Source organism: Janthinobacterium sp. (genome assembly GCF_009923995.1).
In the GTDB taxonomy this organism is placed as follows: Bacteria; Pseudomonadota; Gammaproteobacteria; order Burkholderiales; family Burkholderiaceae_D; genus Janthinobacterium.
In genome coordinates this window covers 1-57260 of the sequence record NZ_RFSK01000018.1, presented here as the reverse complement: position 1 = coordinate 57260, position 57260 = coordinate 1, and the positions used below count along the sequence as shown (strand labels likewise).

At 65.6% G+C, this 57260-nt stretch carries 52 protein-coding genes (1 of these 52 running past the window's edge); 33 read left to right on the top strand and 19 right to left on the bottom strand.

Annotated elements, in window-relative coordinates; translation table 11 throughout:
• From paaK to iaaH, 10 genes are all read left to right on the top strand, one after another.
• Positions 1-124, top strand: partial view of a phenylacetate--CoA ligase PaaK gene (paaK, locus tag EBS11_RS11635; protein WP_290603172.1) — the 3' end only. It extends 1205 nt beyond the left edge of the window; the window shows 124 of its 1329 coding nt (coding positions 1206-1329); the start codon falls outside the window, past its left edge; its stop codon occupies positions 122-124.
• 28 nt (positions 125-152) lie between these two features.
• Complete coding sequence (pcaF, locus tag EBS11_RS11630; RefSeq protein WP_290603137.1) at positions 153-1358, top strand: 3-oxoadipyl-CoA thiolase; 1206 nt, start codon at positions 153-155, stop codon at positions 1356-1358.
• An 87-nt stretch (positions 1359-1445) separates the two neighbouring features.
• Complete coding sequence (locus EBS11_RS11625) at positions 1446-2597, top strand: ABC transporter substrate-binding protein (protein ID WP_290603136.1); 1152 nt, start codon at positions 1446-1448, stop codon at positions 2595-2597.
• 82 nt (positions 2598-2679) lie between these two features.
• Entirely contained in the window at positions 2680-3558 is an 879-nt protein-coding gene (locus EBS11_RS11620) for a branched-chain amino acid ABC transporter permease (protein WP_290603135.1), read from the top strand.
• Positions 3555-4538 (top strand): branched-chain amino acid ABC transporter permease, encoded by a 984-nt coding sequence (locus EBS11_RS11615; protein ID WP_290603134.1) that lies wholly within the window; start codon positions 3555-3557, stop codon positions 4536-4538. The genes EBS11_RS11620 and EBS11_RS11615 overlap by 4 nt, the downstream gene beginning before the upstream one ends.
• Before the next feature lies 1 nt (position 4539).
• Entirely contained in the window at positions 4540-5295 is a 756-nt protein-coding gene (locus tag EBS11_RS11610) for an ABC transporter ATP-binding protein (RefSeq protein WP_289903418.1), read from the top strand.
• Positions 5295-6026 (top strand): ABC transporter ATP-binding protein, encoded by a 732-nt coding sequence (locus EBS11_RS11605; protein ID WP_290603171.1) that lies wholly within the window; start codon positions 5295-5297, stop codon positions 6024-6026. Before EBS11_RS11610 ends, EBS11_RS11605 begins: the two co-directional genes overlap by 1 nt.
• Before the next feature lie 103 nt (positions 6027-6129).
• On the top strand, positions 6130-6744 hold the full coding sequence (gene paaY, locus EBS11_RS11600; RefSeq protein WP_290603133.1) for a phenylacetic acid degradation protein PaaY: 615 nt from the start codon (positions 6130-6132) through the stop codon (positions 6742-6744).
• 21 nt (positions 6745-6765) lie between these two features.
• Positions 6766-8817, top strand: a complete 2052-nt coding sequence (gene paaZ, locus EBS11_RS11595) for a phenylacetic acid degradation bifunctional protein PaaZ (RefSeq protein WP_290603132.1) — start codon at positions 6766-6768, stop codon at positions 8815-8817.
• A gap of 81 nt (positions 8818-8898) precedes the next feature.
• On the top strand, positions 8899-10374 hold the full coding sequence (iaaH, locus tag EBS11_RS11590) for an indoleacetamide hydrolase (protein ID WP_290603131.1): 1476 nt from the start codon (positions 8899-8901) through the stop codon (positions 10372-10374).
• 4 nt (positions 10375-10378) lie between these two features.
• Here iaaH and EBS11_RS11585 read toward each other — a convergent pair whose 3' ends face one another.
• Positions 10379-10591 (bottom strand): hypothetical protein, encoded by a 213-nt coding sequence (locus EBS11_RS11585; RefSeq protein ID WP_290603130.1) that lies wholly within the window; start codon positions 10589-10591, stop codon positions 10379-10381.
• 19 nt (positions 10592-10610) lie between these two features.
• On the opposite strand from EBS11_RS11585, the gene EBS11_RS11580 reads away from it, so the two are divergent.
• Positions 10611-10802 carry a hypothetical protein gene (locus EBS11_RS11580; RefSeq protein WP_290603129.1) on the top strand — a complete coding sequence of 64 codons (192 nt, stop codon included), beginning with the start codon at positions 10611-10613 and terminating at the stop codon, positions 10800-10802.
• Here the strand turns inward: EBS11_RS11580 and EBS11_RS11575 are convergent.
• From EBS11_RS11575 to EBS11_RS11520, 12 genes are all read right to left on the bottom strand, one after another.
• Positions 10799-12022: a Xaa-Pro peptidase family protein gene (locus EBS11_RS11575; RefSeq protein ID WP_290603128.1), complete on the bottom strand. Its 1224-nt coding sequence runs from the start codon at positions 12020-12022 to the stop codon at positions 10799-10801. The two genes, EBS11_RS11580 and EBS11_RS11575, sit on opposite strands and share 4 nt — an antisense overlap.
• A 56-nt stretch (positions 12023-12078) precedes the next feature.
• Positions 12079-12615, bottom strand: coding sequence for a type II secretion system protein (locus EBS11_RS11570; RefSeq protein ID WP_290603127.1), 537 nt, complete (start codon positions 12613-12615; stop codon positions 12079-12081).
• Positions 12602-12985 carry a type II secretion system protein gene (locus EBS11_RS11565; RefSeq protein WP_290603126.1) on the bottom strand — a complete coding sequence of 128 codons (384 nt, stop codon included), beginning with the start codon at positions 12983-12985 and terminating at the stop codon, positions 12602-12604. The genes EBS11_RS11570 and EBS11_RS11565 overlap by 14 nt, the downstream gene beginning before the upstream one ends.
• Before the next feature lie 5 nt (positions 12986-12990).
• The gene (locus EBS11_RS11560; protein ID WP_290603125.1) at positions 12991-13461 is read right to left on the bottom strand and encodes a type II secretion system protein; all 471 of its coding nucleotides are present in this window, start codon (positions 13459-13461) and stop codon (positions 12991-12993) included.
• Between the two features lie 8 nt (positions 13462-13469).
• Positions 13470-15371: a secretin and TonB N-terminal domain-containing protein gene (locus EBS11_RS11555; RefSeq protein ID WP_290603124.1), complete on the bottom strand. Its 1902-nt coding sequence runs from the start codon at positions 15369-15371 to the stop codon at positions 13470-13472.
• Positions 15368-15907, bottom strand: a complete 540-nt coding sequence (locus EBS11_RS11550) for a hypothetical protein (RefSeq protein ID WP_290603123.1) — start codon at positions 15905-15907, stop codon at positions 15368-15370. Before EBS11_RS11550 ends, EBS11_RS11555 begins: the two co-directional genes overlap by 4 nt.
• Positions 15904-16524, bottom strand: a complete 621-nt coding sequence (pilO, locus tag EBS11_RS11545; RefSeq protein ID WP_290603122.1) for a type 4a pilus biogenesis protein PilO — start codon at positions 16522-16524, stop codon at positions 15904-15906. The genes EBS11_RS11550 and pilO overlap by 4 nt, the downstream gene beginning before the upstream one ends.
• Positions 16512-17066, bottom strand: a complete 555-nt coding sequence (locus EBS11_RS11540) for a hypothetical protein (protein WP_290603121.1) — start codon at positions 17064-17066, stop codon at positions 16512-16514. Before EBS11_RS11540 ends, pilO begins: the two co-directional genes overlap by 13 nt.
• Positions 17057-17833 carry a hypothetical protein gene (locus EBS11_RS11535; RefSeq protein WP_290603120.1) on the bottom strand — a complete coding sequence of 259 codons (777 nt, stop codon included), beginning with the start codon at positions 17831-17833 and terminating at the stop codon, positions 17057-17059. Before EBS11_RS11535 ends, EBS11_RS11540 begins: the two co-directional genes overlap by 10 nt.
• On the bottom strand, positions 17820-19517 hold the full coding sequence (locus EBS11_RS11530) for a GspE/PulE family protein (RefSeq protein WP_290603119.1): 1698 nt from the start codon (positions 19515-19517) through the stop codon (positions 17820-17822). Before EBS11_RS11530 ends, EBS11_RS11535 begins: the two co-directional genes overlap by 14 nt.
• Positions 19518-19527: 10 nt before the next feature.
• Complete coding sequence (locus EBS11_RS11525; RefSeq protein ID WP_290603118.1) at positions 19528-20721, bottom strand: type II secretion system F family protein; 1194 nt, start codon at positions 20719-20721, stop codon at positions 19528-19530.
• Positions 20722-20967: 246 nt separating this feature from the next.
• Positions 20968-23499, bottom strand: a complete 2532-nt coding sequence (locus EBS11_RS11520) for a M4 family metallopeptidase (RefSeq protein ID WP_290603117.1) — start codon at positions 23497-23499, stop codon at positions 20968-20970.
• 693 nt (positions 23500-24192) lie between these two features.
• Here EBS11_RS11520 and EBS11_RS11515 point away from each other — a divergent pair.
• Positions 24193-24828, top strand: coding sequence for a hypothetical protein (locus tag EBS11_RS11515; protein ID WP_290603116.1), 636 nt, complete (start codon positions 24193-24195; stop codon positions 24826-24828).
• A gap of 51 nt (positions 24829-24879) precedes the next feature.
• Here the strand turns inward: EBS11_RS11515 and argH are convergent, their stop codons facing one another.
• A complete protein-coding gene (gene argH / locus EBS11_RS11510; RefSeq protein ID WP_290603115.1) occupies positions 24880-26277 on the bottom strand; it encodes an argininosuccinate lyase in 1398 nt (465 codons plus the stop codon).
• Between the two features lie 274 nt (positions 26278-26551).
• On the opposite strand from argH, the gene EBS11_RS11505 reads away from it, so the two are divergent.
• The 7 genes from EBS11_RS11505 to EBS11_RS11475 are packed head-to-tail and all read left to right on the top strand — an operon-like array spanning position 26552 to position 31411.
• Positions 26552-26758: a hypothetical protein gene (locus tag EBS11_RS11505; RefSeq protein ID WP_290603114.1), complete on the top strand. Its 207-nt coding sequence runs from the start codon at positions 26552-26554 to the stop codon at positions 26756-26758.
• A gap of 8 nt (positions 26759-26766) precedes the next feature.
• Entirely contained in the window at positions 26767-26976 is a 210-nt protein-coding gene (locus EBS11_RS11500; RefSeq protein WP_290603113.1) for a hypothetical protein, read from the top strand.
• A gap of 51 nt (positions 26977-27027) precedes the next feature.
• Positions 27028-28416 (top strand): alpha/beta hydrolase, encoded by a 1389-nt coding sequence (locus EBS11_RS11495; RefSeq protein WP_290603112.1) that lies wholly within the window; start codon positions 27028-27030, stop codon positions 28414-28416.
• Positions 28417-28426: 10 nt separating this feature from the next.
• Positions 28427-29161 (top strand): ATP-binding cassette domain-containing protein, encoded by a 735-nt coding sequence (locus tag EBS11_RS11490; RefSeq protein ID WP_290603111.1) that lies wholly within the window; start codon positions 28427-28429, stop codon positions 29159-29161.
• Positions 29158-30321: an ABC transporter permease subunit gene (locus EBS11_RS11485; protein WP_290603110.1), complete on the top strand. Its 1164-nt coding sequence runs from the start codon at positions 29158-29160 to the stop codon at positions 30319-30321. Before EBS11_RS11490 ends, EBS11_RS11485 begins: the two co-directional genes overlap by 4 nt.
• Positions 30322-30323: 2 nt before the next feature.
• Positions 30324-30824 (top strand): sigma-70 family RNA polymerase sigma factor, encoded by a 501-nt coding sequence (locus EBS11_RS11480; RefSeq protein ID WP_290603109.1) that lies wholly within the window; start codon positions 30324-30326, stop codon positions 30822-30824.
• On the top strand, positions 30821-31411 hold the full coding sequence (locus EBS11_RS11475; RefSeq protein ID WP_290603108.1) for a hypothetical protein: 591 nt from the start codon (positions 30821-30823) through the stop codon (positions 31409-31411). Before EBS11_RS11480 ends, EBS11_RS11475 begins: the two co-directional genes overlap by 4 nt.
• A 107-nt stretch (positions 31412-31518) precedes the next feature.
• Here the strand turns inward: EBS11_RS11475 and EBS11_RS11470 are convergent, their stop codons facing one another.
• Positions 31519-32907 (bottom strand): YfcC family protein, encoded by a 1389-nt coding sequence (locus tag EBS11_RS11470; protein ID WP_290603107.1) that lies wholly within the window; start codon positions 32905-32907, stop codon positions 31519-31521.
• 19 nt (positions 32908-32926) lie between these two features.
• Positions 32927-34063: a succinylglutamate desuccinylase/aspartoacylase family protein gene (locus EBS11_RS11465; protein WP_290603106.1), complete on the bottom strand. Its 1137-nt coding sequence runs from the start codon at positions 34061-34063 to the stop codon at positions 32927-32929.
• 200 nt (positions 34064-34263) lie between these two features.
• Here EBS11_RS11465 and EBS11_RS11460 point away from each other — a divergent pair, with 200 nt between their 5' ends.
• The 3 genes from EBS11_RS11460 to EBS11_RS11450 all read left to right on the top strand — a co-directional run bounded on the left by EBS11_RS11460 (position 34264) and on the right by EBS11_RS11450 (position 39513).
• Entirely contained in the window at positions 34264-35283 is a 1020-nt protein-coding gene (locus EBS11_RS11460) for a MurR/RpiR family transcriptional regulator (protein WP_290603105.1), read from the top strand.
• A 33-nt stretch (positions 35284-35316) separates the two neighbouring features.
• Entirely contained in the window at positions 35317-38112 is a 2796-nt protein-coding gene (locus tag EBS11_RS11455) for a TonB-dependent receptor (RefSeq protein ID WP_290603104.1), read from the top strand.
• A 147-nt stretch (positions 38113-38259) separates the two neighbouring features.
• Complete coding sequence (locus tag EBS11_RS11450; RefSeq protein ID WP_290603103.1) at positions 38260-39513, top strand: cyanophycinase; 1254 nt, start codon at positions 38260-38262, stop codon at positions 39511-39513.
• Here EBS11_RS11450 and EBS11_RS11445 read toward each other — a convergent pair.
• Together EBS11_RS11445 and EBS11_RS11440 are read right to left on the bottom strand one after the other, a co-directional pair.
• The gene (locus EBS11_RS11445; protein WP_290603102.1) at positions 39504-40703 is read right to left on the bottom strand and encodes a DUF418 domain-containing protein; all 1200 of its coding nucleotides are present in this window, start codon (positions 40701-40703) and stop codon (positions 39504-39506) included. The two genes, EBS11_RS11450 and EBS11_RS11445, sit on opposite strands and share 10 nt — an antisense overlap.
• Before the next feature lie 8 nt (positions 40704-40711).
• A complete protein-coding gene (locus tag EBS11_RS11440; protein ID WP_290603101.1) occupies positions 40712-41314 on the bottom strand; it encodes a TetR/AcrR family transcriptional regulator in 603 nt (200 codons plus the stop codon).
• Between the two features lie 216 nt (positions 41315-41530).
• Here EBS11_RS11440 and EBS11_RS11435 point away from each other — a divergent pair, with 216 nt between their 5' ends.
• The 11 genes from EBS11_RS11435 (at position 41531) to EBS11_RS11385 (ending at position 56444) form a co-directional block, all read left to right on the top strand.
• Positions 41531-42967: an IgA Peptidase M64 gene (locus tag EBS11_RS11435; protein ID WP_290603100.1), complete on the top strand. Its 1437-nt coding sequence runs from the start codon at positions 41531-41533 to the stop codon at positions 42965-42967.
• Positions 42968-43400: 433 nt separating this feature from the next.
• On the top strand, positions 43401-43586 hold the full coding sequence (locus EBS11_RS11430; protein ID WP_290603099.1) for a hypothetical protein: 186 nt from the start codon (positions 43401-43403) through the stop codon (positions 43584-43586).
• Entirely contained in the window at positions 43583-44368 is a 786-nt protein-coding gene (gene fabI / locus EBS11_RS11425) for an enoyl-ACP reductase FabI (protein ID WP_290603098.1), read from the top strand. Before EBS11_RS11430 ends, fabI begins: the two co-directional genes overlap by 4 nt.
• Positions 44369-44378: 10 nt before the next feature.
• Positions 44379-45821, top strand: coding sequence for an efflux transporter outer membrane subunit (locus EBS11_RS11420; protein ID WP_290603170.1), 1443 nt, complete (start codon positions 44379-44381; stop codon positions 45819-45821).
• 17 nt (positions 45822-45838) lie between these two features.
• Positions 45839-46912 (top strand): HlyD family efflux transporter periplasmic adaptor subunit, encoded by a 1074-nt coding sequence (locus EBS11_RS11415; RefSeq protein ID WP_290603097.1) that lies wholly within the window; start codon positions 45839-45841, stop codon positions 46910-46912.
• On the top strand, positions 46909-49653 hold the full coding sequence (rbbA, locus tag EBS11_RS11410) for a ribosome-associated ATPase/putative transporter RbbA (protein ID WP_290603096.1): 2745 nt from the start codon (positions 46909-46911) through the stop codon (positions 49651-49653). Before EBS11_RS11415 ends, rbbA begins: the two co-directional genes overlap by 4 nt.
• 4 nt (positions 49654-49657) lie before the next feature.
• On the top strand, positions 49658-50782 hold the full coding sequence (locus EBS11_RS11405) for an ABC transporter permease (protein ID WP_290603095.1): 1125 nt from the start codon (positions 49658-49660) through the stop codon (positions 50780-50782).
• 102 nt (positions 50783-50884) lie between these two features.
• Positions 50885-53113: a DUF3141 domain-containing protein gene (locus tag EBS11_RS11400; protein ID WP_290603169.1), complete on the top strand. Its 2229-nt coding sequence runs from the start codon at positions 50885-50887 to the stop codon at positions 53111-53113.
• 9 nt (positions 53114-53122) lie between these two features.
• Entirely contained in the window at positions 53123-54538 is a 1416-nt protein-coding gene (locus EBS11_RS11395) for a bifunctional enoyl-CoA hydratase/phosphate acetyltransferase (protein WP_290603094.1), read from the top strand.
• On the top strand, positions 54535-55752 hold the full coding sequence (locus EBS11_RS11390; protein WP_290603093.1) for an acetate/propionate family kinase: 1218 nt from the start codon (positions 54535-54537) through the stop codon (positions 55750-55752). The genes EBS11_RS11395 and EBS11_RS11390 overlap by 4 nt, the downstream gene beginning before the upstream one ends.
• Positions 55753-55967: 215 nt before the next feature.
• Complete coding sequence (locus EBS11_RS11385; protein WP_290603092.1) at positions 55968-56444, top strand: hypothetical protein; 477 nt, start codon at positions 55968-55970, stop codon at positions 56442-56444.
• Between the two features lie 96 nt (positions 56445-56540).
• Here EBS11_RS11385 and EBS11_RS11380 read toward each other — a convergent pair.
• A partial coding sequence (locus EBS11_RS11380) for a hypothetical protein (RefSeq protein ID WP_290603091.1) occupies positions 56541-57260 on the bottom strand: 720 nt, incomplete at its 5' end.

Sequence of the window (57260 nt, the reverse complement as noted above, 5' to 3'; positions counted from 1 at the left end):
CCGCATCAAGACCCACGTGGGCGTGAGCACGCGCGTGCGCCTGGTGGCCGCTTCCGGCATCGAACGCACGCTGACGGGCAAGGCCCGCCGCGTGATCGACCAACGCCCGAAGATCTTCTCCTGATAGACGACCATACAGAATAAGGACCACCATGAACGAAGCTTTTATCTGTGACGCCGTGCGCACTCCCTTCGGCCGCTATGGCGGCGCCCTTTCCAGCGTGCGTGCCGACGACCTGGGCGCGCTGCCGATCGCCGCCCTGATCGCGCGCAACCCGTCCGTCGACTGGTCCGCCATTGACGACGTGTTCTACGGTTGCGCCAACCAGGCGGGCGAGGACAACCGCAACGTGGGCCGCATGGCCGCGCTGCTGGCCGGCTTGCCGGCGGCCGTGCCGGGCAACACCATCAACCGCCTGTGCGGCTCCAGCCTGGACGCCGTCGGCATGGCGGCCCGCTCCATCAAGGCGGGCGAGGCGGAACTGATCATTGCCGGCGGCGTGGAAAGCATGACGCGCGCGCCTTTCGTCATGGGCAAGGCTGACAGTGCCTTCTCGCGCGCGGCGAAAATCGAGGACACGACCCTGGGCTGGCGCTTCGTGAACGGCAAGATGAAGGCGCAGTACGGCATCGACACCATGCCGGAGACGGCGGAAAACGTGGCCGTGGAATTTGGCATCAGCCGCGCCGACCAGGATGCGCTCGCCCTGCGCAGCCAGCAGCGCTGGGCCGCCGCCCATGCTGCCGGCGTGTTCGAGCGCGAAATCGTGCCCGTCGCCGTGCCGCAGAAGAAGGGTGATCCGAAGATGGTCACCAGCGACGAACATCCGCGTCCCGACACTTCGCTGGAGATGCTGGCCAAGCTCAAAGGTGTAGTCAAGCCGGATGGCAGCGTCACGGCCGGCAATGCCTCGGGCCTGAACGATGGCGCCTGCGCGATTTTGCTGGCATCCGCCGCCGCCGTGGAAAAATACAGATTGAAGGCCCGCGCGAAAGTACTGGGCATGGCCACGGCCGGCCTGGCACCGCGCATCATGGGCTTTGGCCCGTCACCGGCCTCGCGCAAGGTGCTGGCGCAGACGGGTCTTACCATCGAGCAGATGGACGTCATCGAACTCAATGAGGCGTTTGCCGCGCAGGCGCTGGCCGTTACGCGCGACCTGGGCCTGGCCGACGATGCCGCCCACGTGAACCCGAATGGCGGCGCGATCGCCATCGGCCACCCGCTGGGCGCATCGGGCGCGCGCCTGGTGATGGCCGCGCTGAACCAGCTGGAACGCACGGGCGGGCGCTATGCGCTGTGCACCATGTGCATCGGCGTGGGGCAGGGGATCGCCGTGGTGATTGAACGCGTATAAAAGCAGTAGATAGTTAAATAATAAAAAACCAAGGTGCAAGATAGCACCATCCAATTTGACCGTAGTGCCAACCTGGTGGAGACCACAATGATTGCCAATATCTTCAAGAAAACCCTGATCGCCGGCGTGCTGGCCATGTCCGCCGCGGGCGCGTATGCGGCCGAGAACATCAAGATCGGTTCCGTGCTGTCCGTCACGGGACCGGCTGCCTTCCTGGGCGATCCGGAGCTGAAAACCCTGCAGCTGTATATCGAGAAGATCAACGCGGCCGGCGGCGTCCTGGGGCGCAAGCTGGAACTGGTGCACTACGACGACGGCAGCGATGCGGCCAAGGCCAACGGTTTCACGAAACGCCTGATCGAGTCGGACAAGGTCGATGTGCTGATCGGCGGCACCACCACCGGTGCGACGATGGCGATGGCGCCATTGGTGGACCGCGCCAGCATGCCCTTCATTTCGCTGGCGGGCGCCGTGGTGATCATCGATCCGGTCAAGAAATGGGTCTTCAAGACGCCGCACACGGACCGCATGGCGGCCGAGAAGGTGTTCGAGGACATGAAGAAGCGCGGCATCAGCAAGGTGGGCCTGCTGTCGGAAACGAGCGGCTTTGGCGCCTCGGGCCGCAAGGAATCGCAGATCGTCGCCTCCAAATACGGCATTACCCTGGTGGCCGATGAAACCTACGGTCCGAAGGATACGGACATCACGGCGCAGCTGACCCGCATCAAGAATACCAAGGGCGTGCAAGCCGTCTTCGTCTTCGGCCTGGGCCAGGGCCCGGCCGTCGTCACCAAGAACTACGGCCAACTGGGCATGGCCGCGCTGCCGCTGTACCAGTCGCATGGCGTGGCCTCCGACGAGTACCTGAAATTGTCGGGCAAGTCCGCCGAAGGCGTGCGCCTGCCGACGCCAGCCCTCTTGATCGGCGCCATGCTGCCCGACAGCGACGCGCAGAAGGCCGTCGTCGTCGGCTACGACAAGACCTACAAGGAGCGCTACAAGATCGACCCGTCGACCTTCGGTGGCTATGCGCTGGACGCCCTGAATCTGTCCGTCGACGCCATCAAGCGCGCCGGCGGCACGGACCGCGAAAAAGTGCGCACGGCGCTGGAACAGACCAAGGGCTTCGTGGGCACGACGGGTGTCTTCAACATGTCGGCGAAAGACCACATGGGCCTGGACCTGTCGGCGTTCCGCATGGTCGAAGTGAAGAACGGCGAATGGCAATTGTCCAAATAAGTTCGAGTAGGTAAGCCGGAAGTACCTGCGCGAGGCCGCCCCCGATGGCGGCCCGCGCATCGCCGAACATAATGGAGACACCATGGAAGTCGCTCAATTTTTACAATTTTTGTATTCGGGGATGACGGTCGGTTCCGCCTATGCGCTGGCGGCGCTGGGCTTTACCATCATCTACAACACCAGTGGCGTCATCAACTTCGCCCAGGGCGAGTTCATCATGCTGGGCGGGATGCTGGCCGCCGTGATGTCGGCCGCCGGCATGCCGCTGCCGCTGGCCATCATCCTGGCCGTCATCGCCACCGGTCTGGTTGGCCTGTTGATGGAAAAAACCGTGATCGAACCTGCGCAGAACGCGCAGGTCATCACCCTGCTGATCATCACCATCGGTGCCTCGCTGGTGCTGCGCGGCCTGGTGCAGATCTGGCTGGGCAAGGATACGCATTCGCTGCCGGCCTTTTCCGGCGATGCGCCGATCGAATTCCTCGGCGCCAGCCTGCTGCCGCAAAGCCTGTGGGTGCTGGGCGTGACGGTCGTCATCGTGCTGGTGCTGGGATGGTTCTTTGGCCGCACCCTGATGGGCAAGGCCATGCTGGCCACGTCGCACAACAAGCTGGCCGCGCAACTGGTGGGCATCAACACGCGCAAGGTGCTGCTGTTCTCGTTCGGCCTGTCGGCCCTGCTGGGCGCGGCGGGCGGCATCCTCGTCGCGCCCATCACGTATACCTCGTATGACGCGGGCATCATGCTGGGCCTGAAAGGCTTTGTCGCCGCCGTGCTGGGTGGCTTGGGCGGCGGCGCGGGCGCGATTGCCGGTGGCCTGATCCTGGGCATCGCCGAAGCCATGACGGCCGGCTACATATCCTCGGCCTACAAGGACGCGGTACCCTTCGTGCTGATTTTATTGATCCTGTTCTTCCTGCCGCAAGGCTTGTTTGGCGCCAAAAATTCGGAGCGTGTATGACCAACTTTTTTACACGCCCGCGCCACGGCGGCTTGCTGGTGCTGGCGCTGGTGCTGGCCATCCTGCCCCTGTTCCTCGCCAACGCGTTTTACTATGACGTGGCGATCCGCATCGCCCTGAACGCCATCGTCGTCATCGGCCTGAACCTGTTGATGGGCTACACGGGCCAGATCAGCCTCGGCCACGCGGGTTTCTATGGCCTGGGCGCGTATGCGTCGGCCGTGCTGACCACGCATTACGGCTGGCCGCCGCTGGCTGCCCTGGGCGCCGGCGCCGTCGCCACGGGGCTGCTGGCGCTGCTGCTGGCGCGCCCGGTGCTGAAACTCAAGGGCCATACCCTGGCCATGGCGACTCTGGGCCTGGGCATCATCATCTCCATCGTCATCAACAACGAGACGCAATGGACGGGCGGTCCTGATGGCATCGGCGTCTCCGCCTTCACGGTGGCCGGCCTGGAAATCGCCGGCGAGAAATCGTGGTACCTGGTGTGCGCCGTGCTGCTGTTGCTGGTCACGTGGCTGGCCCTGAACCTGATCGATTCGCCCGTCGGCCGCGCGCTGCAGGCCATTCACGGCTCGGAAGTGGCGGCCCGCGTGGTGGGTGTCGACACGACCCGCTTCAAGGTGCGCGTGTTCGTGCTGTCGGCCATCATCGCCAGCATCGCGGGCAGCGTCAGCGCCCATTACATCGGCTTCATCACGCCCAACCTGGCCGGCTTCTTCCACTCGATCGAGCTGGTGACGATGGTGGTGGTGGGCGGCATGGCGTCGATCTTCGGCTCCATCATCGGCGCGGCCCTGCTGACGATTTTGCCGCAGCTGCTGTCCAGCTTTGAAGGCTGGGAAACGGTGGTGTTTGGCGTGATCCTGATGGCCACCATGATCTTCATGCCCAAGGGCCTCGTGCCGAGCCTGGCCAGCCGTTCGCGCAAGCGGGCTGCCACGCCCAAGGCACCCGTCAAATCCGCGCAGGAGGTGTGAGATGCTGACGATTAAGAACCTGAGCAAGAGCTTCGGCGGCGTGCACGCGGTGCAGGATGTCAGTTTTACCGTCAAGGAAGGCAATATCCACTCCGTGATCGGGCCGAACGGCGCGGGCAAGACGACCCTGTTCAACCTGATCACGGGCGTGTACACGCCGAGCAAGGGCGAGATTCTGCTCAATGGCGAAAACGTGGCCGCCATGCCGCCCGACGCGCTGGCGCGGCGCGGCATGAGCCGCACTTTCCAGAACCTGCAGGTGTGCATGAACATGACGGCCATCGACAATGTGATGGTGGGCGCGCACCTGCGCCTGAACCAGAACTTGTTCGCTTCCATGCTGCGTTTGCCGTCGGTGCGCCGCGCCGATGCGGCATGCCGCGACGAGGCGGCGGGCCTGATGGAGTTTGTCGGCGTGGGACGGCATATCGATGACGAGGCGGGCCAGATGTCGTATGGCGCCTTGAAACGCCTGGAAATCGCGCGCGCGCTGGCGGCCAAGCCGAAAGTGCTGCTGCTCGATGAACCGGCGGCGGGCCTGAACCACACGGAGACGGGCGAGATCGAAGCCCTGATCCGCAAGGTGGCGCAGTCGGGCGTGACGGTCGTGCTGGTCGAGCATGACATGAAACTGGTGATGAATCTGTCGGACCATATCCTGGTGCTCGACTATGGCAAGAAGCTGGCCGAAGGGACCGCCGCCGAAGTGCGCGCCAATCCCGATGTGGTGGCGGCGTATCTGGGAGTGGCGGCATGATGAAGATGGAAAAACCTCAGACACCGCTGGTGCTCGATATACAGGGGCTGACTAGCCACTACGGCCGCATCCAGGCCCTGCACGGCATAGCCCTGCAGGTACGCCAGGGCCAGCTGGTGGCGCTGGTGGGCGCGAATGGCGCGGGCAAGACGACCCTGCTGCGGGCCATCTCCGGCGTGCAGCCGATCAGCGCCGGCAGCATCGCCTTCGCCGGCCAGGACGTGAGCCGCATGAGCGCCGACAGGCGTGTACGCAGCGGCATCTGCCAGGTGCCGGAAGGGCGGCAAGTGTTCGGCCCCATGACGGTGGAAGACAACCTGCGTCTGGGCGCCTTCACGCGCCCGCCGCAGGACGTGGCGGGCGACATGGAGCGCATGTACGGCCTGTTCCCGATTTTGAAGGAAAAGCGCCTGCTGCTGGCCGGGACGCTCTCCGGTGGGCAGCAGCAGATGCTGGCCATGGCGCGCGCGCTGATGGGCCGTCCGCAACTGCTGCTGCTCGATGAGCCCAGCATGGGCCTGGCCCCTCTGCTGATCGCGGAAATCTTCCGCATCGTGGCCGAATTGCGCGACCAGGGCATCACCATCTTCCTCGTCGAACAGAACGCGCATGCGGCCCTGTCGATTGCCGACGTGGGCTACGTGATCGAGACGGGCGCCATCACCCTGTCCGGCCCGGGTCCCGAATTGCTGCATAACGAGCAGGTGCAGAGCGCTTATTTGGGGATGTAACCCGAAGGAAAATACCGGGGTCGAACCCTCAGGGTCCGACCCCGGCAGTGCAAGGTTGTGGGGTACAGGAAAGCGTCACCCCATTGCATAATAGGAGAACAACATGGTCAAAGTCTACGAAATCAACGGCGTCACCCCCGTCGTCCACCCCAGCGCCTACGTGCACCCGTCGGCCGTGCTGATCGGCGACGTGATCGTCGGCCCGCGCTGCTATATCGGCCCGCTGGCTTCGATCCGCGGCGACTTCGGCCGTTTGATCCTGGAAGAGGGCGCCAACCTGCAGGACACCTGCGTCATGCACGGTTTTCCCGGCTGCGACACGGTGGTCGAAGTCGATGGCCACATCGGCCACGGCGCCGTGCTGCATGGCTGCCGCATCGGCCGCAATGCGCTCGTCGGCATGAATGCCGTGGTGATGGACAACGCCATCGTCGGCGAGGAATCCATCGTCGCCGCCATGAGTTTCGTGAAGGCGGGCATGATCATCGCGCCGCGCAGCATGGTGGTCGGCACGCCGGCCAAGGTGATGCGCGCGCTCACCGACGATGAAATCAAATGGAAAAGCTCGGGCACGGGCCAGTACCACGAACTGGCCGTGCGCTCCATGCAGACGATGCGCGAGGTGGAAGCCCTGACGGAAGTCGAGGCGAACCGCCAGCGCCTGAATTTTGAATCCGCATTGCCGCTGCACCTGCACAAGAACGCAGCAGCGCAGTAAACCAACATAGGAGTAAACCACATGGCTGAAATATCTACCCTGCAAAGCCTGATCGCCGGCCGCTGGCTGGGCGACAGCGCCGCCGTGCCCCTGCACAGCGCCTTGAACAACCGCGTCATCTATCACACGCATGCGGAAAAGATCGACTTCGACGAAGCCGTCACGTATGCGCGCAAGACGGGCGTGCCTGGCCTGATGGCGCTCGACTTCCAGCAGCGCGCCGCGCGCCTGAAGGCGCTGGCCCTGTACCTGGTCGAGCGCAAGGAAGAACTGTATGCGATCTCGCACCTGTCGGGCGCCACGCGGGCCGATAGCTGGGTCGATATCGAAGGCGGCACGGGCACCCTGTTCGCCTACGCCAGCATGGGCAGCAACGAGCTGCCGTCGTCGAACGTGCTGCACGAAGGCCCGGCCATCGCGCTGGGCAAGAAGGGCGGCTTCGCCGGCACGCACATCCTGGTGCCGCGCGGCGGCCTGGCCGTGCACATCAACGCTTTCAACTTCCCCATCTGGGGCTTGCTGGAAAAATTCGCCCCGAGCTTCCTGGCGGCCATGCCCTGCATCGCCAAGCCGGCCACGGCGACGAGCTATCTGACGCAGGCCGTCGTGCGCATGATGCACGAATCGGGCTTGCTGCCGGCGGGCAGTCTGCAGCTGGTGATCGGCTCCACGGGCGACTTGCTGGACCGCCTGAATGGCCAGGATTTCGTGACGTTTACGGGATCGGCCGCCACGGCCGCCAAGCTGCGCACGAATCCGAACCTGATCGCCAATTCCGTGCCGTTCAACGGCGAAGCCGATTCGCTCAACTGCGCCATCCTGGCGCCGGACGTCACGCCGGACGACGTGGAGTTCGACCTCTTCGTCAAGGAAGTCGTGCGCGAGATGACGGGCAAGTCGGGCCAGAAGTGCACGGCCATCCGCCGCATTATCGTGCCCGAGCACCTGATGGACGCTGTCGGCACGCGCCTGCGCGAACGCCTGGCCAAGGTGGTGGTGGGCGATCCGTCCATCGAGGGCGTGCGCATGGGCGCGCTGGCCTCGAAGGAGCAGCAGAATGACGTGGCCGAGCGCGTCGCCACCCTGTCGCAGGGCAACGAGGTGGTGTTCGGTGCGGCCGATGGCTTCAACCCGCTGGGCGATGGCGCCAGTGACGGCAGCTTCTTCTCGCCGACCCTGCTGCTGTGCCGCGACGCGTTTGGCAACGATGCCGTGCATGACGTGGAAGCCTTCGGCCCCGTCAGCACCATGATGGGCTATAACGATATCGACGAGGCGCTGGCCCTGGCCGCGCGCGGCAAGGGCAGCCTGGTGAGCACCCTGGTGACGCGCGATCCGAAGATCGCCGCGCGCGTGGTGCCGCAAGTGGCGGCCACGCATGGCCGCGTGCACGTGCTCGAACGCGTGGCGTCCGTCGATTCGACGGGCCATGGCTCGCCCCTGCCGCAGCTGAAGCACGGCGGCCCTGGCCGCGCGGGCGGCGGCGAAGAGCTGGGCGGCGTGCGCGCCGTGCGCCACTACCTGCAACGGGCGGCCGTGCAAGGCTCGCCCACCATGCTGGCGGCCATCACGGGCGAATACGTGCGCGGCGCGGACGTCAATGAAAGCCCGATCCACCCGTTCCGCAAGCATTTCGAGGACTTGAAGACGGGCGACTCGCTGCTGACGCACCGCCGCACCGTCAGCGAAGCGGACATCGTCGCCTTCGGCGGCATCTCGGGCGACTTCTTTTACATGCACTTCGACGAAATCGCCGCCAAGGAATCGCAGTTCGGCAAGCGCATCGCCCACGGCTACTTCGTGCTGTCGGCCGCCGCCGGCCTGTTCGTTTCGCCCGGCGTCGGCCCCGTGCTGGCCAACTATGGCCTGGATAACCTGCGCTTCGTCGCGCCCGTCGCCATCGGCGACACCATCCGCGCGCGCCTGACGTGCAAGCGCAAGGTGGACCGCAACCGCAAGGACGTGTTTGGCGTGGGCCAGGGCGTGGTCGCGTGGGATGTGCAGGTGACGAACCAGAACGAGGAGCTGGTGGCCAGCTATGACATCCTGACCCTCGTTTCCAAGCGCGAGTAAGGCACATTGGCAGGACAGGCTTGACCGGCGCCGCCTGCGATGTGCGCGTGGGCGGCGCCTTTTTTTTAAGGGAGAGATGTAATGAACAAGGCAGACGATCAAGCTTCCATCGCCGCGCAGGCGCAGCTGGCCCTGAGCGCCAGCGATGCCGTGGCCGCCATCGCCAACGGCAGCCTGGGTGCGGCCGACTACATGCGTACCTTGCTGGCGCAGGCGCGCGCGCAAGCGGGCTTGAACAGCCTGATCACGGTCAATGCGGATGCCGCGCTGGCCGCCGCCATGCGTGTCGATGCGGCGCGCGCGGCGGGCCAGCCTTTGCCGCCGCTGGCGGGCTTGCCCATCGTTGTCAAAGACAATATCGACACGCATGGCATGCCGACGACCGCCGGCACGCCGGCCCTGCGCGACTGGTATCCGTCGGCGAATGCGCCCGGCGTGCAGCGCTTGCTGGACGCGGGCGCCATCGTGCTGGGCAAGGCGAACCTGCACGAGCTGGCGTTTGGCGCCACCAGCACGAATTTTTCCAGTTTTGCCGGACATGTCAAAAATCCGTATGACAGCGCGCGCATTCCGGGCGGTTCTTCCGGCGGCACGGCGGCGGCGATCGCCGCGCGCATCGCGCCGGCAGGCCTGGGCACGGATACGGGCGGCTCCACGCGCGTGCCGGCCGCCCTGTGCGGCATCGTCGGCCTGCGCCCGTCCGTGGGCGACGGCGGCGCCGAGCGGTGCTACGATTCCAGCGGCACGGTGCCGATCAGCCACACGCGCGATACGCTGGGCCCCATGGCGCGCACGGTGGCCGACGTGGCCCTGCTCGACAGCGTGCTGTCCGGCCGGAGCGTGCCCTCGCCGGAGCCGCTGGCCGGCCTGCGCTTTGGCGTGCCGGCCGCTTTCTGGCAGCCGCTGGACGCCGACGTGGCGGCCGTCATGGCGCAAGCCAGGGAAACCCTGTCGCAGGCGGGCGTGGTGCTGGTCGAACTCGGCATGCAGGACGTGATGGAGGCGAACGGCAAGGTGTCGTTCCCGCTGGCGCTGCACGAGCCGCGCCAGGCGATTCCCGCCTACCTGGCCGCGGGCGGCGCGCCACTCACGCTGGACGACATCGCCGCGCAGGTGGCCAGCCCCGACGTGCAGCATGCGTTTGGCGCCATCCTGGGCGATGCGTTTGGCGCGGCGTACCCCGACGCCCTGCTGGTGCAGCGGCCCCGCTTGCAGGCCTTGTACCGCGACTATTTTGCGCGGCACCGCCTGGACGCGATCTTTTTCCCCACCACGCCCGTGTGCGCCGTAGCCATCGATGGCGTACATGGCTCGTCCACCATCGCGGTGGACGGCGGCGCCGCGGGCGATGCGTTCACCACCCTGATCCGCAATACGGACCCGGCCAGCAACGCGGGCATACCCGGCTTGTCCTTGCCGGCTGGCATCACGGCAGAGGGCTTGCCGGTGGGGATGGAGATCGACGGACCGCTGGGCAGCGACAGTCGCTTGCTGGCCATCGGTCTGTCGCTGGAGGCGCTGTTCGGTCCCTTGCCGGCACCGCCAGCGTGCGCTTGAAGGATTAAGAAACCCTGGCGCGCCGGGCAGGATGCCAAGGTTTCTTGCTGGCTGAATCATCCATACGTGTATGAAAAATATAGGCAAAAGTGTGGTTTTGCATGAGGTGCTGTTTTAGAAAAAAACTTCTAAAACGCGTGCTTTTTCCTTGAAAATCGGTGAAATAGCGCATTGCCAGCAGAAAACTTTCCAAAGCAAAGTCTTTTCTCTGTAGCATGGTTTTGCTCGCTGGTCACATGCCACATGGACCAGATGACGCAGCAGAATTCGGCCCTGGTGGCAGAAGCGTCGCGGCGGCCGAATCGCTGCAGGAACAGGCCGTGCAGCTGGGCACGGCGCTGGCCGTGTTCAAGCTGGCGCCGGCCGGTGCGCCAGCGATCACCAGCGCGCCGGCGGTGCGGCGGCTGGCGTTGGCGCAGGCCGCTTAAGCCTGCAAGCCGAACGGGTCGTCGATGCTGTGCGCCGGTTCGGTGAACCAGCGCGGGCCGTTTTCCGTCATGTAGAAATGGTCTTCGTGGCGGATGCCGAATTCGCCGGGGATGCAGATCATCGGCTCGTTCGAGAAGCACATGCCCACGTCCAGCGGCGTGGTGTCATTGCCGACCAGGTAAGGCCATTCGTGGATATCGAGGCCGATGCCGTGGCCCGTACGGTGCGGCAGGCCGGGCAGCTTGTAGCCGGGGCCGAAGCCGTCCGACGCCAAAGAGACGCGGGCGGCGCGGTCCACGTCGCCGCAGGGCACGCCCAGCCGGGCGGCGGCAAACGCCGCGGCCTGCGCCGCCTTTTCGCTGTTCCACACGGAGCGCTGGCGCTCGCTGATGTCGCCAAACACATAGGTGCGCGTGATGTCGGAAATGTAGTTCATTACCTGGCAGCCCGTGTCGATCAGCACCGTATCACCCGCCTTCAGGGTCTGCACGTAGTTGACGCCGTGCGGATAGGCCGTCGCTTCGCCGAACAGCACGATGCAGAAATACGAGCGCGGCGCGCCCACCTTGCGGTGCGCGCGCTGGATGAATTCTTCCACTTCCACCGTCGTGATGCCTTCATATAGCATGCTGGCCGTAGCCACGTGCACGGCCAGGGTCATGTCCATCACGCGCTGCATCAGGGCGATTTCCGCCGCGGACTTGCGGCTGCGGCAGTACGCCGTGACGGCGCGGGCGTTTTCCAGCATATAGCCTGGCGCCAGCGGCCGGATGCCGTCGTAGATGAAGAAGGCGGCGCTTTCGCAGATGCCCACGCGCGGCGGCGCGGCGGCATCCTGGGCGATTCCCATGCGCGCCAGCACGTCGACGAACAGCTGATACGGGCTTTCATGCTCCTCCCAGCAATTGACCTTGCCTTCGATAAGCATGAAACCCGTGAGGGTGCTTTCCTCGAAGGCGGGCGCGATATATTCGATATCTCCGCTGGCCGGCAGGATGGCGCCCACCATGCGTTCGCTGGCATACCATTTGGTGCCCGTGAAATAGGTGAGGTTGGATCCCGCGTTCAGATAGATCGCGGCGATGCCCTGCTGGCGCATGAATGCCTGCGCCTTGGCGATGCGCTGCGCGTGTTCGTCCTTGCCGATGGCGACCATGCCGGACGTCATGTCCGACAGCGATGCCAATGCCTGTTCGATGGAAGTGCCACCTATGCTCATGCCTGCTCCTTGTTCGATGCGTGATGCCGATGCGTGTTGCGGAAAGCCGCATGATATCAGTTTGCGCCTTTCGGCTTGAGGCCGGGCACCCCGCCAGCGGCATCGGGCGGGGCCAGCACCAGGTCGTGCGGATAGGTGAACTGCCAGTCCGCGTAGCGCTGTTTGCGGCGCAGGCTGGCGTCTTCATCAAGGAAGTTGTCCTGCTTGATGGGCAGCTGCGGCGACAGGGAATGGATGCCGACGATGCGTCCTTCCTGGCGCAGCAGTCCCCATTCCGCCTTGCCCGTGACGGGGTCCGCATACACGCGGCGCAGATGGCGCCGGGCGTTGGCGAAGCGCGGATCTTTCAGCAGTTCCTGCAGGGTCAGCGGGTAGCGCGGGCGGCCGTCGGCTGGCGTGCTGTCATAGTAGCGCCCCAGCGCATTGCGGAATTCATGGCCGATGAACAGCAGCTCGCGCTCCCTGTCGCGCCGCGCGGCCGTGGCTAGCAGTTCGCTGGCCACGACCAGGCCCACGCCCATGAAGGCCACCAGCAGCAGGGTCCAGACGTATGCAAATCCCCGCGCACGGCGTCGAAAACTAGAGCTGTTCAAACGGGATGCCCTCGCGCGTCTTGCCCTTGGCGCCGCTGCGCACGTCGGCCACGCCGCCGATTTCGCCATTCGGCGACGGCACCAGCTGCCACGTGGCGGACGACTCCGTGACGGGGTCCATGGGCACGCTGCGGAAATAATGGTGGGTGACCAGGTCGGCCAGCGCGGCCGGATACTCGCCCTTGTCGGCATAGTATTTATCCAGGCCGCTCCTGAGCACCTGCAGGTTTTCCTTCAGGGCGACCTCCTTCGACTTTTCCACCGAACCGAAATAGCGGGGAATGGCGATCGTCAGCAGCAGCGAAATGATGGCCAGCACCACCAGCAGTTCGACCAGGGTAAAGCCACGCCGCAAGTACGGGTAGGACATGTCGGTCACCATTGATTGAGCGGCACGCCGTTCAGGCCCGCCTTGGTCGAGCGCGAGGCGACGTCGAACACGTCTTCGCCTTCGCTGGGATTGTCGGGCGGCGAGGCATAGGCGCGCTTGTTCCAGCTGTCGGCTGCGCTGCCTTCTTCCCGTGGCTGGAACGGATCGCGCGGCAGGCGGCGCAGAAAATACATGTTCTGCTTCGAGGGGCTGCGCTGGTCGGGCACACCCTCGACCAGTTCATCGAGCTTCTTCGGATAGCCGGAAGCGCCCAGCGACAGCTTGATGCGGCCATTGTCGGAAGCGCGTTTGTAGGCATCGATGGCCTCGCGGATCTCGATCAGGGCACTGCGCAATTCGTGTTCCTTCGCCCTTTGCTGCGCCACCTGCGCCATCGGCACGGCGACCGTGGCCAAGGTCGCCATGATCGCCAGGGTGATCATCAGCTCGATGAAGGTAAAGCCGCGCGGCTTCATGGGCCAGCTCACTGGCCGCCCTTGACGGTGGCGGCGGGCGTAGCGGCAGACTTGTCGCCGGCAGGCGCCTCGTCGCCGCCCGTCATGGGCGAACCGGCGCGCGGCGCGGCCTGTTCGGGTGCGGCGACGGAATCCGGGCTGCCGCCCACGCTGGCGCGTCCGCCTACGGAGGCCTCGGTGCCGGAATTGAATTCGGCCGTCATCAGGTCCGGGCGGCGGATGCTGCGCAGCAGGCGCGGTGTGATCGACAGCACGATCTCGCTGCGCATGGCGTCATCCTTCTGGCTGCCGAACAGGCGGTTCAGCACGGGCAGTTCGCCCACGCCGGGCACCTTGTTGGCCGTGCCCCGGTCTTCGTCGCTGATCAGGCCCGCCAGCACCTGCGTCTCGCCATCCTTCAGCCGCAGCACCGTGGAGGCGCTGCGCGTACCGATCTGGTACGCTTGCGTGCCCGTCTTGCTGATGACTTCCTTGACGACGTTCGATACTTCCAGGTTGATCTTGATGGCCACTTCGTCATCAAGATACACGTTCGGCTCGACGTCGAGCTTCAGGCCCACGTCGATGTAATTGACGCTGTCGGAACTGACGCCGTTGTTCGTCGTGACGGTAATCACGGGCACGCGGTCGCCGATGAGAATCTTGGCCTTTTCCTTGTTGCGCACGCGGATGCGCGGGTTGGCGAGGATGTTGCTGTCGCTGTCGGTCTTGTTGGCGTTCAGGGTGACGCCGCCGATGCCCAGGTTGATATTCTCGCCGTTGATGCGGCGCAGGTCGGCCACTTTCAGGCCGCCCAGGCCCGTGCCGCTGCCCGCCAGGGTCAGGCTGGCCTGGTCCGGCCAGCGGATGCCCAGCTCCATCAGGCGCGTGCGCTTGACTTCCAGTACTTCCACCTCCAGCATCACTTCCGGGTCGGCCAGGTCCTGTACGTTGATGATGCGCTCGGCCATGCGCACCATTTCCGGCGTATCGCGCAGCATGATGATGCCCAGGCGTTCGTCGGTGACGACATCCTTGGCCTTGAGCAGGGTCTTGATGGAAAACGCCACCGTCTTGACGTCCGCATTGGCGAGGAAGAAGGTGCGCACCACCAGCTGCTGGTAATCCTTCACCTTTTGCGGCGTGTTCGGGTAAATCGTGATGGACTTGTCGCTGGTGACGCTCTGTTCCAGCTGGTTCGCGCCCAGCAGCATGGCGATGGCTTCCTCGATGCTGGTGTCGCGCACGGAGATCGTGGCGCGCAGGGCGGGATCGACTTCCTTGTCGAAGACGAAGTTCAGGCCGGAGACCTTGCCGAGAAAATCGAACACGGAGCGCAGGGGCGCGTCGCGAAATTCGAGGGTCACGGGTTTGCGGTAGGCGGCGGCCAGCTTGCCGCCGGCCGGGCGGGCTTTGGCCTGTTCGTCGCCGATGCGGCTTTTCAGGGCCAGCGCGTCGCGCTGAGCGGGACGCTCCTGCAGCACCTGGCGCAAGGCTTCCTGCGCCTGCGCTACATTCGCGTCGCCGCCGCGCTGATAGCTGGCCTGTGCTTCCTGCACCAGCTTGCGGTGGCGCTCGTCCTGCGCCACGCTGGCCAGGCCCCGCTGCGCCACGTCGTCGCTGGCGTCCAGGGCCAGCGCCTGGCGGTACAGCGCTTGCGCTTCGGGTAAATTACCTTGCTGGCGCAGCGCTTCCGCAGCGCCATTCAGCTTGTTCAGGGCGCGCATCCTGCCGTTCGTGACGGCGATGCGGTACTTCGCATTCGTCGGTTCGGCTTGTGCCGCCTGTTCCAGCAGGGCCAGCCCTTGCTGCGTGTGGCCCGCGCCCAGCATAGCCTGGCCATCGTTGTAGGCCTGGTTGCCGGCGCAGCCAGCCAGCAGGGACAGCATGGGCAGCAGGGTGAAGATCGTACGTGGTGCGCGTCGTTTCAATTGAGGTCCCCTACGGCGAGTGTCTGTTTCAGGTTGAGCGGCAGATAGGTAAATTGCAGGGAACCCTGCACCACGCCGTCGAAGCGGTAGCGTTCTTCCAGGGTGTCGCCGGGCCGCGCCACCACGTTGCGTTCGCCTGCTTGCAGGAAGTAGGCGGCCTTGCCTTCGTCGACGAAGCGGCCAAGGAACTGGAATGGCATCGGAGGCGGCGCATTCGGGTCGATGGCGGCGACGGTGCGCGTGGCCTGGGCCGCCTGCTGGTCGAGCATGATTTTTTTCGGCGTCTCCGGCTGCCAGCTTTGCTTGGCGAACAAGGTGGCAGCTTCGTCATCGTCGAGTGCCCGGCGCGGCTCGATGGCCAGCGCGGAACGGGCGGGCGCGGTACTGGCCGCCGTGACGATGGCTGGTGCCGGCACGCGCTCCACCTGGCGCGGCGTGGCCGTGGCCGGCCCGACGATGCTGCCTTCGTCCTCGGGCGCGAAGATCGCGGCCAGCAGGGTCGCCACGGCGGCCGCCCCCAGTACGGCTTTTTTCATGAACGCACCTCCGGCTTTTTCACCAGCAGGACGAACTGGATGCGTGCGTCGATCTCGCCTGCCTCGATCTGCTCGCGCTTGAACAGCACGGAGTCGAGCGTCAGCGTGGGCAGTTCCTGCAGGGCGTCGACGATAAAGGCTTGCAGCTGCGCGTATTCGGCCTTCACGGGAAGGGTGACCTGATAGCGCAAGAAGGCCGTGTTGCCGTCCTCCTGCGGCTTGTAGTCGGCCTTGGCCAGGGTGACGCCATTCTTTTGCGCCACTTCCAGCAAGGTTTTCAGTTGCTCGGGAATGCTGTCATGTGCGGGCAGGTAGGCGTGGAAGGCGGCCAGGCTGTCGGCTTCCGTATCGAGCGTGGCGGGTGTCGGCGGCAGCGCCGACTGTCTTGCCGCCACCGCCAGTTGCGTCGCCAGATGCTGCTGGCGCGCCGCCAGCGCCTTGCCCTGCTGTACGGCGACGGCGGCCAGCGCCAGGCAGGCCGCGCCGATGGCGCAGGGCCAGCCCAGGGTACGCCACAGGTGCTGCGCTTCCCACTGCAGGCGCGGCGGCAGGCGCAGTTGCAGGCGCGGGCGTGCAGGCTGCGTGCGGACCGTCAGCACGGGTTTTATTGCCGCCATTGTGCCTCCAGCTGAAAACGGTAGGGATGTTGAGGGGCGCTGGCGTCCGCGCTGCCGCTCATCTCGTGCTTGAGCAGGTACACGGAGCTGAACATGGGCTGCTGGTTCAGGAAGGCCAGGTAGTTGAGCATGTCCTGCGGCGTTTCCGCTTCGGCAGCAATTTTCAGGGCGCTGGCGCCATCCTGGCCCTGCTGCGCATTCAGGTCCAGCCCCAGGAGGGCGACGCGCACGTCGCGTGGCGCCTGCACCGTCTTGATCAGGCGTGTGACGGGCAGGTTGAGCTGCCGCACGGCGAGGGCCACCTGTTTCAGTTCGATGTCGCGCTCGCGCTGCTGGCTGGCGGACAGCGGCGCGCGCACGGGCTTGGCGGGCTGCAGCTGCGCCAGTTGTGCTTCCAGGCGCCGCACCTCCTGCGCCTGTACGAGCCAGAACAGGGAGGCCGGCAGCAGGAACAGGGCTCCGGTCAGGCACAGGACCAGGCGCCAGCCGGAAAAAGCCTGCTCCGCGCTGGCGGGCATGAATTCGATGCGGCTCAGGCCCATGCGGTCTCCCGCATCAGGTGTGCCGGACTGGCCGCTGGCATGGACTGGAAGCGCGCCGACAGTGCCACTTGCGGCACGCCGCTCAAGTCCAGCAGCGCCACCTGTTCGATGGCATCGAGCTGCGGTGCGCGCAGGTTCCAGCGTCGCCAGGCCCGCTCCAGTTCATCGCCCCAGGCCGTGTCGCAGGACTGGCTGTGCAGGGCCGTGATGCGCCCGCCGCCGGTCGTCGCCAGCAGCAGGCGGCCCTCCTCTACCAGGGCGAAGGCGGCCGGCTTGCCGCCGGCGATGCTGCGCCACGCCGGTCCCACGATGGGCTCGATGGACAGGCAGCGCCGGCCATGCGCGCCGGCCGCCTCCTGTATCCCCTGCAGCAGGGCCGCATCGATGCCGCAGGCCAGGCGCGGCTGGCCATACGGCGCGCCGTCGGCGGCCAGGCGCCAGGCGCGGGCGCCGTCGCCATACACGGCGCCGAACTGGCTGTGCAGAAAACGCTGCGCGCTGTCGGCATCGAGCAGGGCGCCGCTCCACGGCACCATCAGCATGGCGCACCAGCGGCTGGCCAGGCTGACGGCCAGCGGCAGCTTTTTTTCATGGTGCTGTTCGAGCCAGTCGCGCAAGCCGGCCAGCGCCCCTTCCCAGCTGGCGCCGGGATTCAGGATGGGCACGTGAAAAGCGCTGTCCGCGACGGGACGGCCGGCGCGGCGCTGCACGCCGTAGAGCGCCTGCGGCGCCAGGTGCAGGCACAGGGTATGGTCAATAAGTGACACGATTGAGCTCCGCTAGAGTGGTTTCGCCGCGCCGCACCAGGTCCAGGCCCGCTTCGCGCGCCAGGCGAAAGCCGTTGCGTGCCGCTTCCTCCTTCATCTGGCTCAGCGGTGCGCGCGTGCAGATCATTTCGCGCATGGCGTCGCTGAGCATCAGTACTTCGGCGACGGCTTTGCGGCCCTTGTAGCCGGTGCCGCGGCAATGGCCGCAGCCCTTGCCGGCCATGAACTGCCAGTCCTGCACCTGGTGCGCCGCCAGGCCGCTGTCGCGCAGCTGCTGGGTATCGGCCAGCACCTCGGCGCTGGCGTCGACGGCGCAATGGGCGCAGTTGAGACGCAGCAGGCGCTGCGCCACGATACCGTTCAGGGCCGCCGCAAAGCTGTAGGCGTCCACGCCCATGTGCAGAAAGCGGCCCACCACGTCGAAGACGTTATTCGCATGCACGGTGGTAAACACCAGGTGGCCCGTGAGCGCCGCCTGCACGGCGATCTGCGCCGTCTCGTCGTCGCGGATTTCGCCGATCATGATCTTGTCGGGATCGTGGCGCAGGATGGAGCGCAGGCCGCGTGCAAACGTCAGCCCCTTTTTTTCGTTGACGGGGATTTGCAGCACGCGCGGCAAGCGGTATTCGACGGGGTCCTCGATGGTGACGATCTTGTCGCGCCCCGTATTGATTTCCGTGATGGCCGCGTACAGCGTGGTGGTCTTGCCGGAACCGGTGGGACCCGTCACCAGCAGCATGCCGTGCGGCTTGGCGGCCAGGCGGCGGATCTGTTCGATGGCGTCCCCGTTCAGGCCCAGGCTTTCCAGGCGCAGCGCCTGCGCCGCTTCCGTCAGCGCGCGCCGGTCCAGCAGGCGCAGCACGGCGTCCTCGCCAAAGATATTCGGCATGATGGAGACGCGGAAATCGATCTCCGCTCCTTTGACGCGCACCTTGAAGCGGCCATCCTGGGGAATGCGCCGCTCGGCGATGTCGAGGTCCGCCATGACCTTGATGCGCGAGATGATCTGTTCGGCCATTTGTAAGCCCTGCACCTGGCCCGCCTGCACCAGCACGCCGTCGACGCGGTACTTGATGACCAGGCTGGCCACGTCGCATTCGAGGTGGATGTCGCTGGCCTGGAATTTCAGCGCGTCGTAGATGGTCGAGTTCACCAGTTTCACGACAGGGCTGCTGTCTTCGCTGATGCGGATCAGCGAGATGTCCTCGATGCTCTGGTCCAGTCCAGGCATATCATCACCGTGCTGCATTTCCTGCATCGCCTGCTGCACGCTTTCCTGCTGCTGCAGGTAGGCAGTCAAATCGTCCGGGTGCGCCAGCCCCACCGTAAAGGGCGTGCGCAGGGCGAAGTCGGCCCATTGCAGCAGGTCGTCGGCAAAGGGATTGCCGATGACGAGCACGGGCGGCGCGCCGGGAGCGTCCGGCTGCAGCAGCACGCAGTCGCGCTGGGCGCAGTCGGTGTAGGGCAGCAGGACAAAGGCGGGCAAGGCCGCCTGCAGATCGGCCATCGTCCACGCCGGGTAGCGAAACAGGGCGGCCAGCTGGCGCACGAAGACGTCGGGCGGCAGGGCCGCCGTTTCCTGCAGCACGGCCATTTGCGGGCGGCCTTGCGCCAGTGCGCTGGCGTGGGCCTGGCGCAGCATGGCCGCATCGAGCACGGCCCGTTCTTCGTCGCGCGCGTTCATGGTAAAGCCGTCACGATAAGCTCCCCGCCAGTTCAAAGATCGGCATGTACATCAGCACCACCACGCCGCCGATGACGACGCCGATGATGGTCATCAAGAGCGGCTCGAGCAGGCGCGAGGCCCAGTCCACCCAGCGCGCGAATTCCTCGTCGTGGAACTTGGCCGAACGTTCCAGCATGTCGCCCAGGCGGCCCGTGTTCTCGCCTACTTTCAGCAGCGATTGCGCCACGGGCGTGGCCATGCAGGCCTGTTCCAGCGCGGTGGAAAACGGCATGCCTTCCTGCACCGCGCGGCGCGCCTGCGCCAGCTGCTCCTGCTGCGCCGGCAGCAGCATGGGCGCGACCATGGCCAGCGCCTTGTGCAGCGGGATGCCCGCATGCAGCAGCAGGCTGAGGGCCCGGTAGAAGCGCGCCAGGCGGAATTCCGCCGCCTTTTCCGCCAGCACGGGCAGGCGCAGCAGGTGCAGTACCAGCGCCTGGCGCGCGCCGGCATTGGCCACGCCAAACAGCACGGCGGCCACCGCGCCGGCCAGGGCGCTGGCGCACAGCAGCGGATGGGCGGCCAGGGTCTGGCCAAAACCCAGCAGCATCTGCGACATCCAGGGAATCTCGCGGCCCGAGCTTTCATACACGACGCTGAACTTCGGCACCACGTAGCCGAGCAGGAACAGGGTCACCAGGCCACCGACGACGAGCAGCATGCACGGGTAGATGGCGGCGGAAATGAGTTTTTTGCGGATGGCGTCGAACTGCAGCTGGTAGCCGACGAAGCGGGCCAGCGCCTCGGGCAGGTTGCCTGAGCGTTCGGCCGCGTGCACGGTGGCGATGTAAATGTCGGGGAAGATGTCGGGAAAATCGGCCAGGGTGTCGGAAAAGCTCTGGCCTTGCTGCAGGGTGAGCACGATGGCGGCCAGCGTCGCTTTGGCGGCCGGGCGCGTTTCCTTGTTGTGCAGGGTGGCCATGGCCTCGCCCAGGTTCAGGCCTGCTTCGAGCAGGGCCAGCAGCTCCTGGCTGAATTGCAGCAGGGGCAGGCCCTGCTTGGCCGGGCGGACCACGGTGCCCATGTCCTGCGCGGCGCCGTCGTCGACGGCCAGCACGCGCCAGCCGCCACGCACGGCCGCGCGGATCGCCTCGGCCTCGCTGGCGGCATCGATGGCCAGCGCCTGGCTGCCCGCCGGGCCCTGTACCTGGAGGTGGAACTGCATGGCCGCGTCAGGCGGGCATGGACGTGAACAGGGAAGGGCTGGCAGGGGAGACGGCGCGTGCGGGCAAGGTCGAAGTAGGCATCGGTCAGGAACAATCCAAAAAGGTCAATTCGTCGCGGGTACCGGCAGCAAGCAAGATGCAATCACTGCCTCAGGGTAGACTGGAATTGCAAGAAAATCAATCGTGTCGTGCGGTGGATGCGGGCGACTGGCGGCAACTGGCCGGCCGCCCGCATGTTCAGCCGCTTACTGGGTGATCAGGCTGACCTTGTCGAGCACGAACGAGGTTTGCAGCGAAGCGTCCTCGGTGGCGGCAAACGAGATCTGCACGGTCTGGCCCTTGTAGGCGATCAGGTCAAACGTGCGGATCTGGTAGCCGGCCGCCTTGTTCACGTTCGAATACGTGGCCAGGGTGCCCAGCACGGTGCCGGCGCTGTTCTTCACGGTGACGACCAGCTTGTCGTAGGCGGTGGTGCCCGTTTCGGCCGTGTCGATATGCAGCGCAAACGTCAGGCTGGCGGACGTGGCGGCGGCCGGAATGGCCACGCTTTGCGTCAGCGATTCGCTGGCCGTCGTGCCATTGCCGCCCAGCCAGGCGTATTTCGTGCCTTCATACGCCACTTGGCCGGTGAAGGTGCCGATGGCGCCCGTGGTGCCGCTCCAGCCCGTGGCACCCGACTCGAAGCCGCCGTTCGTCACGCGTTCGGTGGCGCTGCTCGTGCCGACCGTCAGGGTGGCGTTGTTCGACGTTGCCGTCACGGCTGGCGACGAGGAATCCGTTACCGTGGCCTTGAAGACGGCGCCGTTGTCGGCCGCCACGGTCGTGAAGCTGTAGCTTGGCGATGTGGCGCCGCTGATCACGGCGCCATTGCGGTACCACGTGTAGGTGTATGGCGCCGTGCCGCCGCCCGCGCCCACGGCGAACGAGGCGGTGGCGCCTGGTGCGACGGTGATGCTGGCCGGCTGGCTGGTGATGCTCACTGCGCCGCCCGTGGTCGTTTCATCGACGTCGGTACCCACGTTGATGGCTGCATACGCGCGCTTGACGGCGGTCGCCTCGGCGCTGCCCACGCCATACAGTTCCTCGGCTGCCGCCAGCACCTTGTTGCGCGCGTCTGCGTAGTTGGTCGACGACGTGAACTTGGTGGTGGCTGCCTTGAACCAGATGCGGTAAGCCTTGTCGCTGCCGATACCGGTCATGGCCAGCGGGCTCTTGTTCAGGTAGGAGCTGTAGTAGTCGCTGCTGGACGTGGAGTTCGAACCTTGCGACAGGAAGTAGAACATGCGGTTGTTCGGACCGCTGCTGTAATGGACGTCGAGGTTTTTCAGCGTGCTGCTCCACGCGTTCGGGCTGCTGCCATCCTTGCTTGGCTTGTACATCCAGCGCAGCGGCTGGCCATTCTTGGCGATCTCCTTGCCCATCATCCAATCGTTGCCCGTGTTGGGGATGCTGGTGCCCGTGCCGCCGGCGCGCGCATACGCTTCCACCATCTCGCCGGCGATATCGGAGTTCGATTCGTTCAAGCCGCCCGACTCCTGCGAATAGACCAGGCCCGAGGTGGCGTCCGTGATGCCATGGCCCATTTCATGCCCGATCACGTCGATCGAACCGAGGCTGTTGAAGGAGCTGCCGCCATCGCCGATGTACATGCACTTGCAGCTGCTGTCGTAGTAGGCGTTGTCATAGGCCGTATTGACGTGGGCGGCGATGTGTGTGGCCGTGTTGTTGCCGTCCAGGCTGGACCAGCCCAGCACATTCTTGTGCGTGTCGTAGGTGTTCATCAGGCCCCACATCGCATTCACGGCTGCCGTCTGGCCGTTGGCATTGGTGGTGCTGCCGCCGCTGATGTATTGCTGGCCGTCGCCCCAGGTATTGCTGGTGTTGCTGTACACGCTGCCCGACGTGGTGCCGTGGTTGGCATTGGTAATGGCCATGGCGCCGAAGCTGCCGCCCGTGCCGCGCGAGGCATCCTTCAGGGTGTAGGTGCTGCCGGTGAGGGTGGTGTTGATCGGCACCTGGCCGTTGTACTGGCTGTTGCCGACGCCGACGACGGTCTTCAGGGCTTTCCACTGGCGCAGGATGCTGCCGTCCCTGGCGCTGACGACGGTATCGTAGTACACCGGCTTGCTGCCGCTGATCATGCGCGTCTGCACCAGGTAGGCCAGCTCATAGTGGTCGACGACGTCCTGCACGTCCAGGGCGTTGAGCGACGCTTCCGATTTGTTCTCGGCGCCGGCCACGCGCACGGTTTTCATGACGGGGTAGATCAGCAGCTGCGCCTGCGGCGGCACGTGATCGACGGCCTGCACGCCGATGTTCTTGACGGCGGCGGCGATGGCTGTCGCCGCGCTGATGGCGGGCGTGGTGTCGATGTCGGCGGTGGCGCTGCGGGTGACGGAGTTGACGCCACCGCTGCCGAGGCCGGAGGCGCGGTCCGAAACCGATTCGCTGACGATGTCGCCGGCGTTATTGCTGACGACCACCGTCTCGGAACCGAAAACGGGCAAGCCCTTGTAGGTGTGCTGTACGCGGCTGACCCGCGTGCCGCTCACGCCAGGATGCTGGGCGCCGACCACGAAGCCATGTTCGGTGTTCAGGCCACGGCTGCGCGCCTGTGCCGCCAGCTTGTTGACCAGGCTGGCGGTCTCTTGTGGCGACGCCAGGCTGACCGGCGCGGCCATCAGGGTGGGTGGCAGCGGCGTGGCGGCATCGGCCGTGGTGGCCATCAGCGGCAGGGCGGCGATGGATGCGGCAACTATCGTCAAACGTAAATTCATTTCTGCTCCATGGTATCGGTTAGGAAAATGGTGAATGAGCTGGCCGCGATTGTCTGATGGCCACCCCGGCGCGCCTGGCGGCGGGCGGATAGCCTGCCGTTGTTGTGATGGGATAGCGTCGGGTAGGGCGACACTAAACTTGTCGATATCGCCATGTCAAAAAATTCAAGAAATGGGTCAGGATGGTTTTTTTTGTTAAGAATTGAACATTTATCTGGCATTTATGCAGCGCACGTTTGATCTGCCGCAAACCGTAAGTTCTGTTTTGGACTAGTCCGTCTCGTTGCCCGTTCTGTTGGCAAAACACTGTTGCATTTTTTAAATGTTGCGATCTACACTAGCTTTGCGCGTTGCCCCCAGCGGGGCACGCACAGACAAAAAAAGCGCACGCGGCAATGACCGCGTCCATGTCGCGCATCGGGAAAAAAATCGGGAGTTTCACATGACGTCAGTACTGTTTTCTGCCATTGGTTTCAGCCATTTCCCCTCTGGAGCGGCACTGATGCTGCATCCGCCTTCCTAGCCGCCGCCGCCCGGATCTGCCCCTGCAACGGGTTTTTTCACGATGTCCGGCCGCGCCTCCCGGCGTGGCCGCGGGTTCAGTGCGTCTTTTTTTTGAGGAAGGGTTGCCGGCTACCGGTGCGTGCACCGGTATCACCGGCCCGATGAACTATGCTTTCGATAGCGACCAAAGTGGAACAGATCGTAATGGAGTCGGCCTTTCTCAGCGAAGGCTTGGGACGCGGCTTGCTCAACCTGTCGGAACTGGCGCGCCAGCTGCAGCCGCAATTGCAGACGGATTTGTGGAAGCCCGTGGGACAGGCTGCCGTGGTGATGGCACTGCGCCGCCTGGCCGAACGGCTGCCGCAGCAGAAGAGCGGCGAAATCGTGCTGGCGCACAGGGCGGGAGAGCTTTCCACGCGCAGTGAACTGATGATTTTTACCTACCGCTATTCCGACCAGACCTATGCCTGCCAGCGCCAGCTGCTGGCGCTGGCCGCGCCGCAGCGGGGCACCTTCATTACCGTGACGCGCGGCGTCAACGAAGTGATGGTGATCTGCAGCCGCAGCCTGCATGCGCTGGTGGAGGAAGTCTTCGGCGGCGAACAGGAACTGGCGCGCCTGGAACGGGTGACGGCGGTGACCTTGCACCTGGCCCCGGAAACCTGCTATACGCCAGGGGTGTACCACGCCATTCTGCGGCGCCTGGCGTGGGACCGCATCAACCTGATCAACATCATCTGCACCTACACGGAGCTGACGCTGCTGCTGGAAGCATCGCAGACGGGGGCGGCGTTCTCCGTGCTGTCGAAAATCGTCGCGCAATGAAAAACGCCCCGCTGCATTGCTGCAGCGGGGCACTTGCGGGATCGACGCCGCTTATTTTTCCAGCTGCGTGCGCACGCGGGCAATCGCGGCGCGCACCTGGTTTGGCGCGGTGCCGCCCACGTGGTCGCGCGCGGCCACGGAGCCTTCCAGCGTCAGTACCTCGAACACGTCTTCGCCCGTCAGGGGCGAGAAGGCGCGCAGCTGCTCCAGCGACAGGTCGGCCAGGTCGCAGCCCGCATCGACGCAGGCGCGCACGGCCAGGGCCACCGCTTCATGGGCGTCGCGGAACGGCAAGCCTTTCTTGACCAGGTAGTCGGCCAGGTCGGTCGCCGTGGCGTAGCCTTGCAGGGCCGCCGCGCGCATCGCTTCCGGTTTCACCGTGATGCCGCCGGCCATGTCGGCGAAGATGCGCAAGGTGTCGATGACGGTGTCGACGGTGTCGAACAGCGGTTCCTTGTCTTCCTGGTTATCCTTGTTGTAGGCCAGCGGCTGGCCTTTCATCAGGGTCAACAGGCCGATCAGGTGGCCGTACACGCGGCCCGTCTTGCCACGCGCCAGTTCCGGCACGTCCGGATTTTTCTTTTGCGGCATGATCGACGAGCCGGTGCAGAAGCGGTCGGCGATGTCGATGAAGCCGATGCGCGGGCTCATCCAGATCACCAGTTCTTCCGCCATGCGCGACACGTGCATCATCAGCACGGCGGAGGCGGCGCAAAATTCGATGGCGAAATCGCGGTCCGAGACGGCGTCGAGCGAGTTATGGCACACGTCGTCGAAGCCCAGGGTCTTGGCCACGCGCAGGCGGTCGATGGGGAAGGTGGTGCCGGCCAGCGCGGCGGCGCCCAGCGGCAGGCGGTTGACGCGCTTGCGGCAGTCGGCCATGCGCTCGGCGTCGCGGCCGAACATTTCGACATACGCCAGCATGTGGTGGCCGAAGGTGATCGGCTGGGCTACCTGCATGTGGGTAAAGCCCGGCATGATGGTGTCGGCATGCTGCTCGGCCAGGTCCGTCAGCGCGCTGCGGAACGTCGCCAGCAGGGCGGTGATGTCGTCGATGGCGGCACGCACGTACAGGCGGATGTCGGTCGCCACCTGGTCGTTGCGCGAACGGCCCGTGTGCAGGCGCTTGCCCGCATCGCCCACCAGTTCGGTCAGGCGTTTTTCGATATTCAGGTGGACGTCTTCCAGGTCCAGCAGCCATTCGAACTGGCCGCTGGCGATTTCCTGCGAAATTTGCGCCATGCCGCGCTGGATTTCCGCGTAGTCGGCCGGGCTGATGATGGCTTGCGCATGCAGCATTTCCGCATGGGCCAGCGAACCTTCGATGTCGAACAGCGCCAGGCGCTTGTCAAAAAATACAGAAGCTGTGTAGCGCTTGACGAGGTCCGAGACCGGTTCGGAAAACCGGGCCGACCAGGCTTCGCCCTTTTTGGAGAATTGATCAGTCATGAAAGAAGTCCTTTAGTGTAGGGCGATTATAAACAAGGTTGGCCCGCGGTAGGGCTTTTAGGGGATGCGCAGGCGGGGAAATGGCGCGGAATGCGGCTTGCAGGCGTCAGATGGGGGGAACTGGACGTGCATCCGCGTTTCATCCTGCGGTTTTGTATTCTGTCCCGCCAATCGTGCGTTTTGTCGCAATCCGGTGGCAGGGCGGGGGAGATTTGCCTAAAGTTCAATCATCGCAGGACAAACAGCAAACACCACCCACTTAAAGGAAAACATCATGAACATCGCTAAAAACATGGAAGCCATCTTCGTCGCCATCATCGCCATCGCCGCCGCCACCAGCCTGGCCACGGCCGCCGTGCCGAAGTTCCGCGCCGCGCCAGCCGCACCTGCCGCCCTCGTCGCCAGCGCCGATCAAGCCACCATGCACACCGTGTATGTCAGCGCCAAGCGCCTGAGCGCCGAAGAAAAAGCAGCCCTGTAAGCGCTGCCATGACAGCAGTACCGTTCATCGGCATGCAGCACCAGTCACACCATCAGCTCGAGCAATACAACATCATCGGCAGTCAGGACGGGCGGCGCCCCCGGTCCTTTTCTGCCACCGGGCAGGCCTCTGCTGGCGGCGGCACCTCGCCCCGGGAGTACGAACCCCTGGTTTCGCCAGCTTCCCCGCAGCGCCATCTTTTTTCATCCGCCGTGTAAGTTTTTTCCGCCGATCCGTACTACCAGTTCATTGCCATCCACACGAGGATCATGATGAACTGGAAAACACTGGCGCTGTCGCTCGCTGCCCTTCTGTATTCGGGCCTGGCCGCGGCGCGCAATCCCGCGCTCAGCCCCTGCCACTTGCCGCACTTGCCGGAGCGGGTGCAATGCGGGGCGATCGAGGTGCCCGAAGACCGTTCCCGTCCCGCAGGGCGCCGCATCGCCATCCATTTCGCGCTGGTGCCGGCCACCGCGCGGCCCGCCGAAGCCGACCCCTTGCTGGTGCTGGCCGGCGGCCCGGGCCAGGCGGCCATGGAGTACGGCGCGCTGCTGTCGGGTACCTTGCGCGACGTGCGCAAGCGCCGCGACGTACTGCTCATCGACCAGCGCGGCACGGGCCGTTCCGCACCGCTGACCTGCGCCATGCCGGTCGACGCGATCGGCGATGGCGACACGGCTGCCGTGCAGTCCCACCTGCGCCGCTGCCTGTCCCGCCTGGATGCCGATCCGCGCCATTACCACACCAGTGCCGCGCTGGCAGACTTCGAGGCGGTGCGCCGGGCGCTGGGCTACCGCCAGGTGAGCTTGTGGGGCGGTTCCTACGGTACCCGCACCGCCTTGCTGTACGCGCGCCAGTATCCGGACAGCGTGCGCAGCATGGTGCTCGATTCCGTCGCGCCGCCCAATGCCAGGGTATTGCTGTCTTCCGCGCATAGCCAGGCGGCGCTGGAGCGCCTGCTGGCCGATTGCGCCGCCGACCCGGCTTGCGCAACCGCCTTCCCCCATCTGCGCCGCGACCTCGCGACGGTGCTGGCGCTGCCGGCCGTCGGGCGCCATGCGGGGCCGGCCATTCCGCAACTGCTGCGTGGCGCGCTGTATGTGCCCAGCCATGCCAGCGTGCTGCCGTATGCCATCCATGCCGCCGCCAACGGGCAGTTCCGGCCATTGCAAGGCGTGTACGATGCCACGGCCAGCTGGAGCCTGGAGAGCATGACGTTCGGCCAGACCCTGTCCGCGCTGTGCACGGACGATGCGCCCTTCATCGATGCCGCAGCGCTGGCACGCGACGCGGCGGGAAGCGTCTTTGGCGATGCCTATGCACGCGGCTGGCGCGACTGGTGCAGCGCCTGGCCAGTCGCAACACCGCCCGGGGAACTGGCCCAGCCAGTGGTGTCGGCGGTACCCGCGCTGCTGTTCGCCGGCGGCCTCGATCCCGTCACGCCGCCCGCCAATGCGCAGCTGGCGGCGCGCACCCTGCGCCACAGCCGCGTGCTGGTGGCGCCGCAGGCTGGCCACACCTTCAGCGGTACGGGCTGCGCGCCGCAACTGATCGCCACCTTCCTGGAGCATGCCGACCCGGCCGCCGTCGATGGCGCCTGTCTGGCGGCGATCCGCCGTCCACCCTTCGTGCTGGCCAATGGCCAGCCTGCCTTATAAGGAGTCAGGCATGATTCATGTGGAAAATGTCAGCAAGCGCTACGGCGCGCTGCAAGCGCTGGACGACGTCAGCTTCCAGGTGGAAGCGGGCAGCATCACCGCGCTGCTCGGCCCGAATGGCGCGGGCAAGTCGACGTGCCTGCGTACTCTGTATGGCTTGCTCACGCCCGACCGGGGCGAGGTGCGCATCGCCGGTATCGCGGTGGCACGTGCGCCACAGGCCGCGCGGCGCCGGCTCGGCATCGTCACCGATGAATTCGGGCTGTACGAACGGCTCGATCCGCGCGATCATCTACGCTATTTCGGCCGCCTGCACGGCATGCACGGCACGGACCTGGAGCGCGCCATCGAGCGCGTCATCGACGAGGTGGGCCTGGCTGCGGAGGCGGGCCGTCCCTGCAAGGGTTACTCGGCGGGGCAGCGCATCAAGGTGGCGCTGGCGCGCGCGCTGCTGCACCAGCCGGCCGTGCTGGTGCTGGACGAACCGACGCGCGGACTCGATGTCATGAGCACGCGCGCGGTGCGCGCGGCGCTGCTGCGGGCCCGTGCGCGCGGTACTGCCGTACTGCTGTCGACGCACGTGATGCAGGAGGCGTCGGCGCTGTGCGACCGCGTGGTGGTGCTGGCATCCGGGCGCGTGCGCTTTGCCGGCGACTTGCCGGCACTGCTGGAGAGCACCGGCAGCGGCCAGCTGGAACAGGCGTTTGTCACTGTGATCGGTAGCGAAGAAGGGATTGCGGCATGAATAGCTGGGCATTGTGGATCGTCGTATCCAAGGAAGTGCGCGATGCGCTGCGCGACCGCCGCGCGGTGATGGCCGGCTTGCTGTTCGCGCTGCTCGGCCCCATGCTGCTGGCCGTCGCCCTGAAGGCCATGATCGCGGCCGAACGCGATGGCGGGCAGCAGCCGGTGCACCTGATAGGCGCGGCGCTCGCGCCCGGCCTGGCGGCCCATTTGCTGACCGGGGGACTGGTGTTGGACACCAGCGCGCAGGCGCCCGCCGAACTGCTGGCGCGCGACCCTGCCGCCGTGGTGCTGGTCGTGCCGACGGCCGCGCCGGCGGCCCTGGCACAGGGGCGCCAGGCCATGCTCGAACTGTGGGCCGACATGTCGGACGGCGAAGTGCGCCGCCGCGCGCAGCGGGTACAGGAACTGGTGGCCGGCTACGGCATGCAATTGACCGGGCAGCGCCTGCTGGCCGCTGGCGTGGCGCCCGGCAGTGCGGCTGTGCTGACCCTCGACCTGCACGACATGGGTAGCCAGGGCGGCAAGGCTGCGCTGGTACTGGGCCTGCTACCCGTCTTCTGGCTGCTCGGCGTGTTCGTGGGCGGCGCGCATGTCGCACTGGATGTGACGGGTGGTGAACGGGAACGCCACTCGCTCGAAGCGCTCCTGGCGCAGCCGCTGGCGCCAGGCGTCCTGTTTGCCGGAAAATGGCTGGCCGCGTCGCTGTTTGGCTACGCCACGGGTGCGGCGGCGCTGCTAGTATCGGCCGTGGTGCTGGGCCACCTGCCCCTGTACGAAGCGGGTGTCGCCTTTGCGCCCGATGCGGCCATGCTGGCGCGCATGCTGCTGGTGCTGTTGCCGATGGCCTTGCTGGTGGGGGCCTTGCAGTGCACGCTGGCGCTACATGCGCGCAGCCACAAGGAAGCGCAAACGTATCTGAATCTGCTGCAGTTGGCGCCGATGGCGCTGGTGGTCGGGCAGCTTGGCACAAGCTCCCCGGCGGCGCAGTTGCTGCCGATGCTGAGCCAGCACGCGCAGCTGGCGGCATTGCTGGCCGGCCAGTCCATGCCTCCGTTGCCGCAGCTGCTGTCACTCGGCATCAGCCTGGCGGCGGCCGGCTTGCTGGCATGGGCCGGCAGCCGCCGCCTCGGCAGCGAACGTTTTGTTTTCGGACTGTAGGCATGGCCGGGGAACAGCAAGCGTTATTTCAGCGCCTGATGCAGGAACATGGCCGCATGCTGGTGCGCTTTGCCGCCAGTTTCGAGCGCAACCGCCATGAGCGCGATGACCTGGTGCAGGACATCATGCTCGCCGTTTGGCAGGCGCTGCCCGGCTTTCGCGGCGAGGCCAGCCTGAAGACGTTCATCATCGGCGTGGCGCACCGGCGCTGTGCCAGCCATGTGATGCGTGCGGTGAGCCGTCCCCGCTACGAGGAACTGGACGAGCACTGGATCGACGACAGGCCAGGGCCCGACATGGCGGCGGGCCGGAACCAGCAGCAGGAGCGCCTGCTGACTGCGCTGCGCCAGCTGCCTGCCGGCCAGCGCCAGCTGGTCCTGCTGGCGCTGGAAGGGATGCGCTACGACGAGATCGCTGCCCTGCTGGGCATTTCGGAAAACAATGTGGGTGTCCGGCTGAACCGCGCCAAGGCGACGCTGAAAGAGCGACTGGAGGAACTATGAACGACAGTAATGAGTGGGACGCGCTGCAGGATGCCTGGGGCAGCAATGCGCCGTCGCGGCTGCCGGACGTGGCGGCGATGATGGCGCGCGCGCGCAGCCAGCGCAGGCATACCGTGATCATCCTCGCCGGCGAGTGGCTGATCGCCGCTGTCGCCCTGGCCGGCCTGGCCATGCTGCGGCCACGCCTTGCCGACGGTGTCGTGCAGACGTGGTGGTGGTGCTGGATGCTGGCGGCGACGATGGTAATACTGCTGCTTGCCACCTGGACCCGCCTGCGTTCGCTGCGGCAGCCGGATGGGCGCAGCCTGCGCGAGTGGCTCGCCTTGCGGCGGCACCGTGCCCGGCTTGGCTTGCATCTCGCGCGGCTGACCCGCTGGAGCGTGATCGCCCTGCTGCCCGCGCCGCTGGTGGTGTGGATCACGGCGCCCGCCGGGGTGGCCGGCTGGCGCACTGCGGTGGCGCTGCTGATCCCGGCACTGGTGCTGGCCGGGGGATGGTGGTGGGCGCGCCGCCAGCATACCCGCCTGCAGGCGGAAATCCGCGAAGTCGATGCGCTGGCGGCCGAATGGCTGGAGACCTCGCCCTAGCGTGTGGAGGACCTGCCAGGACTGCCGCCTGTACGCTTGGCGCGCTGCAGGCGCATGATCCGCATGCGAAAAAAAGCCACGGGGAGCTAGACTCGCCGTGGCTTTTTTTACTGCCAATGCATCAGGCAAGGTGGAATCAGCAGCAGCAGCGCCAGCACCAGGTAGATCAGCTGCAGCGGGATCATCCACTTGGCCCAGGTGATCCAGGGCACGCGCGCCAGCGCCAGCACGCCCACCGTGATGCCGGAGGTGGGGATCATCGGCGTGGTGAATTCACCGAACTGGAAGGCCAGGATGGCCGTCTGGCGCGTCACGCCCACCAGGTCGGCCAGCGGCGCCATGATGGGCATGGTGAGCGCCGCCTGGCCGCTGCCGGAATGGATGAAGAAGTTGATCACCGACTGCATGAAGAACATTTTTTGCGCGGCGAAGACGGGACTCGACGAGGCCACCAGCGGCGTGAGCGCATGCAGCATGGTGTCGATGATCTGCGCGTCGCGCGCCAGGATCATGGTGCCGCGCGCCAGGGCGATGACCAGGCCAACACTGACCATGTCGCGCGCGCCCTGCACGAAGGCCGCGACCAGGCTGTCCATGTCGAGCCGGCCGACCAGGCCGACGACGATGGCCATCGTCAGGAACAGGGCGGCGATCTCATCGATGAACCAGTCGTACTTGACGACGCCGACGACCATCGTCAGCAACGTGCCGAGGAAGATCCACAGCACGGCGCGGTGCGTGCGCGTCATGCCGGCAAAGCTGTCCAGGTCCAGCGTATGTTCGCGGCGCTTTTCGACGTCGAGCAGGTAGGTCGGGCTTTTTTCGGGATGGCGCTTGATGCGCGCCGCGTACCACATCAGGAAAACGATGCTGACCGCCGTGGCGATGGCCCAGACGATCAGGCGGTAGCCGATCCCGGAAAAGATCGGCACGCCGGCGATACCCTGCGCAATGCCGACGTTGAACGGGTTCAGGAAGGCGGCGGAAAAACCCACCTGTGACCCGATGAAGGGTATCGACACGCCGGTGATGGTGTCATAGCCCAGGGCCAGGGCCAGCGGCACGAAGATCAGGATGAAGGGAATCGCTTCCTCGTTCATGCCGAAGGTGGCGCCGCCCAGGGAAAACATGGTGAAGAAGACGGGGATGATGGCTGCGCGCACGAAGCGCGAGCTGGTGTGCGCCTTGGCGATGGCCTTGATCAGCGAATCGAAGGCTTCCGTTTTTTGCAGCACGGCGAAGGCGCCGCCGACGATCAGCACGAAGCCGATGATCAGGCTGGCGTCGACGAAGCCCTTGATGGGCGCCATCATCAGGGCGGCCAGGCCCTGCGGCTTGTTGTCGACGTAGTGGAAGGTGCCAGGAATGATGAGCTGCTTGCCATTCACCAGCTGGGTGTCGAATTTCCCGCCCGGTACCAGCCACGTGGCCAGGGCGATCATGGCCAGGATGCCGCATAGCAGGACGAAGGTATTGGGGAGCTTGAATTTTCTCATGGCGCTTTTTTTGGATTTCTTATTGGCTTAACAGGCTGCCGCCGCGAAAGGCGACGGCGCCAGCGACCTTGCCGACATTCATGCCGCGCAGGACATGACGGTGGGCGCTGCGCGCGAAGAATACACCAGCGACCGTGCAGCGCAAAGTCGTCGTTGCGCCGCTGACGGGGTCGATCAGGTCGGCCAGCGCATCGCCGGCGGCCAGCATGTCGCCCATTTCGCGTAGGTACACCAGCACGCCATGGTGCGGCGCGAGGATCGGTTCGACGCCAGCCAGCGGCGTGGGCTGGCATTGCGGCGCGGGCAAGTCGTCGCCGGCTCCTTCGATGTCCAGCACGCCCTCGATGGCGAGGAAGCGCAGCAGGGCGGTCGCGTCGCGTTCGGCCAGGGCGTAGCTCACTTCCACCTCGCCGCGCAATTCGACGGTGGTCGACAGGCAGGCAGCGGGGATCGGATAGCGGCCGCCGAAGTGGCTGTCGAGGTCCCACCACAGGCGGCTGCACGCTTCATCGAACGGCTCTTCGCCAGCCGCCAGTTCCAGCAGCACGGCGCGCGCGCCCAGGAGCGCCGACAGGGGCGCGATCTGCGCCGCCAGCGGCGTGCCCGTGTAGATATGCAGGGCCGCCTCATTGTCGCAGTGCAGGTCGAGCACGATGTCGGCGTCGATGGCCATGCCCAGCAGGGTTTTTTTCAACGTCTCCGCATCCGTGCCCGGCCGCCAGGCGGCGACAGCGTCGCGCGCATGCGCGCGGATCAGGGCCACGTTGGCTTGCGCATCCTGCCCCAGCTTGCCATCGAGCGTGGTTTTCAGTTCCTCGGCCACGTGGCGGTAGGCGCGGTTGAAGTTGATGCCGGTGGTCAGGTCGAAACGCCCGAACGGCGCGCCATGGATGGCTTGCGCCAGGCCGATCGGATTGGCGGCCGGCACCAGGATAATTTCGCCATGCACCTTGCCTGCCGCTTCCAGCGCCAGCAGCTCGCGGCGCAGGAACTGCGACACCAGCATGCCCGGCACCTCGTCCGCGTGCAGGGCCGCCTGGATATACACCTTCTTGCCGCTGCGGCTTTGGGCGGCTGTGCCGCCGAAGTGAAAGCTGCTCAATTGGCAGGACACGCTGGCGTGCGGCGTGGAGATCGGATGCTGTTGTACGTGCATGGTGGGTGCCCCGGAAAGGTGCATGGTTGATGGGTTTCGGCCGATTATGTAGCATTATTTTCACGAAGTAAATAAATGAAAATGCTTTTACAAAAATTTGTTGAGTTTTCTTTTTGATATGCGTAAAGTGAGTTCACGCGCTGATTTTTTGCGCCGACACACCGATCCGCCGCACATGACAAGCACAGGCCGCCAGTGACATGAAAGCATCCGCCAGCCCTGCCCGCAGCAGCCCCCGTACTCCAGCCGCGCCAGCGCTGGCCGGCGCGCTGTCGTCGCCCGATGCGGCGTTTGCGCAATCGCCGCTGGGACAGGCGCTGATGCATGTGCTGGCAACCGGATCGGCTTCGCAGCGCCAGATCGCCGACTACCTGCTGCGCAACCAGATGCGCGTTACCGCGCTGGGCATCGAGGAACTGGCCGACAGTTGCCGGGTCTCGACGGCCACCATCAGCCGCTTCGCGCGCGACATCGGCCAGCGGAATTATTCGGCCATGCGCAGCGCCATGGCGGAGACCCTGCAGGCACTGTTGCAGCCGGTCGATAAATTGCGCCATACGATAGAGCGGCGCGCGCGCGCCACGTCGCCCGTCACGGAAAGCCTGGAATACGCGGCGGCGAATATCGCCGCCACCTCGGGCGCGCTCGCGCTGCCGGACATGCACGCCGTGGTGCGTCATCTGACGCTGGCCCAGGTGGTGTATGTGATGGGTTTTGGCCTGTCGTCCAACCTGGCCGGCATGCTGGTGCAGCATTTGCAGCCGTTTTGCCCGCATGTCGTCGAAGTGGTGGGCATCGGCGGCTCGGAAGTGGCGGCCGGACACCTGGTCAACCTGACGGCGAGCGACGTGCTGGTGGTGATTTCCTTCCCCCGCTATACGCTCGACTGCATCGGCCTGGCCAATTTCGCGCGTGACCGCGGTGCCCGCATCGTCGCGCTCACGGACTCTCCCGCTTCCCCCCTGGCCGAACTGGCCGACCATGCGCTGTACGCGCAAAGCACGCATCCCGTTCTGCCCAGCAGCGCCAGCGCGGCACTGGCCATGATCGAGGCGTTGGCCGTGGCGCTGATGGTGTCGAACAAGGACAACGTTGAAAAAGCCGCCCGCCTGAGCGAGGTGATCGCCGCCTACCTGTACGGCGGCGAGCATGGCGTGCAGGGACCCCGGAAAACAGCAGTCAAGCAGCGCAAGGCAGTGCATAAAAAGCAGTCATTATAAAAATCAGGGTTAACACCATCTGGGAGAGTTGGCATGCAAGAAAAAAAACAGGACGGCAGTCGCATACTGCCACGTGTATCGGTGCTGGCCCATGCCGTGCGCCTGGCCGTAGGGGGCTTGAGCGTCTCGGCGGCGCTGGGCATGCTGGGCAACGGTGCGCTGGCGCAGGAGCAGGGGGCGGATACAGAACCGGCACAGAAGAAAATGCAGCGCGTGGAAATCACCGGTTCGGCCATCAAGCGGCTGGAATCGGAAACGGCGCTGCCGGTGCAGGTCATCACGCGTGCCGACATCGAGAAGGCGGGCGTGACGACGGCGGCCGAACTGATGGCGCGCGTCTCGGCCAACGTGGGCGGCCTGACGGATGGGGCCAGCATCAACGTGGGCGGCGACCAGCGCGGCTTCAACAGTGCCAACCTGCGCGGCGTGGGCACCTCGTCCACCCTGGTGCTGCTCAACGGGCGGCGCATGGCCAATTTTGCTTCGCCCGGCGACGACGCGGGCGTCGACCTGAATAACATCCCCGCCGCCGCATTGCAGCGCGTGGAAGTGCTGCTCGACGGCGCCTCGGCCCTGTACGGCACGGACGCTATCGGCGGCGTCATCAATTTCATTACGCGCAAGGATTACCAGGGCGTGGAGCTGAATGCGTACGGCAGCGGCACGCAGGAAGGCGGAGCCGGCAAGCGTACGGCCAGCATCACGGCCGGCACGGGCGATCTGGCGACGGACGGCTACAATATCTTTGCCGTCGTCGACCTGCAGAAAACCGACCGTTTGAGCTCGTCGCAGCGTAAATTCATCCCCAAGCTGCAGATTCCGCAGCGCCTCGGGCATTTGCTATCCAGCTTTACCAGTCCGGCGAATATCCGCCTGTCGGGCGAACAGCGCGATTATTTGCAGGACAACGGCTTCCTGCTCAATGGCCGGCCCATCACCAACCGGCAGATCAATCTGTCGATCCCGAACTGCGCACCGCCGGCCAATCTGTACCTGCCGGCGGGCACGGGCGGCGTCGATGCCTGTACCTATGACTACATGGGCGATACGGAGCTGTATCCGAAGACGGACAAGCAGAACCTGCTCACGCGCGGCGTGCTGAAACTGAACGGCGACCACCAGCTGTATGCGGAAGTGGCGCTGAGCCGTTCGCGCAGCTATTATGTGGGCTCGTCGGCGCGCGTGACGGGCTATCTGGATTACAGCAAGGTGCCGCAACTGGCCAACACGGGGCTGGACAGCATCGTAGACGAGGACGGCAATCCGACGGCGCGCGAACTGGAACTGCGCATGCGCCTGAACGAGGCGGGCATGCGCACCAGCCAGCTGACCAGCGAGAGCCAGCGGTTCGTCGTGGGTGCCACCGGCACGCTCGCCGGCTGGGACTACGACGTGGGCCTGAACCACAGCGTCAACGTGGTCAAGGACCGCGACACGCACGGCTATGTCCTGTACGACAAGCTGCTGGAAGGGATCGCCGCCGGCGATATCAATCCTTTCGGTCCCTCCAGCGCGAAAGGCCAGGCGCTGATCGACAGCATCCAGGTCAACGACGAGGTGCGCCATGCGCGCGGCACCATGGACTCGCTCGATTTCAAGGCGTCGCGTGCGCTGATGGCGCTGGGCGGCGGCGACATGGCGCTGGCCGTGGGCGGCGAAGTGCGGCGCGAGCGCACCGAGTTCCGACCGTCGGCGTTGCTGATGAGCGACAATATCAACAACGATGCGGCGCCCGAAGGCGGCGGCCCCACCAGCGACAGCCGCAATGTGCAAGCCATCTACAGCGAACTGCTGCTGCCATTCACCCGGCAGTGGCAGGCGCAATTGTCCGGCCGCTACGACCACTACCAGCAGGTGGGCGGCGCCCTCAGTCCGAAGATCGGCCTGACCTACATGCCCAGCAAGCAGGTGCTGCTGCGCGCTTCGGCCGGCAAGGGCTTCCGCGCGCCGTCGATGGCGGACCTGCACCGGCCCACCGTCTACAGCAGCACGGCGACCCTGCCCGATCCCGTGTATTGCGCGAGCGAGAACAATGACTATTCCGTCTGCGCCGACAACTGGGACACGCGCCGCTACAGTAACGACAAGCTCAAGCCGGAGCGCAGCCGACAATTCTCGGCCGGCCTGGTGCTCGAACCGAGCCAGCACTGGACCTTCAGTGCCGATTACTGGAACATCAAGCGCACGGACCTGATCAGCGAGATCGGCGACGACATCATCCTGGCCAACCTGTCCAAGTACGGCGACCTGGTGCACCGCGACGAAGACGGCTTGATCGACTACATCGAACTGCGCAAGGAAAACCGCGGCGCGCAAAAGGCGTCCGGTATCGACATCACGGCCGACCTGCATGGCGTGAAGACGGCATGGGGACGTTTCGGCGGCCACCTGAGCGGCACCTACGTGCTCGATTCGAAAATCCAGACCAGTCCCGGCGACGTCTTCATCAGCAACCTGAATAAATTCGTCACGGACGGCGTGGTCCAGCGCTGGCGCCATACCATCACGCTGGACTGGGACAATGGCCCGTATTCGGCCAGCCTGTCGAATACGTATTCGAGCGGCTATGACGACCAGAACTCGGCCATCAACACGGATGACGGCAGCGTGGTCAAGGCGAACCGGGTGAAGGCGTACACGCTGTGGGACATGTCGGGCGCCTATGCCGTCAGCAAGCAGTTCAAGCTGCGCGCGGGCATACAGAATCTGTTCAATACCAGCCCGCCCTATTCGAACCAGGCATACTTTTTCCTGTCCGGCTATGACCCCAGCTACACGGACCCGCGCGGCCGGCGCTTCTACGCTTCGGCCAACTATACTTTCAAATAAAAACAGGAGATGCCGCAATATCGCTGTCACACACGGCGAGTAGCATCGTAGTTCGATGGCGTTGGGTTGCAAGCAGCAGTATTGGCAGCAACGGCGCGTGCCTGTATCAACCGGTGCGCGCCACTTTCTTTGCATTCGAGAGGCACCATGAAATCATCCGCAAGCCTGTATCAGAAATTCCGCGCCGCGCTGCTGTTTGCGCTGGCATTGTGCAGCTTCCATGCTGCGGCGGCGCCTGCCGGCAGTGCCATCGGCACGGCGCCGCAGGGCACCCTCGTCATCATCGGCGGCGGCCTGCGGGCCGACAATGCCGAAGTCTGGCAGCGCATCGTCAAGTTGTCTGGCGGGCCAGGCGCGCGCATCGCCGTGCTGGCCTCGGCCGCGATGAACCCGGAAAAATCGGGTGAAAGCATCATCAAGAAACTCAACCAATATGGTGCGGACGCCTTTTTCGTGCCGCTGGCCGTCAAGCTGGCCAATCGCGATTACCGCAAGGCGGCCGAAGACCCGGCCATCGTGACGCAGATCAAGTCGGCCACCGGCATCTATTTTGCCGGCGGCGACCAGGGGCGCATCACGCAAGCCTTGCTGCGGCCGGACGGCAGCCGCACGGCTGCGCTGGAGGCCATCTGGTCGGTCTACCGCAACGGCGGCGTGATCGCCGGTTCCAGCGCCGGTGCCGCCATCATGAGCACCACCATGTTCTATGACGCCAAGCCCGTGCTCGACATGCTGAAAATGGGCGTGACGGACGGGCGCGAAATCGCACCGGGCCTGGGTTTCATCGGCAGTGACGTCTTCGTCGACCAGCATTTGCTGGTGCGTGGCCGTTTCGCCCGCATGATTCCCGTGATGCTGAAAAAAGGCTATCACCTGGGCCTGGGCATCGACGAAAACAGCGCCATGGTGGTCGATGCCATGCGCGACGTGGAAGTCATCGGCTACAGTGGGGCTTTGCTGATCGACCTGTCGGGCGCCATCAGCGACCGCGGCGTGAAGAATTTCAATATCAGCAATGCCGCCATCAGCTATCTGGACCGGGGAGACAAATTCAACCTCGTCACGCGCGTCTTCACGCCATCGCCGGATAAGGCCGACAACAAGCTCGATCCGAACCAGCCCGACATGCGCGAACCCGTGTTTACCAACGATATCCTTGGCAATAATGCGGTGCTCGACCTGATGGGCAATTTGATCGATAACGCCCAGCAGGAAGCCATCGGCATCGCCTTCGGCAACCCGCGCGACCCGTATCCGGACCTGGGGTTCGAGTTCAGGTTCAGCAAGACCGTCAACAGCGTCGGCTACAGCTCCACCGAGGCGGAGGCGTATTCGGTGCTGAAGCTGCGCCTGGACATCCGCCCCATCCAGCTGCGCCAGCCGCTGTACCGCTACAAATAGGCTGACCCGGCACGCCGCCAGCGGGGCCACGCCGCGATCGTCAAGGCGCGGAGCAGCCATTCGACGGGGCCATAGACGTGGCGGCGCAGCCACCAGCGGCTAAAAGGCAGCTGCAGGCAGAAGATGGCGGCGGCCAGCGCCAGCGCACCCGGCGGCGAGACGCTGCCCATCAGGCGTGCGCCATAGGCGAGGAACAGCCAGGCGCAGATGGCCGACTGCATCAGGTAGTTCGACAGGGCCATGCGGCCCGTGTCGGCCAGCAGGGCAAACAACATGCCGTCGCGCAGGCGCGCGAAAGCGGCCAAGGCCAATGCCAGGTAGGCACCCGCCAGCAGCGGCGCCGTCGCCAGGCTCACGGCCAGTCCCGCCACCTGCCATGCCTGACCGCTTACGTACACGGACGTCCACGCATAGCAGGCGGCACCCGGCAATCCCACCAGCGCGCCGGCCCACAGCAGTCGCCGGCGCAGCGGCAGATAGTCGGCCGCATGCAGCAGCATTTCGCGCTTGCCGGCAACCAGGCCGCACAGGAACATGGCCAGTGCGCACGGTGCCTGCACCAGCAGCAGGACGATCCAGATTTCACTCAATTCGCGCAGGTGCTGCGTCACCACGCTGGCGGGCGTACCACGGTAAGCCGCCAGCGCGGCCGCCGCTTGCCGCGCCATCGCCACGGCCTGCTCCCCGCCGTTCGCCGGCTGCAGGCCTTGCAGCCAGGCCATCGCTGCCCAGAATGCCGCGCAGGCACTGACGAGGACAAAGGCCAGGGTGAGGGCGGGCCGTTTGCCGCAGCGGTGCAGGGCCAGCAGCACGATGCCCAGCACGGCGTAGGTAGTCAGTATGTCGCCATGAAACAGGATGACGGCGTGCAGGACACCGATCAGCCACAGGCCCGCCTGGCGGCGCAGCATGCGCGGCACGAATGGCGCACCGGCGCGCGTGGCCGCCTGCATCTGCAGGGTAAAGCTGTAGCCGAACAGGAAGGAAAACAGCAGGTAGAACTTGGTCTCGAACAGCAGGGCGACGAGAAAATGCGTGGCGCGGTCCACGCCGCCGTGGAACGCCGGGTCGGTCAATCCCAGGCCGAACCAGGGCGTGGCGAAGGCGCCGATATTGACGACCAAAATGCCGAACAGGGCGCAGCCGCGCAGGGCGTCGACATCGGCGATGCGGGCCGGCGGACCCGGCATGGCGGCCGTCATGACAGGGCGGGCCGCAGGAAGCGCACCAGCAACTGGTGCAGGCTGGCGCGCTGCGCCAGCGGCGCGTAATGCGGGTCGACGGCGACCCGGTTGAAGATGCCGTCGATCAGCGCGGCGAGCCAGCTGGCCGTTTGCGCGGGGTCGAGCGCGGCGTCGACCTGGCCTTGGGCGACCGCGCTTTCGAGCAGCGACTGCACGCCGGCGCGCAGCAGGGCGTCGTTGCGTGCCACCCTGGCGGCGATGTCCGTGTCGCGCGTCGCCTCGGCAGCAATGTCCAGCGCCAGTCCCGCAAAGTCCCCGTCGGCCGCCAGTGTCAGCACCAGATCCATGAAGTCGAGCAGGGCGGCAAAGGCATTGGCGTTGCCTTGCACGCCGGCGAAATATGCGGCCGTTTCCCGGCCTTCCTGGTCGACGATGGCGGCGATGATGGCTTGCTTGGTGGGGAAGTAGTGAAACAGGTTGCCGGGACTCATGCCCGCCTGCGCACAAATGGCGGCGGTGCTGGTCTGGTGAAAGCCCTTGCGGGCGAAGCAGTGGCGTGCCGCCGCCAGGATGGCGTCGCGGCGCGCGGCGTGCTTGTCGGGATCGATGGTGCGCATGATAGGTGACCTGTCTTTTAATTAATCGACTAATCAGTCTAATTTAATGCAAGCTTGCTGCGAGGTCAAGCGTGCCTGCGGCAAATCGCCGCTTTGCATGCCCGCTTCCGGTCGCTACAATGTGCCGCAGCGGTTTTTCGCGGGCCTGCGGGCAGGGCCGCCGATTGTTTGGAGAACCGTACCCTTCACCTGTTTTTCTACCGTTTTAGGAATGACATGCAGCAGACCCCGATACGATCCTTCCTCTGCGCGCTGGCGCTGGCCGCCGGCATCGCCTCCTTCGCGCAAGCGGCCAGCGCGCCGCAGCCAGCGACCATGCGCCTCGATTACCAGCACAGCGGCAATGCGCTGGGCGAGCACTATGCGGTCGAGCGCGTGCTGGTCGAACCCCTGCCATGGCCGGGCAGCATGGCGCGCACCATCGACGACAGCAACCGCGGCAACAACCTGCTGGAAGTGGTGGACATCAAGTCGGGCAAGGTGCTGTACTCGCGCGGTTTTTCCACCATCTTTGGCGAGTGGGCCAGCACCGATGAAGCGAAGAGCACCACGCGCGCCTTCCAGGAATCCGTGCGCTTCCCGCAGCCGGAGCAGCCCGTGCGCGTGCGCATCCTGAAACGCGACGAGCGCGGCCTGTTTTCCATCGTGTGGAGCACGGATGTCGATCCGGCGGCGCAGGACGTGATCCGCAAGCAGCCACCGGCACCCGTCAAGCCCATCCCCATCCGCGTCAGCGGTCCGTCCCCCGACAAGGTCGACCTGCTGATCCTGGGCGATGGCTATACGGCGGCCGAAATGGGCAAGTTCGAAGCGACGGCGCGCAAGCTGGCCGACCATCTGTTCACGGTGTCGCCGTTCCGCGAGCGGGCCAATGATTTCAATGTGTGGGCCATGGCCGCACCGACGCAGGAGTCGGGCGTGTCGCGCCCGTCGACGGGCGTGCACCACGCCTCGCCGCTGGGCACGCGCTACGATATCTTCGGCAGCGAGCGCTATGTGCTGACGACGGACAACCGCGCCCTGCGCGACCTGGCGCAGTACGCGCCGTACGAATTCATTGAAATCCTCGTCAACAACGACACCTATGGCGGTGGCGGCATCTTCGGCCAGTTCAGCACGGCGGCGGCCAACAACGACTGGGCCAATTACCTGTTCGTGCATGAATTCGGCCACCATTTCGCCGGCCTGGCCGACGAGTACTACACCTCGCCCGTGGCCTACCAGTCGAATGGCGAGCGCCAGGAACCGTGGGAGCCGAACGCCACGGCCTTGCGCGATCCGGCCAAGCTGAAATGGAAAAGCCACGTGAAGGCCGGCACGCCGCTGCCGACGCCGTGGCCGAAGGAAGCGTATGACAGCCATGCGCGCGAGTACCAGCAGCAGCGCGCCGCCCTGCGCGCGGCGAACCGCCCGGAAAGCGAAATGAGCTCCCTGTTCAAGGCCGACCTGGCGTACACGCAGCAGCTGTTTTCCAAGGCGCCGCAGCGCCATGCGGTGGGGGCCTTCGAGGGCGCGAACTATGAATCGTCCGGCTATTACCGCCCGGAGATGCAATGCATCATGTTCGACCGCAGCGAGACCTTCTGTTCCGTGTGCCAGGATGGCATCAGCACCATCATCGACCTGTATTCGCGCCCTGCGCAATCACGCTGATATACATCAATAGTAGCAATCAAGTAATTAATGGGGTGCCATGTTGCGTTGCAATAGCATGGTCCCCATTCCGCTTTTCCCCGTCACATTCCCCTTCTGCAAGACCTTTCCTCTGCGTATTTTCCTGGCAATACCAATTCCAGGTCCGGAAGTCACTTTCATTCTCGCCACTTGAACATAGTTGTCAGATAAATACGGCGATTCGATTGCTTACAATTTGTTTCATTTAAAAAATATTGAGGTAGAATTTGATGTACATCAATGTTGCATCGCCGCAATCGCACTTATAGTTGACCTCGCTCAAAGCCTTCTGCATGCGGATCGGACTCTTCGTAAATCACGCGTCTAAATGCTGTAGAGTAATTTTCGCCCTGTACCAGTTCCCCGAGCATGCACTGGTCAGGCCTCGAATTTCAGTGACGGAGTTAGATTCATGAAGATGCAGATCCCCGCGCCTGACGCGTGCAGCACCCTCCATCCCCATACTCCCATCGTGCTGCCGCATGCGCGCGCCGGCGGCGTGACCCTGGCCACTTGCGCCGCTTCCGTGTGCGCCGGCGCGGTGCAGTGCGTGAACGCCGCCACGCCGTGGCCCGCCTTGCGTCCGCATAAACCATGACGGCCCCCTTGCCGCCGTCGCTACCCTTGCAAGGCAAGCGCGGACTGGTGGTGGGCATCGCCAATGCGCAAAGCATCGCCTGGGGCTGCGCCAGCGCCTTGCGCGCGGCCGGCGCCGAGCTGGCCGTCACCTGGCTCAATGACAAGGCCAGGCCGCACGTAGCGCCGCTGGCGCAGCAAGTGCAGGCGGCCATCATGGCGCCGCTCGACGTCTCCGTGCCGGGCCAGCTGGAAGCCGTGTTTGCGCAGATCGAGCAGCAGTGGGGCACGCTCGATTTCGTCGTTCATTCGATCGCCTACGCGCCGAAGCAGGATTTGCATGGCAGGGTCACGGACAGTTCCGCCGACGGTTTCGCGCAGGCGATGGATATCTCGTGCCATTCCTTCATGCGCATGGCCAGGCTGGCCGAACCCCTGATGCCGCACGGCGGCAGCCTGATGACCATGAGCTATCTGGGCGCCGAGGAAGTCATTGCCGACTATGGGCTGATGGGCCCCGTGAAGGCGGCGCTGGAGTCTTCCGTGCGCTATCTGGCAGCGGAACTGGGTCCGCAAGGCATCCGCGTCAACGCCATCTCGCCGGGGCCACTGGAGACGCGGGCCGCATCCGGCATCGCCCATTTCGACCGCCTGATGGCCGACGCCATCGAACGCTCGCCCCTGCGGCGCCTGGCCACCATCGAGGACGTGGGCGCGCTGTGCGCCTTCCTTGCCGGCGACGGCGCGCGCGCCATCACGGGCGGCACCCTGTATGTCGATGGCGGCTACAACATTCTGAACTGACTGGAAGATGATGACCATGGCTGTTCCCGTTCTATCCCCACGCGCCACGCTGGCGGCATTGACTGCCAGCGTGCTGCTGGCCGGCTGCGCCTCGATGGCGCCGCCTTACGCACCGCCGCCGCTGCCCGTGGCGGCGCAGTATCCGGAAAACAATCCTGCCGGCGCGCAGGCTGCCGATATCGCCTGGCAAAGCTACTTCGCCGATGCGCGCCTGCAGGCCATGATCACGCAGGCGCTGGCCAGCAACCGCGACATCCGCATCGCCGCCCTGCGCGTGGAAGAAGCGCGCGCCGCGTACGGCATCCAGCGCGCGGAGCAATTCCCCACCGTGGCGCTGGGCGCGGAAGGCAGCCGCACGCGCGTGCCTGGTGACCTGAGCCTGACGGGCAGGCCGATGACGAGCGCGCAGTACCAGGTGGGCTTGAACGTGAGCGCCTGGGAGCTCGATTTCTGGGGCCGCGTGCGCAGCCTGAAGGACAGCGCGCTGCAAACCCTGCTGGCCAGCGACGAGGCGCGCCGCGCCGTCGGCGTGGCCCTGGTGGCGCAGGTGGCCAATGGCTATCTAGGCTTGCGCGAGCTCGATGAACGGGTGGCGCTGGCGCGCGCCACGGTGGACAGCCGCGCCGAATCGCTGCGCATCTTCACGCGGCGCTTCGAGGTGGGAGCGATTTCCAAGCTGGACCTGACGCAGGTGGAAACCCTGCTCAGCCAGGCCCTTTCCCTGTCGGCCCAGCTGGAGCAGGCGCGTGCCGTGCAGGCGCACGCGCTGGCGCAACTGGTGGGCGGTCCCGTCGACCTGGCGCCGGTGGCTGGTGAGGTGCGCCGCTTCGACGACGCCAGCGTGCTGCAGCCGCTGCATGCGGGCCTGCCCTCGGCGCTGCTCACGCAGCGTCCCGACCTGGTGGCGGCCGAGCACCAGCTACGTGCCGCGCAGGCGAATATCGGTGCCGCGCGCGCCGCTTTCTTCCCGACAATTTCATTGACTGCGGCGTATGGTACGGCCAGCGCGGAATTGAGCGGCTTGTTCGATTCGGGCAGCGGCGCGTGGAATTTCGCGCCGCGCCTAGTGCTGCCGATCTTTGACGCGGGCCGCATCCGCGCCAACATGGACCTGGCCGAGGTGCGCCGCGACGTGGCCGTGGCCAATTACGAAAAAAGTGTGCAGGGCGCCTTCCGCGAAGTGGCCGATGCGCTGTCGAACCGGCGCTGGCTGGCGCTGCAGGTCGACATCGGCAAGACGACGCTGGCCGCGCAGAGCGAACGCGCGCGCCTGGCCAAGCTGCGCTATGACAATGGCGCCGCGCCCTACCTGGAAGTGCTCGACGCACAGCGCGACTTGCTGACGGTGGAACAGCAGCTGGTGCAGACGCGCCGCGCGCTGCTCTCCAGCCAGGTCAGCCTGTATGCCGCCCTGGGCGGCGGCGCCCCTGCCGCCGCCACCTTCACCAATTAATAGCGATCGCCGACACCATGAATCCACAACTGAAGAAAAAAATCATTCCCGCCGCGCTGGTCGTGGCCGTCCTCGTGCTGGGCTATGTGGCCTGGCAAAAAATGCGCCCTGCCGGCCCCGGTGAAGGTTTCGTCAGCGGCAATGGCCGTATCGAAGCGACCGAGATCGACGTCGCCACCAAGCTGGCGGGCAGGGTCCAGGAAATCCTCGTGCGCGAGGGCGACTTCGTCAAGGCGGGCCAGCCGCTCGCCACCATGCAGGTGGACTCGCTGACGGCCCAGCGCGACGAAGCGCGCGCGCGCCAGCAGCAGGCGCTGGATACGGTGGTGGGCGCGCAGGCGCAGGTGGCCGTGCGCGAAAGCGACAAGGCGGCCGCGCTGGCCATGGTGGCGCAGCGCGAAAGCGAACTCGATGCGGCCAAGCGCCGCCTGGCCCGTTCCGAAACGCTGTCGAAGGAGGGCGCTTCGTCGGTGCAGGAACTGGACGACGACCGCGCCCGCGTGCGCAGCGTGGCCGCCGCCCTGAATGCGGCCAAGGCACAGGTGACGGCGGCGCAGGCGGCCATCGACGCGGCCAAGGCGCAAGTGGTCGGCTCGCGTTCGGCCGTCGCCGCCGCCGAGGCGACCACGGCGCGCATCGATTCCGACCTGGCCGATGGCCAGCTGAAGGCGCCGCGCGACGGCCGCGTGCAATACCTGGTGGCGCAGCAGGGCGAAGTGCTGGCCGGCGGCGGCAAGGTGCTCAACCTGGTCGACTTGTCGGACGTCTACATGACCTTCTTCCTGCCCGAGACGGCAGCCGGCAAGGTGGCGCTGGGCGGCGAAGTGCGCATCATCCTCGACGCGGCGCCCAATTACGTGATTCCGGCGACGATCTCGTTTGTCGCCGCCAGCGCGCAGTTCACGCCGAAGACGGTGGAAACGGCCAGCGAACGGCAGAAACTGATGTTCCGCGTGAAGGCGCAGATCAGCCGCGAGCTGCTGCAAAAGCACCTGGCCCTGGTGAAAGTGGGCTTGCCCGGCGTGGCCTGGGTACGTCTCGATGCCAAGCAGGCCTGGCCCGCTGAATTGACGGCGAAGGTTCCGCAGTGAGTGCAGCGGCCACTTCCTTTGTCGTCAGCATCAAGGGCGTCAGCCAGCATTACGGCAAGACGGTGGCGCTCGACGCCATCGACCTGGACGTGCCGGCCGGCTGCATGGTGGGCCTGATCGGCCCCGATGGCGTGGGCAAATCGAGCCTGCTGTCGCTGGTGGCCGGCGCGCGCGCCGTGCAGCAGGGCACGGTCATGGCGCTGGGCGGCGACATGCAGGATGCGCGCCACCGCGACGACGTCTGCCCGCGCATCGCCTACATGCCGCAAGGCCTGGGCAAGAATCTGTATCCGACCCTGTCGGTCGAGGAAAACCTGCAGTTTTTCGCGCGCCTGTTCGGCCACGACGCGGCCGAACGCCGCCGCCGCATCGACCAGCTGACCCTGAGCACGGGCTTGCATCCCTTCCTGGCGCGCCCGGCGGGCAAGCTGTCGGGCGGCATGAAGCAGAAACTGGGCCTGTGCTGCGCCCTGATCCACGATCCCGACCTGCTGATCCTCGACGAACCGACCACCGGCGTCGATCCGCTGGCGCGCGCCCAGTTCTGGGACCTGATCGCCGGCATCCGCGTGCAGCGTCCGCAAATGAGCGTGATGGTCGCCACCGCCTACATGGACGAGGCGCAGCGCTTCGATTGGCTGGTGGCCATGGATGACGGCAAGGTGCTCGACACGGGCACGCCGGCAGAACTGCTGGCGCGCACCGGCAGCAGCAACCTGGAAGCGGCCTTCATCAAGCTGCTGCCCGAAGCCAAGCGCGCGGGCCACCAGCCCGTCGTCATCACGCCGCTGGACGCGGCCAGCGCGCAGGACATCGCCATCGAGGCCAAAGACCTGACCATGCGCTTCGGCGATTTCACGGCCGTCGACCATGTGAATTTCCGTATCGGCCGCGGCGAGATCTTCGGCTTTCTGGGGTCGAACGGCTGCGGCAAGTCGACCACCATGAAGATGCTCACGGGCCTCTTGCCCGCCACGGAAGGCAAGGCCTGGCTGTTCGGCAAGGAGGTCGATTCCAACGACATCGACACGCGCCGCAGGGTCGGCTACATGTCGCAGGCCTTCTCGCTGTACAGCGAACTGACGGTGCGCCAGAACCTGGTGCTGCACGCGCGCCTGTTCCACGTGCCGGAGGCGGAAATTCCCGCCCGCGTCGACGAAATGGCGCAGCGTTTCGACCTGCGCGAGGTGATGGACGACTTGCCCGACAGCCTGCCGCTGGGCATCCGCCAGCGCCTGTCGCTGGCTGTGGCCATGGTGCACAAGCCGGAAATGCTGATCCTCGACGAACCGACGTCGGGTGTCGATCCCATCGCGCGCGACAATTTCTGGCGCCTGATGATCGAACTGGCGCGGCGCGACCACGTCACCATTTTCATCTCGACGCACTTCATGAACGAGGCCGAGCGCTGCGACCGCATCTCGCTGATGCATGCTGGCAAAGTGCTGGTCAGCGATGCGCCGGCCGAGCTGGTGCGCAAGAAGGGCGCGCCATCGCTGGAAGCGGCCTTCATCGCCTACCTGGAAGAGGCGGGCGGCGGCACGGCGCCCGAGGCGCAGGCTGCCCAGGCCGCGCCAGCCACCGCTCCTGCCATCGCCACCGGGCACCAGCGCAGCCGCTTCAGCCTGGGCCGCATGCTCAGCTACATGTGGCGCGAAACCCTGGAGCTGCGGCGCGACCCCGTGCGCCTGACCCTGGCGCTGGGCGGCTCCGTGCTGCTGCTGTTCGTCATCGGCTTCGGCATCAGCCTGGACGTGGAAGACCTGACGTACGCGGTGCTCGACCACGACCAGACGACCCTGAGCCAGAATTATGCGAACAACCTGGCCGGCTCGCGCTACTTCATCGAAAAGCCGCCCCTGCGCGATTATGCCGATATCGACAAGCGCATGCGCAGCGGCGAACTGTCTCTGGCCATCGAGATCCCGCCCGGCTTCGCGCGCGACGTGCAGCGTGGCGCGCCAGCCCAGGTGGGCGCCTGGATCGACGGCGCCATGCCCATGCGCGCGGAGACCGTGCAGGGCTACGTGCAGGGCATGCACCAGCTGTGGCTGGCCGACCAGGCGTTGCACCGCTACGGCGTCAAGGTGGCCAACCCCGTCGCCATCGAGACGCGCTACCGCTACAACCCGGACGTGAAAAGCTTGCCCGCCATGGTGCCGGCCGTGATTCCCCTGCTGTTGCTGATGCTGCCGGCCATGCTGGCGGCGCTGTCCGTGGTGCGCGAGAAGGAACTCGGTTCCATCATCAACCTGTACGTGACGCCCGTCACGCGCCTGGAATTCTTGCTCGGCAAGCAGGTGCCCTACGTGGTGCTGGCCATGTTCAACTTCGTCCTCATGGCCCTGCTGGCGGTGACCGCCTTCGGCGTGCCGATCAAGGGCAGCCTGCCGACCCTGATCGGCGCCACCTTCATCTTCAATATCTGCGCCACCGGCATCGGCCTGTTTGCCTCGACGTTTACGCGCAGCCAGATCGCCGCGCTGTTCGTCACCATGATCGGCACCATGATCCCGGCCATCCAGTTTTCCGGCCTGCTCAATCCCGTCTCGTCGATGGAAGGCGTAGGCAAGGCCATCGGCCTGATGTACCCGGCCACGCACATGCTCAATATCAGCCGCGGCGTATTCAACAAGGCGCTGGGATTCGGCGACCTGCACGCCTCGTTCTGGCCCCTGATCATCGCCATTCCCGTGATCCTCGGGGTGACGGTGGCGCTGCTGAAAAAACAGGAGTCGTAAGCGTATGCGCCACCTTGAAAACATCTACCGCCTGGGCGTGAAGGAAATCTGGAGCCTGATCCGCGATCCCATGATGCTGATCCTGATCCTCTACACGTTCACCCTGGCCATCTACGTGGCCGCCACGGCCAAGCCGGAAACCCTGCACATGGCCTCGATCGCCATCGTCGACGAGGATGGCTCGCCCCTGTCCGGGCGCATCGCCTCGGCCTTCTTCCCGCCGCAGTTCACGCCGCCGGCCATGATCAACCAGGGCCAGGTCGACGCGGGCCTCGACGCGGGCCAGTACACCTTCGTGCTGACGATACCGCCCAAGCTGCAGGCCGACGTGCTGGGCGGACGCCAGGCGGAGCTGCAGCTGAACGTGGACGCCACGCGCATGAGCCAGGCCTTCAGCGGCAGCGGCTACATCCAGCAGATCGTCGCCGGCGAAATCTCCGAATTCGCCAAGCGCTACCGGGGCGCAACGGTGTCGCCCGTGGATCTGGTGATGCGCGCGCGCTTCAATCCCTCGCTGAGCCAGGCCTGGTTTGGCTCGCTGATGGAAATCATCAACCAGGTGACGATGCTGTCGATCATCCTGACGGGTGCGGCCCTGATCCGCGAGCGCGAGCACGGCACCATCGAGCATCTGCTGGTGATGCCCGTGACGCCGGCCGAAATCATGCTGGGCAAGGTCTGGTCGATGGGCCTGGTGGTGCTGCTGGCCGCCGCCCTGTCGCTGAATCTGGTGGTGCGCGGCATGCTGCACGTGCCGATCGAGGGCTCCATCGCGCTGTTCCTGTGCGGCGCGGCGCTGCACCTGTTTGCCACCACCTCGATGGGGATTTTCCTTGCCACCGTGGCGCGCAGCATGCCGCAGTTCGGCATGCTGTTGATCCTCGTACTGCTGCCGCTGCAGATGCTGTCGGGCGGCAGCACGCCGCGCGAAAGCATGCCGCAGCTGGTGCAAAACATCATGCTGATCGCGCCCACCACGCATTTCGTCGAATTGAGCCAGGCGATCCTGTACCGCGGCGCCGGCATCGACGTCGTGTGGAAGCCTTTCCTGGCCCTGCTGGCGATCGGCACGGCCCTGTTCACGTTTGCCCTTGCCCGTTTTCGCAAGACCATCAGCCAGATGGCGTAGACCCCGCGCCGGAATGGTCCGGCGCTTGTTCGCATGAAAAGGATAGCCATGAAAACCGAAGCTGCACCATTTTTCTCCACCGGCGGCCTGCCGTCGCTGGGCATGCTGGGCGACTATGCGCGCGACTCCTGGCAGCGCATCGTGCTGTATGCGGACGTGATGCGCCGCCGCGGCAACCAGTACCAGGAGCACCTGGCCGAGGAAGTGCCGAACGTGCTCGATTTTCCCGCCGAGCTGGTGATGTCGGGCCTGGACCTGGCGCGTCCCGTCAACTACGGCCTGGCGCGCATCCTGACGCCGGATGCGCTGGAACCCGATCCGACGAAGCGGCCGTTCGTCGTCGTCGATCCGCGCGCCGGCCACGGCCCCGGCATCGGCGGCTTCAAGGCGGAAAGCGAAATCGGCGTGGCCCTGCGCGCGGGCCACCCCTGCTATTTCATCGGCTTTTTGCCCGACCCCGTGCCGGGGCAGACGGTGGAAGACGTGATGCATGCGGAGGCGCAGTTCCTGGAAAAGGTCATTGCCCTGCATCCGCACAGCGAAGGCAAGCCCGTCGTCATCGGCAATTGCCAGGCGGGCTGGCAAATCCTCATGACGGCCGCCATGCGCCCCGACCTGTTCGGGCCCATCATCGTGGCCGGCGCGCCCATATCGTACTGGGCCGGCTGGCATGGCCGCAACCCGATGCGCTATGCAGGCGGCCTGATGGGCGGCAGCTGGGCCACGGCGCTGGCGGGCGACCTGGGCAACGGCCGTTTCGACGGCGCCAGCCTGGTACAGAATTTCGAGAACCTGAACCCGGCCAACACCCTGTGGACCAAGCAGTACAACCTGTATGCGAACATCGACACGGAAGCGCCGCGCTACCTGGAATTTGAAAAATACTGGGGCGGCCACGTCTTCCTGAACGACGTCGAGATGCAGTACATCGTCGACAATCTGTTCATCGGCAACCGCCTGGCCACGGCCGAACTGATCACCTCGGACGGCGTGCGCCTGGACTTGCGCAATATCCGCTCGCCCATCGTCGTATTCTGCTCGAACGGCGACAACATCACGCCACCACCGCAGGCGCTGGGCTGGATCACGGACCTGTACCGCGACGACAACGACGTGCTGATGCACGACCAGACCATCGTGTACGCCGTGCATGACAGCATCGGCCACCTGGGCATTTTTGTCTCTGCCAAGGTGGGGCGCAAGGAACACCAGAAATTCGCCAGCAATATCGACCTGATCAACCTGCTGCCGGCCGGCATCTACCAGGCGCTGATCGTCGACAAGACGCCCGACACGCCGAACGCCGACCTGGCCAGCGGCGACTATGTGCTGCAGGTGGAGCGCCGCAGCATCGAGGACGTGCGCGCCATCGTGCAGCCAAGTGTGGAAAACGACCGCAAGTTCGCCGCCGCCGCGCGCGTCTCCGAAGTGAACCTGGCCCTGTACCGCACCTTCGCGCAACCGTGGGTGCGCGCCATGGTGACGCCGCAGACGGCGCGTTTCCTGCAGCTCTCGCATCCGCTGCGCGTGTCGTACGAGCGCTGGACCGACCATAATCCGCTGGCCAGGCTGGTGGCGAAAGAAGCGGAAAAGGTGCGCGCGCAGCGCCAGCCGGTAGCACCCGACAATCCGCTGCTGGCCATGCAGGAGGCGGTTTCCGGCGCCATCACGGCAGGCCTGAACGGCTGGCGCGACTGGCGCGACAGCGTGCAGGAAGCAACCTTCGACATGGTATACGGCTCGCCGCTGGTGCAGGCGCTGACGGGACAAAGCCCGAACGATGCCAATCCGCCGCGTCCGCACCCCGGCATCTCGCCCGAGCATTGCGAATACGTACGCTGCGAAACGCGCAAGATGGAAGAGGACATGGAAAGGGGCGGCCTGGTGGAAGCGGCCGTGCGCGCGCTGTTCTATATCTACCGCTTCCGCATGATCGCCGACGAGCGCCGGGTCAACCTGGCGCTCAAACTGATCAAGCCGCAGTACCGGCAGGACTTCAGCATGGAAGAATTCCGCCACATCGTGCGCCAGCAGGCGCGCCTCATGATGCATGATTTCGACGCCGCCGTCGCCGCCTTGCCGACCTTGCTGTCGCGTGCCGATCCGGAATCCATCCGCGCGCTGGCCGAATGGCTGCAGCAGGTGCTGCTGGTGCCCGACGCGCCGACGCCGGACGAGGAAGCGAGCCTGCAGCAGATGCTGGACGTCTTCGACCGCGCCGCCAAAGCGCAAGCGAAGGCGCAGCCGCCCGCTGTGGCAGAATCGAAGCCGGTATCTGTCGCCGCCACGCAGCCAAAAGCCAAATCCGCCAAGAACATTACCCCAGCCTAGAAGGCCAAGATGACCACCACCCAAGACGATGATTTGAATATCGTGCGCAACCGCACCTTCGAGCAGATCGCCATCGGCGATACCGCCAGCATCACGCGCACCCTGAGCATGGACGATATCGCCCTGTTCGCGGTGATGTCGGGCGACGACAATCCCCAGCATCTGGATGCGGAATTTGCCGCCTCCAGCCGCTACCAGGGTGTGATCGCGCATGGCATGTGGGGCGCCGCCCTCATTTCCGCCGTGCTGGGTACGCGCCTGCCCGGCGCCGGCACCGTGTACACGGGCCAGACCCTGCGCTTCCTGCAGCCCGTGCGCGTGGGCGATACGCTGGCCATCAGCGTCACAGTCACGGCACTGGAGCCGCGCAACCGCCACGTGACCCTGGCCTGCCGCTGCATCAACCAGCATGGCGCCGTGGTGCTCGATGGCGAAGCGCAGGTGATTGCGCCCGCCGAGCAGATCGAGCGCCAGCGCGCCACCCTGCCCGAAGTGCGCCTGCATAACGGCGACGGCACGCGCCGCCTGCTGGAACATGCGCGCACCCTGGGGCCCATCAAGGTGGCCGTGGTGCACCCGTGCGATGAACTGAGCCTGTCCGGCGCACTGGACGCGTATGCGGCCGGCCTGATCACGCCCGTGCTGGTGGCGCCGCGCGCGCGCCTGGAAGCCGTGGCCCTGGAAGCTGGCCTGAGCCTGGCAGGCATCGCCATCGAGGATGTCGAGCATAGCCATGCGGCCGCCGCCCGTGGCGCCGAGCTGGCGGGCAAGGGCGAAGTGGAAGCGATCATGAAAGGCAGCCTGCATACGGATGAACTGATGTCGGCCGTGCTGGTGGCCAGCGCGGGCCTGCGCACCAAGCGCCGCATCAGCCACTGCTTCCTGATGCAGACGCCCGCGTATCCGCGCCCGTTCATCATCACGGACGCGGCCATCAACATCGCGCCGAACCTCGCCATGAAGGCCGACATCGTGCGCAACGCCATCGACCTGGCGCACGTGATCGGCGTGGCCCAGCCGCGCGTGGCCATCCTGGCCGCCGTGGAAACGGTGAACGCGGACATGCCGGCCACCCTGGATGCGGCGGCCCTGTGCAAGATGGCCGACCGTGGCCAGATCACGGGCGCCATCCTCGATGGCCCGCTGGCCTTCGATAACGCCGTCTCGATCGCCGCCGCGACCGTCAAGGGCATCGTTTCCGAGGTGGCGGGCCGCGCCGATATCTTGCTGGTGCCCGACCTGGAAAGCGGCAACATGCTGGCCAAGCAGCTCGAATACATGGGCGACGCGGACAGCGCCGGCATCGTGCTGGGCGCGAAGATCCCCGTCATCCTCACCAGCCGCGCCGATTCGCGCGCCAGCCGCATCGCCTCGTGCGCCATCGCCGTGATGCTGGCCAACCATTACCGGAGCACGCCGCCATGAACGCAGCAGCCCAACACGCCGACGGCACCCTGATCCTGGTGCTCAATTGCGGCTCGTCGAGCATCAAGTTCGCCCTCTTCGAGCAGGCGGGCGGCGTGCTGCCGCAGCAGGCCGAATGGAGCGGCAAGGTCGAGGGCATCGGCCGCGAAAGCGCCAGCTACCGCGCCGGCGGCCAGCCTGCCCAGGCCCTGCAGCTGGATGCCGAACAGCCGCACCATGCGGCCCTGGCGCACATCCGCGAGAAGGTCGTCGAACGCCTGGCGGGGCGCCCGCTGCGCGCCGTGGCGCACCGCGTGGTACACGGTGGCAGCAAGTATTTCGCCCCCGTGCGCATCGATTTCGCCGTGCTGGCCGACCTGAAAAGCTTCGTGCCGCTGGCGCCCCTGCACCAGCCGTTCGCCCTGGAGGCGATCGAGGTGCTGCTCGAATCGCGCCCCGACATCGCCCAGGTGGCGTGCTTCGACACGGCCTTCCACCACACGGTGCCTCAGGTCGAGCAGATGCTGGCCTTGCCGTACGATGCGTGGGAGCGGGGCTTGCGCCGCTATGGCTTCCACGGCCTGTCGTATGAATACCAGTCGCTGGTGCTGGAGCAGCGCTTCGGTGCGGTCGCGCGCGGCAAGGTCATCGTCGCCCACCTGGGCAGCGGCGCCAGCCTGTGCGCCATGGAGAACTTGCACAGCGTGGCCACCACCATGGGCTTTTCCGCGCTGGACGGCCTGATGATGGGCACGCGCTGCGGCTCGCTCGATCCGGGCGCCGTCATCTACCTGATGGAAATCGAAAAGCTGTCGCTGGAAAAAGTGGCGCACGTGCTGTACCACGAGTCGGGCTTGCTGGGCGTGTCCGGCGTGTCGGCCGACCCGCCCATCCTGCTGGCACAGCAGGACCGGCAGGATGCCACGGGGGAGCGCATCCGGGCAGCGCTGGCCCTGTACATCCGCCGCATCGTGCGCGAGATCGGCGCCTTGACGGCCGTGCTGGGCGGGCTGGACATGCTGGTGTTTACGGCCGGTATCGGCGAGCACAGCGCCGAATTGCGCCAGCGCATCTGCGCCGAGCTGGGCTTCATCGGCCCCGTGCTCGACGGCGAGGCGAATGCGCGCAACGCCAGCCGTATTTCCAGCGACGACAGCCGCATCGTGGTGGGCGTGGAGCCGGCCAACGAGGAGTGGGTGGCCGCCCGCCATGCGGCGCTGGCCGTGGGTGCATGATGGCCTGACCCGCCGTAGCGTACTCAAGGGGAAATTTGCCGAATTGCACATATTTCTCCTTGAGTGCGCTAACGCACTGTGTGGTTTGCGTCTTATCTTTACTATGAAGTCATGCCATCGAGCTGCTGACAACCACAGCGCGGTGCCTGGCAAATTTGGAACATTTTGCCCGCCTTTAGTAAAAATAAATCGAATCCATATTGAAAGGTCACATCATGAACAAATTACTCGCCACCCTGATCGCTACCCTGTTCGCCACCGCTGCCATCGCGCAAACGGCGCCGGTTACCCCAGCCGTTGCAAGCGCCCAGGCGTCTGCGCAGCATGACATCAACAAGGCCGCCAACAAGGAAGCCAAAGTCGATGCCAAGGCGGATGCCAATGTCGCCAAGGCGGAAATGAAGGCTGACGAAAAGAAGGCCGACGCCCAGCACAAGGCCAACAAAACCAAGGCTAAGGCCCACGACAAAGTGGCTGACGCCGATCCGGAAGACAAGATGAAAGCGGAAGCCAAGGCGGATAAAACCGATGCCAAGGCCGATGCGAAAGCGCACAAGGCTGCCGTGAAAGCGAACGCCAAGGTCGCCAAGGAAAAAGTGGAAGCGAATGCCGACAAGGCCATCGCCGCCACCAAGACGGAAGAAGCCAAGGCCAAGGCCGACGCTGAAGTCAAGGCTGCCGCCGCCAAGTAATTCCGGCCTGCGGGTTTCCTCGTAGAAAAAAAGACAGCCTCGGCTGTCTTTTTTTTCGCCGGTGCCGTGCGTTGGCCTTGTCATCCTTGATGTGCCTCAATTCCTTGCCTGGTCGCCGTGCCATAGTGAACTGGCAGGCAGACGAGGGGAGAGACCATGAGCACCGCTAAAACGAAAAAATCGCCGGCAACCGGTTCCGCCGAAGGCATGCCCGCCATGTCTTCCATGCAAGCCATGCCGGTCGAGGGGAATGTGCAGGCGGACATTGCCGCCACTGACAGCAGCGACGACATGCCGGGGCCACGCCTGGGCGTGTCGTACGCGGACCAGGCCACCATCCAGGCTGCCGGTGCCGGTGCCGCAGGGAACATGCCCGGCGGTAGCATGCATCAGGCATCGCAGGGCATGGCGGGCAGCAGCTGCATGCATGTGGGCGATGGCGGCGGCATGGGAGGCGACCGCGATGGCGCGGGTGGCGGTGGCGGCATGGGCGGTGACCCTGATCTTGGCGACCGGACCGATGTCCCTCAGGCCGATCCATGCCGCCGCATAGCCATCGCCTTCGACGAGGCTCTGGCAGACCAGCTTGTGCAGTTCGGACCGCGACCGCGCGCGCGAGATCGCGGCGTTGACCAGCGCGAGAGCGCGCAGCGCGCGGCGATTGCGCACGATGCTGGCGTGGTAGCGCCGGTCTTCGGTGACGTCGCAGGCAAACCCGATCCAGTAGCCATTGCGCTTGCCCTTGACCTCGTGGGGATAGAACTTGACGTTCATCACGCGTTCCTGGCCCGAGGCCGTCGTCATGCGGAATTCGGT

Bases quoted from the DNA above. Each gene is read 5' to 3' on its own strand.
- paaZ (WP_290603132.1), top strand. From the start codon at position 6,766: ATGGCTGAAATATCTACCCTGCAAAGCCTGATCGCCGGCCGCTGGCTG.
- EBS11_RS11480 (WP_290603109.1), top strand. From the start codon at position 30,324: ATGGCCGGGGAACAGCAAGCGTTATTTCAGCGCCTGATGCAGGAACAT.
- EBS11_RS11430 (WP_290603099.1), top strand. From the start codon at position 43,401: ATGAAGATGCAGATCCCCGCGCCTGACGCGTGCAGCACCCTCCATCCC.
- EBS11_RS11585 (WP_290603130.1), bottom strand. From the start codon at position 10,591: ATGCTACAGAGAAAAGACTTTGCTTTGGAAAGTTTTCTGCTGGCAATG.
- EBS11_RS11465 (WP_290603106.1), bottom strand. From the start codon at position 34,063: ATGCACGTACAACAGCATCCGATCTCCACGCCGCACGCCAGCGTGTCC.
- fabI (WP_290603098.1), top strand. From the start codon at position 43,583: ATGACGGCCCCCTTGCCGCCGTCGCTACCCTTGCAAGGCAAGCGCGGA.
- EBS11_RS11460 (WP_290603105.1), top strand. From the start codon at position 34,264: ATGAAAGCATCCGCCAGCCCTGCCCGCAGCAGCCCCCGTACTCCAGCC.
- EBS11_RS11455 (WP_290603104.1), top strand. From the start codon at position 35,317: ATGCAAGAAAAAAAACAGGACGGCAGTCGCATACTGCCACGTGTATCG.
- EBS11_RS11575 (WP_290603128.1), bottom strand. From the start codon at position 12,022: ATGAGCATAGGTGGCACTTCCATCGAACAGGCATTGGCATCGCTGTCG.
- EBS11_RS11400 (WP_290603169.1), top strand. From the start codon at position 50,885: ATGCTGGGCGACTATGCGCGCGACTCCTGGCAGCGCATCGTGCTGTAT.
- EBS11_RS11415 (WP_290603097.1), top strand. From the start codon at position 45,839: ATGAATCCACAACTGAAGAAAAAAATCATTCCCGCCGCGCTGGTCGTG.
- pcaF (WP_290603137.1), top strand. From the start codon at position 153: ATGAACGAAGCTTTTATCTGTGACGCCGTGCGCACTCCCTTCGGCCGC.
- EBS11_RS11540 (WP_290603121.1), bottom strand. From the start codon at position 17,066: ATGGGCCTGAGCCGCATCGAATTCATGCCCGCCAGCGCGGAGCAGGCT.
- EBS11_RS11530 (WP_290603119.1), bottom strand. From the start codon at position 19,517: ATGAACGCGCGCGACGAAGAACGGGCCGTGCTCGATGCGGCCATGCTG.
- EBS11_RS11615 (WP_290603134.1), top strand. From the start codon at position 3,555: ATGACCAACTTTTTTACACGCCCGCGCCACGGCGGCTTGCTGGTGCTG.
- EBS11_RS11605 (WP_290603171.1), top strand. From the start codon at position 5,295: ATGAAGATGGAAAAACCTCAGACACCGCTGGTGCTCGATATACAGGGG.
- EBS11_RS11475 (WP_290603108.1), top strand. From the start codon at position 30,821: ATGAACGACAGTAATGAGTGGGACGCGCTGCAGGATGCCTGGGGCAGC.
- EBS11_RS11435 (WP_290603100.1), top strand. From the start codon at position 41,531: ATGCAGCAGACCCCGATACGATCCTTCCTCTGCGCGCTGGCGCTGGCC.
- paaY (WP_290603133.1), top strand. From the start codon at position 6,130: ATGGTCAAAGTCTACGAAATCAACGGCGTCACCCCCGTCGTCCACCCC.
- EBS11_RS11550 (WP_290603123.1), bottom strand. From the start codon at position 15,907: ATGAAAAAAGCCGTACTGGGGGCGGCCGCCGTGGCGACCCTGCTGGCC.
- EBS11_RS11565 (WP_290603126.1), bottom strand. From the start codon at position 12,985: ATGTCCTACCCGTACTTGCGGCGTGGCTTTACCCTGGTCGAACTGCTG.
- argH (WP_290603115.1), bottom strand. From the start codon at position 26,277: ATGACTGATCAATTCTCCAAAAAGGGCGAAGCCTGGTCGGCCCGGTTT.
- EBS11_RS11505 (WP_290603114.1), top strand. From the start codon at position 26,552: ATGAACATCGCTAAAAACATGGAAGCCATCTTCGTCGCCATCATCGCC.
- EBS11_RS11560 (WP_290603125.1), bottom strand. From the start codon at position 13,461: ATGAAGCCGCGCGGCTTTACCTTCATCGAGCTGATGATCACCCTGGCG.
- EBS11_RS11620 (WP_290603135.1), top strand. From the start codon at position 2,680: ATGGAAGTCGCTCAATTTTTACAATTTTTGTATTCGGGGATGACGGTC.
- EBS11_RS11445 (WP_290603102.1), bottom strand. From the start codon at position 40,703: ATGCCGGGTCCGCCGGCCCGCATCGCCGATGTCGACGCCCTGCGCGGC.
- EBS11_RS11405 (WP_290603095.1), top strand. From the start codon at position 49,658: ATGCGCCACCTTGAAAACATCTACCGCCTGGGCGTGAAGGAAATCTGG.
- EBS11_RS11450 (WP_290603103.1), top strand. From the start codon at position 38,260: ATGAAATCATCCGCAAGCCTGTATCAGAAATTCCGCGCCGCGCTGCTG.
- EBS11_RS11580 (WP_290603129.1), top strand. From the start codon at position 10,611: ATGCCACATGGACCAGATGACGCAGCAGAATTCGGCCCTGGTGGCAGA.
- iaaH (WP_290603131.1), top strand. From the start codon at position 8,899: ATGAACAAGGCAGACGATCAAGCTTCCATCGCCGCGCAGGCGCAGCTG.
- EBS11_RS11385 (WP_290603092.1), top strand. From the start codon at position 55,968: ATGAACAAATTACTCGCCACCCTGATCGCTACCCTGTTCGCCACCGCT.
- EBS11_RS11470 (WP_290603107.1), bottom strand. From the start codon at position 32,907: ATGAGAAAATTCAAGCTCCCCAATACCTTCGTCCTGCTATGCGGCATC.
- EBS11_RS11520 (WP_290603117.1), bottom strand. From the start codon at position 23,499: ATGAATTTACGTTTGACGATAGTTGCCGCATCCATCGCCGCCCTGCCG.
- EBS11_RS11525 (WP_290603118.1), bottom strand. From the start codon at position 20,721: ATGCAGTTCCACCTCCAGGTACAGGGCCCGGCGGGCAGCCAGGCGCTG.
- EBS11_RS11500 (WP_290603113.1), top strand. From the start codon at position 26,767: ATGACAGCAGTACCGTTCATCGGCATGCAGCACCAGTCACACCATCAG.
- EBS11_RS11395 (WP_290603094.1), top strand. From the start codon at position 53,123: ATGACCACCACCCAAGACGATGATTTGAATATCGTGCGCAACCGCACC.
- pilO (WP_290603122.1), bottom strand. From the start codon at position 16,524: ATGGCGGCAATAAAACCCGTGCTGACGGTCCGCACGCAGCCTGCACGC.
- EBS11_RS11420 (WP_290603170.1), top strand. From the start codon at position 44,379: ATGACCATGGCTGTTCCCGTTCTATCCCCACGCGCCACGCTGGCGGCA.
- EBS11_RS11625 (WP_290603136.1), top strand. From the start codon at position 1,446: ATGATTGCCAATATCTTCAAGAAAACCCTGATCGCCGGCGTGCTGGCC.
- EBS11_RS11390 (WP_290603093.1), top strand. From the start codon at position 54,535: ATGAACGCAGCAGCCCAACACGCCGACGGCACCCTGATCCTGGTGCTC.
- EBS11_RS11440 (WP_290603101.1), bottom strand. From the start codon at position 41,314: ATGCGCACCATCGATCCCGACAAGCACGCCGCGCGCCGCGACGCCATC.
- EBS11_RS11485 (WP_290603110.1), top strand. From the start codon at position 29,158: ATGAATAGCTGGGCATTGTGGATCGTCGTATCCAAGGAAGTGCGCGAT.
- EBS11_RS11495 (WP_290603112.1), top strand. From the start codon at position 27,028: ATGATGAACTGGAAAACACTGGCGCTGTCGCTCGCTGCCCTTCTGTAT.
- EBS11_RS11610 (WP_289903418.1), top strand. From the start codon at position 4,540: ATGCTGACGATTAAGAACCTGAGCAAGAGCTTCGGCGGCGTGCACGCG.
- EBS11_RS11490 (WP_290603111.1), top strand. From the start codon at position 28,427: ATGATTCATGTGGAAAATGTCAGCAAGCGCTACGGCGCGCTGCAAGCG.